The organism is Geomicrobium sp. JCM 19055 (genome assembly GCF_000698185.1).
GTDB classification, from domain to species: Bacteria; Bacillota; Bacilli; order Bacillales; family Marinococcaceae; genus Geomicrobium_A; species Geomicrobium_A sediminis.
The window spans coordinates 1-57671 of the sequence record NZ_BAXL01000010.1; the positions used below are offsets into that span (position 1 = coordinate 1).

The window sequence follows — 57671 nt, forward strand, 5'->3', positions numbered from 1 at the left end:
GCTCTATCCAGCTGAGCTACTGGGACAGCGACAATTAGTATCATACCGAATAATTCATGTTTCGTCAATAATTTTACTGGATTTTTTTAGATATCTTTTCATTGCCGCATGTTTTGCGGCAATGAAAAGGTTCGCTTAGACGGAGAGTGATTCGTTACGCTCACCGGTGTTGCGATTGTAGTAGTCGATGGCTTTGACTTTGCTTTCTTCAATCGTAATGATGCAGTAGGTTGGTTCGTAGCCACCTCGTGGCATTAGAAGGCTACCTGGGTTAACGATGTGCATCTTCTCGTCGATGTGCTCAACGTTTGGAATGTGCGTATGGCCGTATAATACGAGGTCTGCGCCTTTTTCTTTGGCTGCTGCATGTAAGGCTTGTTGGTCGTTCCTCGTTACGTGAAGGAGGTGACCGTGTGTCTGCCAGATTGTAACATTATCGATCGTTGTCGTTTGGAAGGACGGGAAATCGATTTCGAAATCGGTGTTGCCACGAACAATTGTAATAGCCTCTAATAGTGGATCATCAGTATCTAGCTCAGAATCTCCACAATGAAATACTGCATCAACGTCAGACTTGTGTCGCTCAACGACCGTTTCTAACCACTGTCGATCACGATGTGTATCACTCATGACAAGTAACCGTTTCATTTCCCATCGCCTCCTAAAGGGTTGACCAAAGCTCGTCCATTTTTTTCAATGCGTGACTGCGATGACTAATTGCGTTCTTCTCGTCTGGTGTCATTTCAGCGAGTGACTTGCCGTGTTCTGGACTGAACATGAGTGGATCATAACCAAAGCCATGTTCACCTTGCACTTCTGTCAAGATTCGTCCCTCGCACGTTCCTTCAACCGCTTGTTCTTTTCCTGTGCTTGCATCAAAGTAGACGAGTGCACAGACAAAACGCGCTGTACGATCTGCGTCATCGACTTCTTTTAACATGTCTAGCAGCTTTTCGTTGTTTCGAGCATCGCTCTTTGGCTCTCCTGCGAATCGAGCAGAATAGACGCCTGGAGCACCATCAAGAGCGTCAACTTCTAGACCAGAGTCATCCGCAAGCGCGGGTAACTTCGTATAATTAGATACAAATTCTGCTTTTAGTTTGGCATTTTCATAAAAGGTCGTACCTGTCTCTTCAACATCCGGGCATTCTGGATAATCGTTTAATGACTTTACATCAACTTTGCCTTGAAGCATCGTTTCAAGTTCTTTCCGCTTGCCTTCGTTTTTCGTTGCAAGTACAATTGTCGTCATTACTTCTCCTCCTCACCGTCTGTTTCGTTGACGAGTTGTAACACTTGTTGTTGAATCGCAATGAGTTCTTTAATGCCTGAATCTGCTGATGCAAGCATACTTAACAATTCTTGATGCGTAAACGTCGCCTCTTCACCGGTTCCTTGAAGTTCAACGAACTCACCGCTACCTGTCATAATGACATTTAAGTCGACGTTTGCGGCAGCGTCTTCTTCGTAACATAAGTCGAGCAAGACGTTACGCTCGGCATCAAGTCCGACAGAGATTGCTGCTAATGAATCTTGAAGCGGTAGTTTTTCGATTTTCTTCTCGTTCACGAGTTTCGTAAGTGCAAGTGCCGTTGCAACATAGGCTCCTGTAATGGAAGCGGTGCGCGTCCCTCCATCAGCTTGAATAACATCGCAATCAACCCATACGGTACGTTCGCCAAGTGCCTCTAAATCCAAGACTGCGCGGAGTGAGCGTCCGATCAGACGTTGAATCTCCATCGTCCGGCCTGTTACTTTGCCTTTTGAAGATTCACGAATGTTTCGTTGTTCGGTTGCACGTGGCAACATGCTATATTCTGCTGTAATCCAGCCTTTGCCTTGTCCACGAAGAAATGGTGGTACTCGTTCTTCTATACTTGCAGAACAAATGACTTTTGTATCCCCAACGGAGATCAATACTGATCCTTCCGGGTGTTTAATATAATTCGTTTCAATTGTTGTTGGTCGAATTTGATTCGTAGTTCTTCCATCTGTTCTTTCCATGTTAACGACTCCCTATCTAACGTTCATCATAACAAAAAAGGCCGCAAATTGCCGCCTTTTCTGCAAGTATACCATGAATATGAAGCTACTGTGAAACAAGTTCCTTAATGTGATCTTCCGTAACCGCTGTTGGAAGTGCATCGCCGCTACGGGCATTAATTTCGTCACTTCCATTAACGAGATACGTCACACTGTCTACACCATCAATCGCTGTCAGTGTTTTTGTTAACATCGTTAACGCTTCCGTTGCGATTGCGGTTCCTTCATTCTCTGTAAGGAGCGCTTCATTAAAATTGACAGTCAGTACCCCATCATTCAGTGTAGGCTCATCTACGAGCTCAACACCGTGACGCAGACCGGTAAGCAATTCCGATTGGAGTGCAGGTCCATGAATGACTTCATTCACTACGGATTCAACGCGATTATCAGACTGATCGATCCGTCTTGTGACAGGCACATAATAAAGGTCATGTTCGTTTTCATTTAGAAAGTATAATGTCGATGGTAACGTCGCTGTTACATCTACTGAATTCACATTTGGTTCTTTGTTAATGCCACGGTCTCTCGTTAATGATGTAATTGGCGTTTCATTGTGTGGCATAACGTCTTGTTCATGACCATTAATAAGAATTTCTACTCGGTCAATGGACTCATATTGTGTTAGTGTCCACGTTAACGCCTGAAGAATCGCTTCTTCTTTGTTCTGGTCATAATCTCTAAAGTCTTCAGAGAAGTCGACAACCGCAGTCCCTTCGTTCGTTACGTTAACACCGAGCACTTCTGTATCTGCTGGGAACACCGCTTGAAAACCACTCGGTAGCATTTCGGTGATCGGTCCTCCGTCAATCATATACTCAAGCGCTTGGCGAAGCACTTCTTCGTCGTGCGGAAGTGAAAAGGTTCTCGGGACGACATACCCGTCAGAATCGATTAAATACAACTCACGCTCTGTGAGTCCTTCTGCGGTTTCTTCGTCTTGTTCTTCCACGACACGCTCTTCTGTATGCTCGGTTTCTGCGTCTCTTTCCACCGCTTCTTCATCGGTGCTACACGCTTGCACGACAAGAAGTGCAGCGATCGCAATTATAGAACGGCGAATTTGCTTTTTCACTCTTGATCCCCCCTAGCTAGTCTACTGAAGTATACGAGCCTTATGACGGAATTAGACCAGTTATCAAGACGAAAAAACCACGACAATTAGTCGTGGTTCATCGTTGATGATAAAAAGCTAATCTGACGAACGTCAGGGGTTGTGATCTTCATCCAGCGCTCCACCTTTTCTACAAATGGCAACACCTCGCCACTCGTATAGAAAATATGGGCTGGAGCTTCCTCAGATCGATTATGGATGCCATTATGTTGCAAAATGGTGCTCATCTCTCTAGCTGTTTCTTGCCCTGATGAAATGACGCTTACACCACCACCAACGACTTCTTGAATGACCGCTTTTAAGATTGGGTAGTGCGTACATCCGAGAATGAGCGTGTCATAACGATACTGTTGAAGTGGTCGTAACGTTTCTTCAACAATCTTGTATGCGTCTTGTTTAGAAGTTCGGTTTTGTTCAACGAGTGGTACAAAGGGTGGGCATGCAAGATTATGAACAGTGACTTGCTCACCTTGAATCGCACGGATCGTTTCAGGATAAGCGCCACTATGAATCGTACCTTCCGTGCCAATGACCGCAATTTCACCACTTGACGTTTCATTTAATGCGGCAATTGCCCCAGGACGAATAACTCCGACGACTGGAATGTCGAGTTGCGCTTGTAGCTCTTCTAGCGTCACAGCAGTTGCTGTGTTGCAAGCTATGACAAGCATCTTAATGTCCCATTGCAACAACTGTTCTACCATTTGCCACGTAAAGCGGCGAACTTCTTCCACCGTTCTTGGTCCGTACGGGCAACGTGCCGTATCACCAATGTAAATCATTGTTTCCTTTGGTAACTGCCTTGCCACTTCCTTTGCAACGGTTAATCCACCTACACCCGAGTCAATAACACCAATCGGTAAATTCAATCGTCTCGCCTCTTTATTTCACTATTCTAATCTTTGGACATCTCTTCATGAAGGGATCCAAGCGTGGCTTGTAATTGGTCAACTTCCTCACTAGAAAAGTGTACTAAAACTTCTTGCAAGTATTCTTGACGTTTTTGAATCACTTCATCAATGATGACCTTACCTTCTTCCAATATATGAACACGCACGACGCGGCGATCCCGTTGATCGCGAACGCGCTCTACAAGTTCGTTTTTCTCCATACGATCCACAAGATCCGTTGTCGTACTAAATGCCAGATACATCTTTTGAGACAATTCACCAATCGTCAAATCACCTTTGTCTTTTAAGTATTGCAATGCAATAAATTGCGGGGGTGTAATTGGAAATTGATTCAGAATTTCTCTTCCCTTTTGCTTGACTGTATATGAAATTCGACGTAAAGAACGTTCAATGCTTTCTACTTGGTTATCTCTCACATCTAATCTCCTCCCACTCTTTTGTTTGTAAAAAAAAGTCGCCTGAAAAAATGTTTCAGACGACTTAACATCTACTTATCGGATTGCTTCATTTACGAGTGCTGCAACTTCCTCTTGCGTCGTGCATGTTAATGCTTGTACCGCAAGGGCTTCACACTCTTTAGAATCGAGTCCTAACAACTGCTCTCTCGCTTGTAATACAGAAGAAGCACTCATGCTAAATTCATCTAGGCCAAGACCTAAGAGTAGCGGAATTGCTGTCTTTTCACCAGCCATTTCTCCACACATGCCTGTCCATTTTCCTTCAGCGTGAGATGCATCGATGACATTTTTCACGAGTTGTAAAATCGCAGGATGGTACGGCTGGTACAAGTAAGAAACCTTTTCACTCATACGATCCGCGGCCAATGTGTATTGAATTAAGTCGTTCGTTCCAATGCTAAAGAAATCAACTTCTTTTGCAAATTGCTTTGCAATCACAGCAGTGGACGGGATCTCGACCATAATTCCAACTTCCATTGACTCATCAAACGAAATGCCTTCTGCACGTAACTTCTCTTGCTCTTCTACGATGAGAGCCTTCGCAGCACGGAACTCTTCCAGTGTCGCCACCATCGGGAACATCACTTTCAGATTTCCGTATGCACTTGCGCGAACTAGCGCGCGTAGTTGCGTGCGGAATAACGCTTCATTCTCAAGACAAAGACGAATGGCGCGGAAGCTAGAAATGGATTGAGCTCAGACGGCAAGTCCAAATACGGCAATTCTTTATCGCCACCAATGTCTAACGTACGAATGACGACTGGCTTTCCATCAAGTTTCTCTACAACCGCTTTATAAGCATCAAACTGCTCTTCTTCAGTCGGTAGCTGGTCTCGTTCCATGTAAAGAAATTCTGTGCGGTAAAGACCAACACCTTCTGCACCGTTATTCAACACACCGTCAATGTCTTTCACTGAACCGATGTTCGCTGCAAGCTCAACAGTCTTCCCGTCTTTAGAAACGGACGGCTCGTTGATAAGTCGCTTACGCTTTTCTTGTTCATCAAGGAATGCCGCTCGTTTCTCTTTGTATTGCTCTATGGTAGCTTCATCTGGGTTAACGATGACTTCTCCGTTAATCCCATCTACGATGAGCACATCTCCATCATGAACATCCGTCGTGACATTCGTTAATCCGACGACTGCTGGAATCTCAAGAGAACGTGCCATAATTGCAGAATGCGAAGTGCGTCCGCCAATATCTGTCGCAAAGCCTAACGCAAATTCCTTGTTCAGCTGGGCAGTATCAGATGGCGTGAGGTCTTTTGCGATCACGATTGTCTCTTGATCTAAATCAGCAAGTGACGCTGATTTCACTCCGAGCAAATGACGCAATACGCGTTGGCTAACATCTTTAATGTCTGCTGCTCGCTCACGCATGTAGTCATTATCCATGCTCTCAAACATCGAAATGAACATCGCCGCGGTTTCATTTAACGCATGTGCCGCAGTGGCGTTGTCCGCATCAATTTTCGTATGCACGGCCCCGACCAGTTCTGGGTCTTCCAAAACGAGCAAGTGTGCAGCAAAAATCTCTGCATTTTCTTTTCCTTGTTGCTCTTCCGTCTTTGTCTTTAACGCTTCAAGCTCTTGCTTCGATGTTTTTGTCGCTCGTTCAAAGTTCGCTTTTTCAACTTCAGCACCTTCAGTACTGTTTTCTGTGATTTCAAGCGATACTTCTTCATAGACAAAGGCTTTTGCAATGGCAATGCCGTTACTCGCAGCAATTCCTGTAATCACGCTAGACATTTACGACTCTCCTAAGCCTTCATGAATCGTTGCAGTAATCGCGTTCATTGCTTCTTCTTCGTCATTCCCTGAAATAAGGATCTTGATCTCTCCGCCTTTTCCAACGCCTAGAGACATAACACCCATGATTGATTTCAAGTTAACTTTCTTACCCTTTGCTTCCATTTCAATCTCAGATGAGAATTGGCTTGCTTTATGAACAAGCTGAGTAGCTGGACGTGCGTGTAATCCTGTATCAGCAGTAATAGTGAATGTTTTTTTCTAGCATTTGACATGCCCCTTTCAAGATTCAGTTCAGAATTGAATTGGTTGATCTAATCATCTTTACTCCTTCTACATTTTATCACTCAAGCAATAAATCGCCAATCGTTTTGCTGATTAACAACTTTTTCTAAAAATTTTATCGGTTTTTTGCAACATTTTCTTAACATCTTTATCAAAACTTGAATAAGATAGGCTGAGCTTTCAAGACAGCTGTTTATCGTAAGCACTTGTTCTTGGGACGTCTATGACCACTGCTGCTATTGGATGAAAGTTTTTGAAACTTTTCGGTATAGTTGTTCGCCGCTTTTTACTCCACTACTCACCGAAGGGTTAACTCTCACATACGATATGGAGACTAAATACTTTCTTCTAATCGTCCAATTCCAACGAGAGCCGGACACACAAGAGGGTGGCCTGGATTAGAAAGGGTGACACGATTGAAGGACTTGGAACGTGGTCCGCGCTCCCTTCTGACGAAAAGGGAGAAGGAGGTCTTTGACCTTCTCGTGCAGGACAAAACGACAAAGGAAATTGCGGGTCAGCTTTACATCAGCGAGAAGACAGTCCGTAATCATATTTCTAATGCCATGCAAAAATTAGGAGTTAAAGGGCGTTCTCAAGCTGTCATTGAATTAATTCGACTCGGTGAGATCCAAATCTAGAACTGTTCCGGTCGTCAATGAGGGATGACGCCGGCTTTTCTAGAGTGTGCGCAAAACAAAGATTGGGAAACCATAAAAAAGCCGAATGTTCATTTCGAACATCCGGCTTTGGTCTTTGTTACAGTTTGTCACTTCCGAAGAAGTTTTTGAATGATTGCATCGTCATGTCACGGTTAAGCGCCGCGATTGAAGTTGTCAAAGGAATTCCTTTTGGACAAGCTTGTACACAGTTTTGTGAGTTACCGCAGTTCGAAAGACCGCCGTCTCCCATAAGTGAGTTAAGACGCTCTTCACGGTTCATCTCACCTGTTGGATGAGCGTTAAACAAACGAACCTGAGATGCTGGTGCTGGACCAATAAAGTCAGATTTGCTGTTTACGTTCGGACAAGCTTCAAGACAAACACCACACGTCATACATTTAGAAAGTTCATAAGCCACTGACGCTTGTTCTCTGCCATACGTGGTCCTGGACCTAAGTCGTACGTACCGTCAATAGGAATCCAAGCTTTAACTTTCTTCAATGAATCGAACATACGGCTACGATCTACTACAAGGTCACGTACAACCGGGAATGTCTTCATTGGCTCTAGACGAATTGGTTGATCTAGTTGGTCTACGAGTGCTGTACACGATTGACGTGGCTTCCCGTTAATAACCATACTACATGCACCACAAACTTCTTCAAGACAGTTCATATCCCAAACGACTGGGGCAGAATCTTTCCCATCTGCAGTAACAGGATTACGTCTAATTTCCATCAAAGCAGAAATGACGTTCATATTTTCACGATGTGGAATCTCGAATTCTTCTGTATATGGACTTGCATCAGGGCTGTCTTGACGAGTAACGATAAAGCGGACGGTTTTTTGTTCGCTCATTATTTTCCAGCTCCTTGTTTATCACTAGCTTTTTTCTTTGAGTAGTCACGTTTTCTTGGCGTAATTAGCGATGTATCGACGTCTTCGTACTCAAAGATCGGCTTGTTGTTTGCCGCATCATACTTCGCTTTTGTAGTCTTTAAGAACTCTTCGTCATTACGATCTGGGAATTCAGGCTTGTAGTGTGCTCCACGGCTTTCGTTACGGTTGTAAGCACCGATTGTGATTACACGAGCAAGATCAAGCATTCCTTTTAATTGACGAGTAAATGGTGCTGCTTGGTTTGACCAACGGCTCGTATCGTGCATGTTGATGTTGTTCCAACGCTCCATTAATTCTTGAATTTTATCATCCGTTTGGAGTAGTCTAGCATTCTCGCGAACAACAGTAACGTTATCGGTCATCCACTCACCAAGTTCTTTGTGAAGTGCATACGCGTTTTCTTTACCGTCCATTTTTAAGATGCTTTCGTACTCATCTTCCACTTTCTTCGCTTCTGAATCAAACAGTGAAGAAGAAAGATCGTCAGCTGATTTCTCAAGTCCATCGATGTACTCAACGGCCTTCGGTCCAGCAACCATACCACCGTAGATTGCAGAAAGAAGTGAGTTGGCTCCAAGACGGTTCGCGCCGTGTTGAGAGTAATCGCACTCACCCGCAGCAAAAAGACCAGGGATGTTTGTCATTTGATCGTAATCAATCCACATACCACCCATAGAATAGTGAACTGCTGGGAAGATCTTCATTGGAACTTTACGAGGGTCATCACCCATGAACTTCTCATAAATCTCCATGATTCCACCGAGCTTAACATCAAGTTCGTGAGAATCCTTATGAGAAAGATCAAGGTAAACCATGTTCTCTCCGTTTACACCGAGCTTTTGCTCGACACAAACGTTGAAGATTTCACGAGTCGCGATATCACGAGGTACAAGGTTTCCGTATGCTGGGTATTTCTCTTCAAGGAAGTACCAAGGCTTACCGTCTTTGTACGTCCAAACTCGTCCACCTTCACCACGTGCAGATTCACTCATAAGACGAAGCTTATCGTCTCCAGGAATTGCTGTCGGGTGAATTTGAATGAACTCACCATTTGCATAGTAAACGCCTTGCTCATAAAGCTTCGCTGCTGCAAAACCTGTGTTAATCATTGAGTTCGTTGATTTACCGAAAATAATTCCTGGTCCACCCGTTGCCATAATTGTTGCATCCGCGCGGAAGCTTTGAACTTCCATAGACGCAAGGTTCTGTGCAGTAATTCCACGACAACGACCTTCGTCGTCCATTACTGCTGAGGTGAATTCCCAGTTCTCATATTTCTTAACAAGTCCTTGAACTTCATAACGACGAACTTGCTCATCAAGTGCATAAAGTAACTGTTGTCCGGTCGTTGCACCGGCATATGCCGTACGGTGATGTTGTGTTCCACCGAAACGACGGAAATCTAGAAGACCTTCTGGTGTACGGTTAAACATAACTCCCATACGGTCTAAAAGATGGATAATCCCTGGTGCTGCATCTGTCATTGCTTTTACAGGGGGTTGGTTCGCAAGGAAGTCTCCACCGTACACGGAATCATCAAAGTGTTCCCACGGAGAGTCTCCTTCACCTTTTGTATTAACGGCACCGTTAATTCCACCCTGAGCGCAAACGGAATGTGAACGTTTTACCGGAACGAGGGAGAACAGTTCTACATTCTTCCCTGCTTCCGCTGCTTTAATTGTTGCCATTAGACCGGCTAAACCGCCACCGACAACAATGATGTTTCCGTTGCTCATGAATCACCGACTCCTTTACATGTTAGCTAAAGCTGGATCTAAGAACGCAATAATCGCGCGAATACCAATGTAACTTAGTACTAAGAATACTGTAATACTTACGTATGTCATGATCTTCTGAGATCTTGGTGTAACCGTAAGTCCCCAAGATACTGCAAATGACCAAAGTCCGTTTGCAAAGTGGAATGTAGCAGCTAATACACCCGCAATATAAAATACAAGCATAAATGGACTGCTTAAAATGTCCGCCATCATGTCATAGTTGACATCTGCACCGAATGCAGCAGCAACACGTGTTTCCCAAACGTGCCAAGCGATAAAGATGACAAGGAATACACCTGTCACTCGTTGTAACATGAACATAATGTTACGGAAGAATCCGTATCTTCTCGTGTTGCTCTTACCTAAAAATGCAATGTATAAACCGTAAATCGCATGGTAAAGAAGTGGTAAGAAGATCACGAAAATTTCAAGTGCATAGCGAAAAGGCAAACTTTCCATAAAATGTGCAGCGGCATTAAACGAACTTGCACCGTACACCGCGAAATGGTTAATGATAAAGTGCTGAATTAAGAATACACCGACTGGAATGACCCCGAGTAATGAGTGTAGTCTTCGGTTAAAAAAACTCTTGATTCTGAGGCATCGATAAGGCTCCCCCTCTATTTTTGCTGACCCTTGCTCCTAGTACCTAGCCTATCCATATCTGTTGCTTGTCTATGCGCTATGAAAACCCTCCCTATGGCACTCCACGAACACGGCGCAAACTGTCTCCCCGTGTTACGTCCAGTATTCGATGAAGATATATGCTATTAAACGGAACGAATATGTAACCCTCGTCAGTTTGACCAGCATTCAAAACCTAAGCGTTTTCATACTAACTAAACTGTGTCCCGTCCATTCATATTTCCGACATATTTATTGTACTCTGACACGGTAGAGTCGTCAAGAAAGCAGATAAAACGCATTCATATACGATCATTTGCGATATTTTTACATTTCTGTAGTTTTCTTTTTGTGAAACGCTTATAATAGATAATTGAATTGGGGGAGATTTCTTTGTCTGAGGAAGTACGTAAATACACAGATTTCGGCTACGAATTACTTCGAGAAGCACTGCTACCAGAGCTACTCAACGATGATCAAGACGACATCCTCTATCTCGGCGGCAAGTTGTTAGCGAGAAAGTATCCTCTTGAAAACATCGAACAGCTTTCGGCATTTTTTGACAAGGCAGGTTGGGGACGACTAGAACTTGTGAAATCTGGTAAAAAAACAACGACGTTTGATTTGCATTTTTTTTGAAGATGAAAAACGCGAGAATTTCTCTCGTCATATTGAAGCCGGGTTTATTGCTGCCCAATATGAGCTACTCTATCAAACGACTGCCGAAGCAATCCTCGAGCGAAAGCGTCGACGCTTCCGTTTACATATACATATGGACCTCATGTAGAGAATTAGAGAACACCAGCCAGACGACCCGATCGTTTGGCTGGTTTAGTTTTCTCGTAATTTCGTCATAATCTCTTGCGCTACTTTTTCTGGAATTGAAATGTTTGTGAACTCTTCAAGCTCTGCTTCTTTCATTTTCTTAATGGAACCAAAGTGTTTAAAGAGCTTCTTTTTCCTCTTATCGCCAACACCTTCCACATCATCAAGCACAGACTTTTGTACACTTTTCCCTCGTGAATCACGGTGAAACGTAATCGCAAATCGGTGTACTTCATCTTGGATTCGTTGTAGCAAATAAAAGGCGTGACTGTCTCTCGCTAAAGGAATGACCGTCGCATCTTCACCAAATAATAGTTGCGATGTTTTATGCTTATCATCCTTTGCAAGGCCAGCAACTGGCAAAGATAAACCTAATTCATCTTCCAACACGGAAATGGCTGCACGTAATTGCCCTTTACCACCATCGACGAGAATCAAATCAGGCATCGGTGCTTCTTCTCGCAACAAACGTAAATAACGGCGACGAATGACTTCTTTCATTGATGCATAATCATCTGGACCTTCAACGTCACGAACGCGATATTTTCGGTAACTTTTCTTTTCTGGCTTCCCGTCCACAAACACGACCATCGCAGATACTGGATCGGTTCCTTGAATGTTTGAGTTATCGAATGCTTCAATGCGATATGGAGCATCAATATTCATCGCTTCGCCAAGATGCTCGACCGCTCGCACCGTGCGTTCTTCATCTCGTTCTAACAAGCGGAACTTCGCGGCAAGTGCTTCATCCGCATTTTGACGAGCAAGTTCAACGAGGTCTTTTTTTCTTTCCGCGTTTGGGAACACGTACGCTCGTTTCAAGCACTTGCTCTACTTCTTCATAACCAACAACCTCTGGTATGAGAATTTCTTTTGGCTTAATATGAGCACCTTCCCAATAAAACTGACCGAGGAACGAAAGAAAATCATCTTCTGGTTCTTGATAAAAAGGAAAAATAGAGACGTCGCGTTCGATTAACTTCCCTTGTCGCACGAAAAAGACTTGTACGCACATCCATCCTTTATCGAATGAATACGCAAATACGTCACGATCAACACCATCTACCTCTGTCATTTTTTGCTTTTCCATAACCGCGTCAATATGTTGAATTTGATCCCGAAGTTCTTTTGCACGCTCAAAATTCAAGTCTTCTGATGCTTGAAGCATGTTCTGCTCGATTTCTTTTCGGATCGTTTTATGACCGTTGTTAAGAAAACGACCAATTTCTGATGTTAACGCTTGATTTTGAGCTTGCGATACTTCAAATTCACACGGCGCTAAACATTGACCAATATGATAATACAAACAAACGCGATCTGGTAACGTTCTACATTTACGCAGCGGATACAAACGGTCGAGCAGCTTTTTCGTTTCGTTTGCTGCAAAGGCATTCGGATACGTCCAAAATACTTGCCACCGTCTTTTTTTGACGTTTCTCGTCGTAATGAGCCTAGGGTGTTCTTCATTCGTGATTTTTAAATACGGATATGATTTATCGTCTTTAAGTAAGACGTTGTACTTCGGTTCATACTTCTTAATTAAGTTCATCTCTAAAATGAGCGCTTCAATGTTTGAAGACGTAATAATATATTCAAAGTCATCAATCTGACTAACGAGGCGTTGTGTTTTCGTATCATGGCTCCCTGTAAAATAAGAGCGAACTCGGTTCTTTAGCACTTTTGCTTTACCGACATAGATAATGGCGCCGTTTCGATTTTTCATGAGATAGCAACCGGGCTTGGCTGGAATAACCGCAAGTTTCTCTTTAAGAGTGTCCATATGAACACCTCCCCTTCACCGAAAAGTAGAAAAAAAGCCTGAAGCGAATCAGGCTTTTTCTTCTACTTTATAGATGTTTTTGAAGCAATTCAACAAGTGCTTCTTTCGGTTGGAAACCTACAACTTGTTCTACTTGCTCGCCGTCTTTAAAGACCATCAATGTTGGGATACTCATAACCCCAAACTTTCCTGCAGTTTCTTTGTTGTCATCAACGTCGAGTTTAGCGATTTTAACTTTGTCGCCCATTTCTCCGTCAATTTCTTCAAGTACTGGTGCAATCATTTTACAAGGTCCGCACCATGGTGCCCAAAAATCTGCAAGTACGACGCCTTGGGACGTTTGCTCTGCAAAGTCTTGATCCGTAACATTTACAATTGCCATTGTGATAATCCCCTTTCATTTCTATCTTTCCACACCGTAAGTATAGCATTCGTAAAACTTCGTGAGAAATAATCTGCTTACACTTCGATGTACTTTTTCATTTATACGTGAACGCGCTCATTTGGTCAATAGTGGTATTAAAAAACACACCAGAAATGACTTCTGGTGTGTTTAAGGTTGTTACGCTCCTGCTTTTACTTTCTTAAACTCTTCAGTAAGGATCGGAAGAATGTCGAAGAGGTCTCCAACAAGACCGTAATCCGCTACATCAAAGATTGGTGCTTCTTCATCTTTGTTGATCGCAACGATCACTTTCGAGTTACTCATTCCTGCCAAATGCTGAATTGCACCAGAAATACCTACAGCAATATAAAGTTCAGGTGTAACGACTTTTCCTGTTTGACCGATTTGTAACGAGTAGTCACAATACTCAGCGTCACAAGCACCACGTGAAGCACCAACTGCTCCGCCTAGAATGTCTGCAAGTTCTTCAAGTGGCTTAAATCCATCTGCACTCTTCACTCCACGACCACCAGCAACGATGACTTTCGCTTCCGCAAGGTCAACTTTACCACTCGTCTTCTTCACGATATCTTTGATAACTGTGCGTAAGTCTTTCAAATCTACAGAAACTTCTTTCGTCTCACCACTTCTTGAAGAATCAACTTCAAGTGCTTCAATGTTGTTCGGTCTTACTGTAGCAAAGACGAGTCCACTTGATACACTCTTCTTCTCAAACGCTTTACCAGAGTAGATTGGACGAGTGAAGATTACTTCTTCGCCAACTTCTTCAATATCAACAACGTCTGATACGAGTCCTGACGATAGCTTCGCAGCTAAACGAGGCGCAAGGTCCTTACCAGAAGACGTGTGTGGAATTAAAAGCGCATCTGGACTTTCACTTTCAATTACTTGTAACAACACTTGCTTATACGCGTCTGTTGTATACGTTTTCAAGTCTGAATGTTCAGCAATAAGAACTTCATCTGCTCCTTGTTGAATAAGCTGTTCACTAAATGATGCAACACTTTCACCGACGAGAAGTGCCTTTACCGAACCTTCTCCAGCAATTTTCTTTCCAGCTGCAATCACTTCAAAGGAAACGTTACGTAGTTCTCCATCTTTTGATTCTGCAAGTACAAGTACATTTTTAGACATGTTGTAATTCCTCCTTATATGACCTTTGCTTCGGTTCTGAGCAATTTGATGAGTTCTTCCACTTGTTCTGCTGGTTCACCGTCAAGCTTCTTACCTGCTTGCTTTTCTGGTGGCAAAAAGCGGTCGACCGTTTTTGTTTTCGCTTCTAGCTCATCTTCATCTAAATCAAGATCATCAAGGTCAAGCGTCTCAAGCGGTTTCTTCTTTGCTTTCATAATGCCTGGTAATGAAGGATAACGTGGCTCATTTAAGCCTTGTTGACACGTTACAAGAAGTGGAAGTTCTGTTTCGACAACTTCAACATCCCCTTCAACGTCACGCTCAACCGTTGCTTTTGTTCCATCAATATCAAGTTTTGTAATCGTTGTTAGTTGGTTGATATCAAGAAGCTCTGCAAGTCGCGGGGCAACTTGTCCAGCACCATCATCAACAGCGACATTTCCACCTAGAATAATATCAAATTCTTGGTTTTTGAAGTAAGCCGCTAACATTTCAGAAATCGTATAATGATCAACTTCATCATCAAGGTCTTCTGTATCAAGAAGTACAGCTTTATCTGCACCCATTGCTAATGCTGTGCGAAGCTCTTTCTCTGCCTCTTCGTCTCCGACAGTGACAACTGTAACTTCACCGTCGTTTGCTTCCTTAAGGACAATAGCTTCTTCAATTGCATATTCGTCATAAGGGTTAATGACAAATTCTGCGCCTTCCTCATCGACACGACCGTCTTTAATCTCTACCTTTTCTTCCGTATCGAATGTACGTTTCATAACCACAAAAATGTTCATCTGGTTTCCTCCTCCTTAGAATTAACGATTAGAAAATACTGGCTTTCTCTTCTCTAGAAATGCTGTAATGCCTTCTTTAGAATCTTCGCTATCGAAACATTCATCAAAATATTTCGCTTCTTTCTTTAAGCCTTCTTCTAAAGATTGACCACTCGCAGCATGCTGAATGAGATCGAGAATGCGTGAAGTTGTTACTGTGCTCTTGCTGGCAATCGTATCGGCAAGAATGCCGGCTTTCTCTAGGAGCTCAGATTCATCTTTCGCAACATCGTTTACTAGGCCCCACTGATGTGCTTGTACACCAGTAATCGGAATGCCAGTAAGCATCATTTCAGTTGCCTTATGCGGTCCTACAAGCTTCGGTAGCCGTTGTGTACCTCCATATGCAGGGAGCAAACCGAGGTTCGTCTCTGGTAAGCCTAATTTGCAATCTTCTGTAGCGATTCTTATCGTACAGACCATCGCTAATTCTAGACCGCCACCAAGAGCGGCACCGTGGATCGCAGCGATGACTGGCTTTTTTTAATTGTTCAATCTTATTAAACAATAATTGACCATTTTCTGCAAGTGCTTGACCTGAGCTCCCTTGGAACTCTTTAATGTCAGCTCCTGCAACAAAAAAGCGTCCTTCACCGTGCAAAACGATGGCTCGTACGCTTTCATCGTTTTCAGCTTCCGTAATCGCTTCGTCTAAAGATTTCAATACTTTCGTCGACAAAGCATTTGCAGGAGGGTGCTTAATGGTTAACCATAAGACCGCTCCTTGTTTGTTCTTTTCAATCATAATTTAAAAGGCCCCTCTCTCGATCATGATGACTTCTGAAAGCCTGTTAAGAGCATGTGATACGTTTCTTGTGAAAGTGACTCTAAGTCAAACTTTCCTTCTTTCATGACCCAGTTTGTCACAATTTCATCAAGCGTACCAAATAACATCTGACGAGCTAGCTTCGTATCAAGTTGCTCTTGAAAGATTCCTTCGGCTTTCCCTTCATCTATAACATTCTCCATAACTTGCACATACCCTTTCAGAACATCGTTAATTTTTAGACGAAGTTCGCGGGCAGATTGCCTGAGTTCTAGCTGTGTTACGACAGCAAGGTCCGGTTGTTCTGCAAGTTGCGACAAATGCATTTCGACAAGGAATCGCAGCTTTTCTTTTGCATCAAAACACGTTTCAAGACGTTTTTCGATCGTTGTTATAAACGTTCCCATCTTCAAGCGAAACAACGAAATGAGAATGTCTTCTTTGTTTTTGAAATAAAGATAAATCGTTCCGTCTGCAACGCCCGCCTCTTTTGCAATTTTGGAGACTTGCGCATGATGGTAGCCGTGTTTTGCAATGACTGTCACTGCTGCATCAATAATCAGGTGGTACTTCTCAGAATTTCTTTTATCTACTGCCATATGGCTACTCCCTTATGTCCAACAATTATGAATGATTACTCATTCATAAATTTTACTGAATGTGCGATTGCTTGTCAATCTTATAAATAAAGATCACAGTCCGGGCGAAGCTTACCGGACTGCTGCCACTAGTTTTAGTTTTCTTTTTGAGACAATAAAGCTTCTTCTGCTTTTTTCTGCTCTTCTTCAACTAACACACGTCTTAACACTTTTCCAACCAGTGTTTTTGGTAGTTCGTTACGGAACTCATAAATACGTGGGATTTTATAGGCAGCAAGTCTTTCTCGACAAAATGACTCTAACGCTTCTTCAGTTACTTCTTTTCCAGTTTTTGTGACAACAAACGCTTTAACTGTTTCACCTCGGTATTCATCTGGAACACCAACAACAGCACATTCTAAGATCGCGTCGTGCTCATACAACACTTCTTCTACTTCACGAGGTAGATGTTAAATCCACCTGCAATAATCATATCTTTCTTACGGTCAACGATGTAAAAATAGCCATCTTTATCTTGGTATCCCATATCACCGCTTTTAAACCAATCTTCATGGAAAACGGCTTTTGTCGCTTCTTCACGCTTCCAATACCCTTGCATAACTTGTGGACCTCGGATGATGATTTCCCCGACTTGGTCTGTTTCTAGAAATTCACCGGTCTCACTATCTAAGATTGCAAGTTCAGTATCTGGCCAAGGTAAACCGATGCTTCCATTTCTGCGATTTTCCCAAATTGGATTTGAGGCTGCAACTGGAGCCGTCTCCGTTAGACCGTATCCTTCGATTAAGCGTCCTTTTGTTTTCTCTTCGAATTTCTTTTGAATTTCTTTAGGTAAAGGTGCTGCACCACTTAGACAGACTTTGATCGATGAAAGATCATGCTTGTCGATATCAGGGTGGTTAACGAGCGCTGTGTACATCGTTGGTGCCCCTGGGAAAAGCGTCACTTTATGCTTTTCAATCGTTTGTAATACTTGTTTCGGATCGAATTTTGGCAAAATAACGAGCGTATAGCCATTCATTACAGCAAGGTTCAATGCGACTGTCATTCCATACACGTGGAAAAAGGGTAGCACGGCTAACACTTTCTCATGTGGGTTAGGATCATCAGAACGATACGTCCATTTCGTACATTGCTCGGTATTCACGACAAGATTGTAATGGGTTAACATAACGCCTTTCGGTGTGCCTGTTGTTCCACCCGTGTATTGAATTAACGCCAAATCTTCTCGTGGTGAGATGTCGACTTTCTTGTACTTATTCGTTGTTGCTTCAAGCGCTTGTTTCAAGTTATGTGTTTGTTCGTCATAGTCAACTTCAATCTTCATCCCGAGATTTTTCTTTTGAATAAATGGATAAATTAGATTCTTTGGAAACGGCAGATAATCTTTGATGAATGCGACAAACACATGCTCAAGCTGCGTGTTGTTTCTTACTTTTTGAACACGAGGAAATACCATGTCTAAGCAAACAAGTACTTTCGCACCAGAGTCAACCATCTGATGTTCAATTTCTCGCTCAACATACAGTGGATTTGTTTGAACAACAACAGCGCCCGCAAGCATCGCGCCATAATAACAAATCACCGATTGTGGTGTGTTCGCGAGCATGATCGCCACTCGGTCGCCTTTTACAACTCCTTTGGATTGCAGAGCGTTTGCAAACCGTCTTGCCTGATCATAAACCTCTTTATAGGTAACATTCGTCCCCATAAATTGAACGGCCTTTTCATCTGGATTCCTCTCTGCTACTTCACCTAAATAATCGGATAAAGCCTTCTCAGAATAGCGATAACTTTGTGCAACATCCTTTGGATAATACTGAAACCAGTTGTGCGCAGTTTGTTCTTGTGTCATCGTTGGCCTCCTTGAAATAGTCATACATATAGTCTACATTCTTTCATCTGAAAACGCTATCATTATTAAGTGTATTATGAATATTTCATGTATAGCATGTCCTATTCCTAACTGATTTTTTTACGCATAGATCATGCCTTTTTTATGGATTATCCATGACAAATGACATCAATCAAAAGGCTCGATTCCCGCTATAAAAAACCCACTCGAACGTCACCATTCGAGTGGGTAAAAACATCTTTATTACGTCGCTACAAATAAATATATAAACCCTGCCAACATAAAGCCGACACAGCAAACAACGAGGATCTTCCAAAGTTTCTCCATACTTCCCCCTATGAGTTCGTAATTCCTGCACCGATTACATAGGACAACCCGAATGAAAGAATCAACGATAATAAACCTACAGCGCGATTGTCTGAAGCGATCTGTTCATCGACTTTTAGAAACGGCGTTAAAAATTCAAAGATTAAATAGCCAGCAACGAGTAAAACAAATCCAAAGCTTCCCCACATGAGCATTTGCAAGAGTGTATCGTTATTTTCGATTGAAAACCGAAAAATATTCGTGACACCTAGAATTTTCCCACCTGTTGCCATCGCAACAGCTAAGTTCCCTGAACGAATCGATTCCCAATTTTTATATGGGGTAACCCATTCGAAAACGACCATAAATACAATCAATGCAAGTATCGTGACGCTGTATTGAGCAATAATCATTACCCACGTCATTTCCATCCATGCTGCCATGAACATGACCCTTTCTTACTTTAGATCTGCAACGGTATTGCCGATTCCACCTTCATTCATGCCTCCGTCACGTGTTGACTTAACACTTGGGTGTTTTGCAAGGTATTGCTTAACCCCTTTGCGAAGTGCTCCTGTCCCTTTTCCATGAATAATATGGACAGTTGGATAACCTGCAAGCACCGCTTCATCCAAATACTTCTCTAAGCGAGACAAGGCGTTCTCATACCGCTCTCCTCGAAGATCGAGCTCCGGCTTCACGGTACTGCCACTCGTCTGAACGCGCGTGACTGGTCGCAATTCTTTTTGTTTCGGTTGTTCGGTTTTTTGGAGGTCATCGACCGTTACAGTCATTTTCATAATGCCGATTTGTACGAGGTACTCTTTGTCAGAGACCTTTTCAAGTATTTGTCCTTTCTGATTAAAGCGTTGAACAAACACTTCTTCACCATCGATAAATGATGCCGCCTTTTGTGCTTTGCGTTTCACTTGCTTTTGTTTCTTCGTAAGCTTGGGAGCTGCATCTTCTAGACCTTTCTTCGCATCAATCAGTTCATGCTCTTTAATCGAAGAGCCTTGCTTTTGAAGTTCGCGTAGATGGCCAATAATCTCCTCTGCTTGCAGTTTAGCAAGTTCAACTTCTTCCGCTGCTTTTTCTTCCGCTTCTTTTAAGATACGTTCTTTTTTTGCGTTCAAGGTCGTTGAATGCTTCTTCAAGCTCTTCATGAAGTTTCTCAGCAGATTGTCTTAATTCGTCAGCTTCTTCTTTCGCGACTTGAGCGACTTGTTGCTGGTCTTCAAGTGACGTAATCATCTGCTCAGCTTGCTTCGTATCCGCAGTTAGTTCCTTTTCTGCTGCCTCAATTAAGAAATCATCTAGACCTAATCGACGGGAAATGGCAAAGGCGTTACTTCGACCAGGAATCCCAATCAACAAACGGTACGTCGGGCTAAGTGATGCCACGTCGAACTCCACGCTTGCATTCATAACTCCTGTACGGTTATACGCATAACCTTTAAGCTCTGTATAGTGGGTTGTCGCCACAGTACGCGCCCCTCTTGCATGCACTTCATCTAAAATCGAAACTGCAAGCGCTGCACCTTCTTGTGGGTCCGTACCGGCACCGAGCTCATCAAAGAGAACGAGACTACGATGGTCAACACTCTTTAATATGGACACGATATTCGTCATATGCGACGAAAACGTACTTAAGCTTTGTTCAATCGACTGTTCATCACCGATATCTGCATGAATCGAATCAAAGACGGTCGCCTCCGCACCTTCATCCGTTGGTAGAAACAACCCTGATTGTGCCATTAATGTGAGTAAGCCCGTCGTCTTTAATGCAACCGTCTTTCCACCTGTATTCGGTCCAGTAATGACGAGTGACGTGTACTCTCGACCGAGCGTTAAATCAGTTGGAACGACCGTTTCTTGATCGAGTAATGGGTGTCTTGCTTTTGGATAGTGCAAGTAATACTCTTCATTAATCTTCGGTTTAATCGCCACAATGCTTTTGGCGTACTTAGCTTTCGCGAATGTGAAATCAATCGTCGCTAACTGCTCAACGTTAATGAGTAAAACAGCTGACTCTGCGCCGACTTCAAGTGACAGTTCACGCAAAATCTTCTCAATCTCATTACGTTCTTTTAAGCGTGCTTCACGAAGCTGATTGTTCGCGTTTACGACCGATTGAGGCTCTACAAAAACGGTTTGTCCAGATGCAGATTGATCGTGCACGATCCCGCCGTAACTATGGCGATACGCAGCTTTAACCGGTATCACGTAACGATCATTCCTTACCGTTACGACTCGATCAGAAAGCTTCGTGTCTGCGTCACTAGAACGGATAATTTGTTCCAGTCTAGAACGTACAGTTGATTCAAAGGTACGAATTTGCTGTCTTGCTGCACGTAGTTCAGCGCTAGCACTATCTAATACGTATCCTTCTTCACTGATCGCTTTTCTGATCGTATTGTACAACTCTTTTAATGGCAGAATCTGCTCAATCATCCCATTCAAGTTCGGTAATCGAATGTCTTCTTCATCTTCAAACAATCGTTCCATGAACAGGGTTAATTGATTGCCTACACGAATTGTATCTGCCGTTTCATTAATCGCTTTTGCATCGAGCACACTTCCGAGTGATGCTCGTTTTACTTCAAAGCGAATGTCATGCAGTCCACCGAGTGGCACATGACCGCGAAGGCGCAACACTTCTGTCGCTTCATACGTTTCATCGAGAAGTCGTTTTACTTCGTTTGCGTCTTTCTCTGGTGTTAATTGCTCAACTCGTTCTCGCCCGAGTGCTGAACTTACGTGCGTGAGGAGCTGTTCTTTCATTTTCTTATATTCTAATGTGTGTAACATCGTCTTTTGAATGACCGTTCACCTCATCTATTGAAAGCGTCGCCGCTTTTCTCCGATGTATTGTTTAAATTGTTCAAGTGAATACGTGTTAATCACATCTTCTCGTGTGAGAAATGCTTTTTTTACACGTTGAAACACCAACGCTCATATGGTTGAGCATTTCTTTTCGGTGCGCGTCCGTATTGACCGCAACCCGCACCCCTTTGTCACGTGCTTTTCGTAAAGAATCCGCGGTTAAATCCAACCGATTAGGGTTCGCATTTAGCTCAAGCGCCGTGTTTGTTTCGCTCGCACGTTCAATAAGCCAATCGACATCGACATCATACCCTGGACGTTGACCGATAATTCGTCCCGTTGGATGAGCAATTAAATGGACATACGGATTGTTCAATGCGCTGTCTAATCGCTCATGTAACGTTTCTTGGGATTGCTGGAACGATGAATGGATACTCGCAATGACGAAATCGAGTTGAGACAAGATCTCGTCATCGAAATCGAGCGTTCCATCTGGTTTAATATCCATTTCTGTACCTGCGAAAATGTGAATGCCCTCTACTTCTTCATTGACCGCTTTTATTTCTTCGATTTGTCGTAGTAGACGTTCCTCTGTTAAGCCGTTCGCAACTTGTAAATACTTCGAGTGATCGGTAATAACAATGTAGCTATACCCTTGATCTCGAGCTGCTAAAGCCATCTCTTTAATTGAATTTGCACCGTCGCTCCAGACCGTATGCATGTGAAGGTCACTTACAATATCACGTTCTTCAATGAGCGGGCGATCTTCCTTAAACCAATCTAATTCAATCGTTCCTTCTCGAGCTTCTGGAGGAATGTAATGAAGATCAAAGTGGTGAAAAAAATTGTTCTTCTGTCTCGAATTGATGCAGCTTTTCTTCATTTAGGTCTTCTACACCGTACTCGTTGATCTTTTGCCCTAGATCTTTCGCACGTTTTCGCATGAGTAAGTGGTGATCTTTAGAACCTGTAAAATGGTGTAGCGCTGTTGCGAACTCTTCATCATTAACGAGTCTAAAATCAACATTTACACGATACTCTTTTTCGAGCGTTAACGATACTTTCGTATCCCCATCTGCAATGACTTCAAACGTGTCACGAAGTGACTTTAACTGCTCACGTACATCATCCGGTTGAGTTGTGCTAATTACATAATCAGCATCACGAATCGTTTCTTTTACTCTTCGTAAACTCCCTGCTCTTTCAAAGCGTGTAATGCCTGTAAACGAACGAAGCTCTTCTTCCACCTGCTCCGCAACGTCTAGCATAAACGCGACTGGCAATCGGTCTGGCCGCTTTCCTACCTCTTCAAGTGCTGCTAGAATCTTCTCTTCGCTTTTCTTACCAAAGCCCGCTAACGCTTGGACTTGTCCTTGCTCACAAGCTTGTTTAAGTGTATCTACATCGGTAATACCGAGTTCTTTATAAAGCTTATTAATTTTTTTTACCGCCAAGGCTAGGCAATTGCAAAAGTGAGGGGAGACCTGCTGGAACTCGCTCTTTTAAGTCATTTAAAACAGCAGTTTCACCGGTTTCTTTCAGCTCAGTAATGACACCCGCTGTTCCTTTGCCGATCCCCGTCAAATCCTCTGGCTTTTCAATTTCTTCTAGTGTGCGCTCTTCACGCTCTAACGCTTGGGCAGCTTTTCGATATGCAGATGTTTTAAATGGATTCTCACCTGCGATTTCCATATAAACGGCAATCGTCTCTAATGTCTTAATGACCGCTTTCTTGTCCATCTTGTCACTCCTTAACTCTGTTCAATCGGGGATATCCACAACGTCTTTAACCAATCAGATAAAAACGGAGTTTGTTCAATCATTAATCTAGCAATCGATGAATTAGCGATTGCTTCTTGAATAACGTCAACTGGGAGTAACGCAGCGACAATTAACAAAACAAATATTAATAGGTACGCTTCAATAAACCCGAGAACGGCACCGAGCAAACGATTAATGGAACGAAGGATTGGCAAATGGCTCACGAAATCTAGCATGGATGCAAGAATATGGAGTAGAATTCTTGTCGCAAAAAACAAGAGCGCAAACGAGATGCCATTATAATAGACCGCTTCAAAATTAAATGCTGAGATCAACATATTATCAGGGTTGTCTAGAAATTGCGGATAAGGCAACCAAAGTCGTAAGTATTCAGCAATATCTTGGTAAAACAAGTACGCAACGATGAGTGATCCGAAGAAACTTACGAGATGAAACAATTGTAAGATGAACCCTCGGCGTAACCCAATGAAGAAGTTCGTAATGAGTAGTAGTAATAATAGTAAACTTAACATCGATTAATCCTCTTTTTTTTGTTTGTAATTCCAGTTCTTTTTTTTAGCTTCAAATAATCATCGGCGATGTTCACTGCCGCTAACACTGCAAGTCTTGACGTATCTATAAAAGGGTTGACCTTTTTCATTTCTTTCATCTTTTGATGTACGTGCTGTGAAACCTCTTGGACGTGCGTCTCTGACTCGTCACTAACAATCGTATACTGATGTCCATAAATCGTAACCGTTGTTCTTTTTTTCCCCGTCACTTTTTACGCCTCCTCCAAACACCACACCGTGATGTCTTGTGAATCCGAAACTTGTCAGTCCTATGCTTCATCATACCAAAATCAGACAGAGAAGAAAATGTCATCTCCTTAATGTTTACGATGTTCGAGTCCTTTCGGTTACACATAACAAAAAGCAATCGCCACCGTTCGACGGCAACGATTGCTCCCTTACTTATGATTATCCTCGTAGACTTGCACCGAGCTTCGATTGCAGGCGTTCAACGATCGTCTCATGAACTTTTGCAATCTCTTCATCCACTAACGTTCGTTCTTTATTTAAGAACGTCACTGAATATGCAAGAGATTTCTTGCCAGGTTCTAGATGTTCACCTTCATAAACGTCAAAGAGAGTGACATCCTTTACCCACGTGCCCGCTGCTTCATAAATCACATGTTGTACTTCAGATGCTGCGATTTGCGCATCAACAACGACCGCGAAGTCGCGTTTGATTGCTGGGAAACGTGGAAGAGGATCGTAACGCATCGTTTTGTCTTGTTCCGTTAATAGCGCCTCACCACGAAGTTCAAACACATACGTCACAGGCAGTCCTTCACGCGTTGCAAATGTCGGATGAAGTTGACCGATAAAGCCAACAACCTGCCCATTCACAAGCACATCTGCACTTTGTCCTGGGTGAAGTTGTTCCCGCTTCGTAACTTGATACGTCACACCTTCAGTTAAACCTAGTTGTTCTAACAAGCCTTCCACAATGCCTTTCGCTGTATAAAAATCAACAGGTTCTGCCGTTTTGTTCCAAGCAGCGGCTGTCCAATTACCACTAAATGCTCCTGCGATATGCCAAAGTTCAGAAGGTAGCTTCTCTCCTGGGTTTGGTAAGAATACAGCTCCCATTTCAAACAACGCAAGGTCGTTGTTTTGACGGTTTTTGTTGTAGCTAATGCTATCAAGCAACTGTGGTAATAGACTTTGACGTAGAACTTTACGCTCTTCACTCATCGGCATTAAAACGCGTACATCATCGCTAAACTCATCAAGTCGGAAACGTTTCGATTTTTCTTCGCTCGTCAACGAATACGTAATTGCTTCTTCTAGTCCTGCTCCTTCAAGGAAGCGACGCGCTTTTCGTTTGAGCTTTTGTGTATTCGACAGACGACCCGCGCTTCGCTCACTAACTGGGTACGTCGTTGGAATCCGATCATAACCGTAAATTCTAGCGATCTCTTCAATCAAATCTTCTTGAATGTTAATGTCTAAACGTCTAGAAGGAATTGAAATTCTCCAACGATCCCCTAAATCTTCAACACCAAAACCGAGACGATACAGAATTTCTTCTGTTTCTTTTTGGTCAAGTTCTGTTCCAAGTCTCGTGTTGACAGCGCCTAAACTTAGCTCAACTTCTTGCTCGAAGACTGGCATTTCTCCAGACTCTACAATCCCGTTTAGAACAGAGCCACCCGCATACTTCTCTAATAAATAGGCCGCACGTTCAGCAGCTTGAACGGTCCCTTGTGCATCCAATCCTTTTTCAAAACGTGTACTCGACTCACTACGTAAGTTCGTACGTTTTGCTGTATTGCGAACACGAACCGGATCAAATTGGGCTGCTTCTAACAAGATATTCTCTGTCGTTTCAATGACTTCACAACTAGCTCCACCCATCACGCCTGCGAGCGCTGTAGGTGTATGACCGTTTGTAATTACAATGTCTTCCTCATTTAGTGTGCGTACTTGCTCATCCAACGTTGTCATCGTTTCGCCCGCATACGCTCTGCGTGTTACAATTTCTTTTGAGCCAAAACGGTCATAATCAAACGCATGAAGCGGTTGACCCGTTTCAAGCATTACATAGTTTGTAATATCAACGACGTTGTTTACAGGACGCATGCCTGCTGCAACGAGGCGCATTTGCATCCATAATGGTGACGGAGCAATCGTTACTTTATTAATAATCTTTGCTCCGTAATACGGAACATCTATTCCAGCTTCAACCGTCACACTCACTTGATCGATGGCATTTTTGCGTACGGCACCATGTTCGATTTCAGGCACTTTAATTGGACGATCTAGTAACGCTGAGATGTCATAAGCGACCCCTAGCATACTTAGTGCATCGGAACGATTCGGTGTTAAGTCAATCTCTAGAACAACATCGTTCAACCCAAGATATTCAAGGGCATCACTGCCAACTTCAGCATCGTCTGGAAGCTCAATAATTAAATCTTGTTGCTCTTTTGAAACAAGGTTTTCGCTTACCCCAAGCTCATCTAATGCACAAATCATGCCTTCAGATTTTTGACCACGAATTTCTGTTGCTTCAATAACACGATTACCTGGAAGAACCGTGCCTGGCTTCGCAACCACAACTTTGCTTGCTTTCGGGGCATTTGTCGCACCACAAATGATTTGTGATGATTGATCGCCTAGATCAACTTGGCAAATCGTTAATTTGTCTGCATCTGGGTGAGGTCCTGAGTCCGTAATTTTACCGACAACAACACCGTCCATGCCGTCATGATAACGATGAATATGATCCACTTCTAACCCGCCGCGAGTGAGAAGTTCCGCTACTTCTTCAGGAGATACTCCTGAAAGATCCACATAATCTTGCAACCATTGATAGGAAACGAGCATGTTCCCTTCACCTTCTTTCTTTATCGATTAAACGTGTTTGAATTGTGATAAAAATCTCGTATCGTTTGTGTAGAAATGACGAATATCATCAATGCCATACTTTAGCATTGCAAAACGTTCTACACCCATTCCAAATGCAAAGCCTGAATAGACGTTTGGATCAAATCCGTTCATCTCAAGCACTCGCGGGTGAACCATTCCGGAACCGAGTACTTCAATCCAACCGGACTGCTTACATACGCGGCAACCATCACCACCACATACGCCACAGTTCACGTCAATCTCAGCAGATGGCTCTGTAAACGGGAAGTAACTTGGACGTAAACGAATGGCACGATCACTACCGAAATATTCTTTAACAAACGTATCAAATACACCTTTTAAATCACTCATGCGCACGTGTTTGTCTACGTACAAACCTTCGATTTGCATAAACTGATGAGAGTGCGTCGCATCATCTTCATCACGACGATACACTTTACCTGGACAGATAATTCGAACCGGTCCTTCACCTTTGGCCGCTTGCAACGTTCTCGCTTGTACCGGAGACGTTTGTGTACGTAAAAGCGTATCTTCTGATACATAAAACGAATCTTGCATGTCGCGTGCAGGGTGGTCTGCAGGCAAGTTCATCATTTCGAAGTTATAGTAATCAAGCTCCACTTCAGGACCTTCTGTGACTTCAAACCCGAGTCCTACAAAAATGTCTTCAATTTGTTCAACGACTGCAGTTAGGGGATGTGGAGATCCAGCTTCGACTTTCTTGCCGGGTAACGTCACATCAATTTTTCTGCCGAAAGTTTCTCTTGTAGTTCTGCTTCTTCGAAAAATGCTTGTTTGCTGTCAATGGATGCTTGAATTGCTTCGCGCACTTCATTGGCTTTTTGACCAACGACCGGGCGTTCTTCTGCTGAAAGTTTCCCCATCCCTCTTAATACTTCTGTGATGGGTCCTTTTTTACCGAGATAATTAATGCGCACTTGTTCAAGTTCTTTCTTGTCTTGACTGCTTGTTACAGCGCTTTGAGCCTCAAGCTTTAACTCTTCTAATCGATCAATCATCGTGCTCCTCCTTTATTCCTTGCTTCAACATCGTAAATTGAACGCAAAAAAACCTTCGCCCAAAAAGGGACGAAGGTTTCGCGGTACCACCCTTGTTATCAGCTCTAACGAACGAACCAATCACTTGTGAACTCATAACGGTAGTCAACCGGGACACCTTGTGACCGGTGCCAACTCCAGAGCGAATTCAAGTGATCTTTAAAGAGAAAGACTTCCAATCGATGGTCTTTCCTTCCTGTCAGTCAGTGGTCACTTTACTACTCTCTATCAACGTGTTGAATCATGTTCAGTTGCAGTATAGTATAGAGGGTTTTTGCTGTACTTGCAAGAGGGATGGTTAACAAATCATGTTTACCTCATTAAACTTCCGCTACTAATCTTCACGGTTTCGCCGATGATGCTCTCTGTAGCATCTGTTAACAAGTAAACGATGGAGTGGGCGACTTCTTGGGGCGTAATTAACTTTTTTTGTCGGATAGTTATCTTCGGTACGTTGCTTTTGCTCTAAATACGTACGGTCCTGTTGTGCGGCTTTACGTTCAATAACCGCTCTGCCCATTTCTGTGTCCACAATCCCTGGCGCAACGGCATTCACACGAACTCCGTATTCAATGGCTTCTAATGCAAACGATTGCGTAAAACCAATCACCGCAAACTTACTTGCAGAATACGCTGTGTTAGCATACGTTCCTCGTAATCCAGAAAGCGAAGAGATGTTTACGATTGCACCTTTTTTGTTCGCTTTCATGGAACGGTACACGAGCTTACTTAACATGACTAGTGATACGTAATTCAATTCCATATAGTTACGCAATTGCTCTGCAGTACCTCTTCAACGGTATAATTGCCAGCAATCCCTGCAGCATTAACAAGCCCTGTGATCGGATCAAGCTTTTCTTCAGCAGTACGTACGAGGACTTGACGTTCTTCTTCAACCGTTATGTCTGTAGGTTTGACAAAATAGTTTTCCGTATGCTTTCGAAGTTCTTCACCGAGTAATTGTAGCTTTTCTTAATTGCGACCAGTAACGGTCACAGAAGCACCTAATTGAGCTACGAGTAAGGCGGTCTCGTAGCCGATTCCACCTGTCGCACCTGTAACAACGATATGCTCATTTTGAAGGGCATCATTTGAATAAACCATCGAGATTCCTCCTATTATAAGTTCGACCATTGATAAATAAGAATGGCTGTTGCAACCGCAACATTCAATGATTCTGACTGACCAACAATCGGGATCGTAACATTCTCATCAGTAAGAGCGAGTAATTCATTAGAAACTCCAGCTCCTTCATTACCAACTAGCAAACCGAAGTCACGACTCTCGAGGTCAATCTCCCGGTAATGATGACCTTTCATTGCTGTTCCGATGATCACTTTTCCAGCTTTTTGTTGTGCGATCATTTGTTCACGTAAATCGGCACGAACAATCGGAAGGTGAAAAATGGCACCTTGAGTCGAGCGAATGACTTTGTCGTTATACGGGTCGACCGTCTCTTCACTAATGATAATTCCAGCAATAGCAGCAGCCTCAGCTGTGCGAATGATCGTACCGAGATTCCCAGGATCTTGTACACCATCAATGAACAATAAGTTCCCCTCAGTTGGGATGCTTTCGTCTGGCAACTTGCAAACCGCCAGCCAGCCTTGTGATGTTTTTGTCGCACTGATTCCTTTCATCACTTCATCGCTCACAAGGAGTGACTCCACCGCTGTTTCTATTGCTAGTGGTTTTGCACTTTCACTTTGTAGCAATGATTCAGCGCGCCCTGCCTGAATTGCTTCTTCCACAAGGTGTGGTCCTTCAACGAGAAATCGTTGCTCTTTTTGGCGGTATTTTTTTTGCTGTAATTTCTTGATTTGCTTAATTTTAGGATTGCTCGCTGACATAATCAACGTACTCACCTCTTTCGATGATGTATAAGATTCCCTCGTTCACCTCATCCTATAATGAAACCTGCAATGACTGAAGGAGGATCTATAATGGGATTAAATTTACGACATGCAATTTTAGACAACGTTTCTGGAAGTGATGCAACACAAATTGAAGCAACCATTACCGATGCCATTTCTAGCGGCGAAGAGAAAATGCTTCCTGGGTTAGGCGTTTTATTTGAAGTCTATTGGAACGAAGTTGATGAATCAGCTAAGCAACAAATTGTTGAACAGATTTCAACAGGTGTGAAATAAAACGGGAAAACACCCCAAACTGGGGTGTTTTTTTTACTTGAATGTTAGCGTTTTAACGGTTTCAGCATCGAGCTTCTTAATGACAGCTACGATCAATTTCACTGCATTATCAAAGTCATCTTGATTTAAAATGCCTGCATGCGTATGAATGTAACGTGTCGGAATACAGATTGAAAGTGCGGGAACACCGTTAGCCGTTAGTTGAATTGCACCGCCGTCTGTTCCTCCTGCAGCCATCGCATCGTATTGATAAGGAATGTTCTCAGCATCAGCCGTATCAACGACAAGCTCACGAAGACCTTTATGAGAGATTAATGAAGCGTCATAAACGAGAATTTGTGGACCCTTCCCGATTTCTGCTTGTGCTTCTGCCTTAGATACTCCTGGTGTATCACCTGCAATGCCAACGTCTACACTAAACCCAATGTCTGGCTCAATCGCTTGTGATGACGTTTTTGCACCACGTAAACCAACTTCTTCTTGAACCGTTCCAACTCCGTACACTTCGTTTGGATGATCGCTATCTTTTAATTGCTTTAACACTTCAATGGCAATTGCACACCCTATGCGGTTGTCCCAAGCTTTAGCCATTAGAAGCTTCTCGTTGTTCATGACCGTAAAATCACAAACGGGTACGACAGAATCTCCTGGGCGCACACCAAATGACTCCGCTTCTTCGCGATTACTCGCACCAATATCAATGAACATGTCTTTTTTTTCTCGACCATTTTCTTGCGTTGGTCAGCAGGTAAAATGTGTGGAGGCTTAGAGCCAATTACCCCTGTGATGTTTCCTTTATTCGTCATGACCGTTACTCGTTGAGCGAGCATCACTTGCTCCCACCAACCGCCTAAAGGTTGAAATTTCAAAAACCCACGATCATCAATTTGTGTAATCATAAAGCCGATTTCATCAAGGTGACCCGCAACCATCACTTTCGGTCCCCCTGCTTTACCGACCTTCTTAGCAATTAAGCTACCTAAGTTGTCCGTCGTTACTTCATCGGCATAAGGCTTATGTATTGATTCATGATGTCACGTGCTTCTTGCTCGTTGCCTGGTACACCGTTTGCATCTGTTAAGTCTTTGAGCATTTGTTGCGTCTCTGTTAACTTGACCATTCCATATTCCTCCATTCTAGTACAATACATCTAGTATACCGACAATTGATGGTATACTCAATCCATCGTTTCTTACACTCGTTTTAAAATGTTTGATGTGCAACAAGTTGTGGAATATTAATTGTAACTTGTAATGAAACGTTTTCTTAAGGTTCAACGTATATATACGTAAACCTGTATCGATTGGAGGGCGCATCATGTCGTTACTACTCTACGCATTTTTAGCTGCGGCCTTATTTATTCTAGCCTACTCTGTTTACCGTTATGCTACGAATTCTACACGCAAGCTTGAAGTCGCCCATAAACGGCAAGAGTTTTATTTTTATGATGACCCTGACGACGTTCGAAAGAATTTCTTAATTACGTACCGAGGGGTTATGTTTGAAGGAGAGAAGTATGTAAGTGTAGCTGAATCTAGCTTCGAAGTCGTTCGAGTCGTTATGGATCCGAAACGAACAGAGAGAATTGAAGGGCTTGGATATGAAGACTTCTTATATCTTGAATCGGAAGTAAAGCAACGTTATTCCTATGCACAAGTGGAATGGCGTAGCCCTATTAAACAACTCATGCAACGCAAGAAAACTCGAGAAGCAAAGGGGTCTGTCTGACATCCTTTGCTTCTCCACATTTTCCCACAAAAAAAGAAAGCGCTTCACTTGTCTAAAAGTTTTGAAAGGGACATTTTGTATGATAGAATAGTTTCCATTAGACTTTATCACTGTAAAGAGGAGCATTACATACTTATGTCAGCATCACAATCATCAACAAAGCAAACGATCTTAATCGGGCTTATGTTGTTCTCTCTGTTCTTTGGGGCAGGGAACCTTATTTTTCCACCGTTACTTGGACAAGAAGCTGGTGATCAACTGTGGCCAGCAATTATCGGGTTTTTAATCTCTGGGGTTGGCTTGCCTATACTTGGAGTGATCGCCATCATCTATACAGGAAAAGACGATGCTGAAGCGATCAGTAAACGCGTACACCCTATTTTTGCAACAGCATTTACTGCTCTAACATTTTTGACAATTGGACCTTTATTTGCTGTTCCAAGAACAGCGACTGTTTCTTTTGAAGTCGGTTTAACGCCCTTTTTAGACAATGTTACAAGTCTTGCACTCGTTATTTTTACAATTGTCTATTTTGCGTTTGTCTATTGGCTTGCTGCTTCACCGGGCAAATTCATTGATCGGATCGGGAAGATCATTACCCCAATCTTATTGTTCGTATTAGCAGTAGTGTTAGCGCGAACGATCTTTGGACCACTCGGTACATTTTCAGCGCCATCTGAGGAATACAGTAGCTTAGCATTTTTCTCTGGGTTTACCGAAGGGTACTTAACGATGGACACGATTGCCGCATTCGTTTTTGGTATTCTCGTTTTACAAACGATTAAATCACAAGGAATTAGCGATCAAACGATCATTCGTTCTGTGACGGTGAAAGCAAGCTTAATTGCCGGTGGACTACTCGCAATTATCTACACTGGTCTTGGCTACCTAGGTGCTGTCAGCGAAACGGCCGTAGGCACACAAGAAAACGGTGGTCAGATATTGCAACTCACTGCTTTTGAGTATTTTGGAGTAAGCGGAAACGTCATTCTCGCCATTACGATAATCCTTGCTTGTGTCCCAACTGCTGTCGGTCTAATCTCATCGTGCTCAACGTACTTTAATGGTTGGTTCCCTCAAATTTCATATAAAGGTTTCGTTCTCATCTTCACGGTGTTCAGTGCGCTGATCGCGAACATGGGACTTAACCAACTCATTGCATTTTCACTACCTGTTCTCGTGTTTATCTACCCAATCATCATCGCACTGATCGCTTTAGCGTTCACAGATCGATTGTTCGGCGGACGTCAAAGCGTTTATAGAGGTGTAATCATTATGACTGCACTTATAAGTACAACAGATGGTTTGAAAGAGGCAGGGTTACTTCCAGAATCCATTGTATCGTTAACTTCTATGCTACCGTTAAGCGACCTCGGGTTTGGTTGGCTCGTTCCAGCAATTCTCGGTGGTATTGTAGGATTTTTCGTATCAAAGAAATAGTATGATAAACGCCCACACTTTAATGAGTGTGCGTTTTAGTATCACCGATGATCTCTATATAATAAAAAAACCCCCTGTGCATTGCACAAGGGGTTCATTCATTATGACAATTGAGCTTTTGCTTTGTCTGCAAGTGCAGTAAAAGCGTCTTTGTCGTTAACAGCAAGATCAGCAAGCATCTTACGGTTGATGTTGATTTCAGCAAGCTTAAGTCCGTGCATTAAACGGCTGTAAGAAAGACCGTTTAGACGTGCAGCGGCGTTAATACGAGCGATCCAAAGTTTACGGAACTCACGCTTACGATTACGACGGTCACGATAAGCGTATTGTCCTGATTTGATTACTTGTTGTTTCGCTGTGCGGAACAACGCATGTTTGGAACCGTAATAACCTTTAGCAAGCTTTAATATCTTTTTACGACGACGACGTGTGACTGTTCCACCTTTAACTCTAGCATCGTCAATCCCTCCTCAGTTTACGAAAATAACTTATTTTTTGTAAGGGAGCAACTGCTCAATACGAGACTGATCGCTCTTATCCATAACGGCTTGTTTGCTTAGATGACGCTTTTGCTTTTCAGACTTAGCAGCTGCAAGGTGACTTGTGTTAGCATGACCACGCTTGAGCTTCCCAGTTCCTGTACGCTTAAAGCGCTTTGCAGCACCGCGGTGAGTTTTCATTTTTGGCATGAGTACTTCCTCCTTTGCTGTTGTGCGACTACTTCTTGTCTTCAGCTTTTGGCGCAAGTATTAAGAACATACTGCGACCTTCCATTTTCGGGCGTGTCTCAATGCTTGCAACGTCCGTTAATTCTGTTGCAAGACGCTCGAGAACCTTACGTCCGATTTCAGAGTGGGTAATAGCGCGTCCACGGAAACGAATTGCCGCTTTCACTTTATCGCCCTTCTCTAAGAATTTACGTGCATTTCTAAGCTTCGTATTGAAGTCATGTTCCTCAATAGTTGGGCTAAGACGCACTTCTTTAACGTTAATGACTTTTTGCTTCTTACGAGCTTCTCGATCCTTCTTCTGTTGTTCGTAACGAAACTTTCCGTAGTCCATAATTCGACATACAGGCGGAGTTGCATTTGGAGCAACAAGGACAAGGTCTAATTCAGCTTTAGATGCTAACTCAAGCGCATCGCGCTTTGATTTCACACCAAGTTGTTCGCCATTAGCGTCGATGAGACGCACTTCACGTGCACGAATCCCATCGTTGAGCTTCATATCTTTACGAATAGTGAGCCACCTCCGACATTAGTAAGGAAACGATATGAATCTAAACATGCTCACAAAAACAGTTAGCTATGCATAAAAAAAAGTGAGAGTCGTATACATACGACGCCCACTTATAGCCATCACGTTCGATTGCTTACCTGGTAACGACCCTAAGGTGTTTTGCAGGTGAGAAGCGGGCGCTTCTGCTTGCGTGCAACATGTTCAATACTTCATTACTATACAGGATGAATAACGAATTGTCAACATCACTTCTAAAAAAAAGCAATCACTTCGTTGAAACGCTCGAACGAGTGGCCTACTAACCAGTTTCTGTTTCTACTATTAGAACTTACGTGCTTCTTGTTTTAGTTGTTCAACAAAGGCATCGAGTGGCATCGACTCTGTATCACTTTCACCATACTTACGGATGTTTACATCAAGTGCGTCTTGCTCTTTATCACCGAGTACGAGTGTGTACGGAATCTTTTTCGTTTGCGCTTCTCGAATTTTGTAACCGAGCTTTTCTTCGCGCATATCTACTTCAACACGTACGCCTACTTTACGAAGCGCATCTTCTACTTTTGATGTGTACGATTGATGTACTTCTAATGAAACAGGAATTAACTGCACTTGGACTGGCGAAAGCCATGTTGGCAATGCACCTTTGTATTCTTCAATGAGGAAAGCAACAAAGCGTTCCATCGTTGATACAACCCCACGGTGGATGACGACTGGACGGTGTTCTTTTCCATCTTCACCGATGTATGTGAGATCCATTTGATTCGGCAAGTGGAAGTCGAGCTGAACGGTTGATAATGTTTCATCTTTTCCAAGGGCTGTTTTTACTTGAACGTCTAGTTTGGACCGTAGAATGCTGCTTCTCCAATTGCTTCTACGTATTCCGCACCACGCTCATCCATCGCTTCTTTTAGAAGACGTTGTGCTTTATCCCACATCTCATCATTATCAACATACTTTTCTTTGTCTTCGGGATCACGATACGAAAGACGGAAGTAGTAATCGTTAATACCAAAATCGCTATACACGTTTTGGATGAGATCAACGACACGTAGGAATTCTTCTTTCATTTGATCTGGACGACAGAAAATGTGTGCATCGTTTAATGTCATTGCACGTACTCGCTGTAAACCAGCAAGCGCCCCTGACATTTCATGACGGTGCATCGTTCCAAGTTCCGCGATTCGGATTGGAAGTTCGCGATAACTGTGCAAGTTGTTTTTGTATACCATCATATGATGTGGACAGTTCATCGGACGTAACACGAGGTCTTCATTATCCATTTCCATAGGCGGGAACATATCTTCATGATAGTGATCCCAGTGACCTGATGCCTTATAAAGGTCTACACTGCCGAGCACTGGTGTATAGACGTGATCATAACCTAAGCGCTCTTCTAAGTCGACGATGTAACGTTCAATCGTTCTACGAATTGTCGCTCCCTTAGGTAACCATAATGGCAATCCTTGTCCTACTTTTTGATTGATTGTGAAGATCTCGAGCTCTTTACCTAATTTACGGTGATCTCGTTCTTTTGCTTCTTCCAAAATACGAAGATGCTCATCTAAGTCGGCTTGCTTTTCAAATGCAGTCCCGTAAATGCGTTGAAGCATTTTGTTTTTGCTGTCGCCTCGCCAATAAGCACCAGAGATATTCATCAGTTTAATCTTTTTCAACTTGCTAGTAGACGGTACGTGTACACCACGGCAAAGGTCTGTAAACTCACCTTGCTCATAAAGTGTAACCGTTTCGCCTTCTGGGATGGCATCGATCAATTCTAGTTTAAGCGGATCGCCAATTTCATTGAAATACGCTTTCGCTTCTTCACGAGATACTTCTTTTCGAACGATCTCGAAGTTCTCATCCATAATCTTCTTCATTTCTTTTTCGATTTTAGGAAGATCTTCTGGTGTGATCGTATGCTCAGTATCGATGTCGTAGTAGAAACCCCCTTCAATGACAGGCCCTACACCGAATGTTGCATCTGGATAAAGACGCTTCACCGCTTGTGCTAGCAAGTGAGCACTACTATGGCGGAGAACTTCTAACCCTTCTGCGTCTTTGTATGTGATAATTGCGATCTTGCCGTCTTCTTTAATTGGCCTACGAAGATCATATAATTCGTCATTGAACTTACCAGCTAACGCTTGTTTTTTCAGTCCAGAACTAATAGACGATGCGACTTCTTCTAACGTGACGCCTGCATCAAATGATTTAACTGCTCCGTCTGGAAATGTAAGTTGTACTTGATTAGACATGCAATTCACTCCTTTAATTTAAAACACGAAAAAAACCCGTCCCTAAATAGGGACGAGTTTATACCCGCGGTTCCACCCTCATACAGCTGATTTGCTGCACTCGAATCGGTTAACGCCCGATAACGACAGTAAATACTAGCATCGCGTTCATCACTGTAGCTCTGAGGGGGTAAACTCATCGACCGGTGTTAAAAAGCTTTCAGCCTAGGCTTTTCTCTCTGTGAATCGTATCGATAAATTCATGTCCTCTTCCGTGCCTTTTTTTCTTACGACCTATTATATTCATTCGTCATGAAAAATGCAACCGCCTATTTTTGTTCGACTTTCTTACGAGCCTTTGCTTACTTTTAAGACATTCGTAATTATTTCCCGGGAAAAGATAAAGCGAAAGCCCTAAATAGGAACTTCCGCTCTACTTTCATTAGCTGTCAATCTCTTCTTTAAATCCTGTGTTTGCTTTCACTTTAATTTCACGATACTTCTCGGTATCTAATTTGCGACTCGAGAAGATCGTACCGAGGTATGCCCCTAAGAACCCGAGCGGAACGGATATGATCGCTGGGTTAGCCAATGGGAACAGTGGATCTCCAACGATAATCGCATTTCCGTCTGGATCAAGTACATTTGGACTTAGCATAACGAGTACTAATGCTGAAATTAAACCACTCAAAATCCCTGTAATTGCACCTGTTGTGTTAAATCGTTTCCAATAAATTGTGAAGATGATTGGCGGTAAATTCGCACTTGCCGCCACACAGAATGCAAGAGCTACAAGAAAGGCAACGTTTAAGTTTTGGGCGAAGAGTGCCAGAGTGATTGACATTGCCGCAACACTTAATGATGCAACTCTTGCTGCAACCACTTGTTGCTTCTCAGTCGCTTTACCCTTCTTAAGAATTTGCCCGTACAAATCGTGAGCAAATGCCGATGCTCCTGAAAGAACAAGACCTGCTACAACTGCAAGGATGGTTGCGAATGTTACTGCGGCGATGAATGAGAATAACAAGTCGCCACCGAGAACTTGGGCAAGAAGTGGTGCTGCCATATTTCCTGCCGGGTTATTCGCGACAATCGTTTCATGACCGACGAAAATTACCGCTCCCATACCGAGGAAAATCGTGAGTAAATAGAAGATCCCGACAATCCATGTCGCGGTAATTACTGATGCTCTTGCAGTCTTCGCATCTTTTACTGTAAAGAAACGTAATAAAATGTGCGGTAAACCTGCTGTACCTAATACGAGAGCGAGCATTAATGAAATTGTGTCTAATGGTAAGTCAGAACCGACTCCAGGATTTAGATAGGATGCTCCGTGAGGCGAGGCATCTCTCGCTTGCGTGAACAATTCAACGATATTGAAGTTCACGTGGAATAATACGATCAGCGAGATAATAAACATCCCGGCCATGAGTAACACGGCTTTAATAATCTGAACCCAGCTCGTTGCGGTCATACCACCGAACATAACATACGTTGTCATCATGACCCCGACGATAATAACAGCTACCCAATAAGATCCCAAATAATAATTGAATAAGTGCACCTGCCCCTACGAGTTGGGCAATCATATAAAACGTAACAATCGTAATTGTACTAAGTGCTGCAATTCCACGTACTTTCTTTAAATCAAATCGAGCCGTTAACATATCAGCAATCGTATACTTCCCAATATTACGCATTGGTTCTGCGACGATAAATAGAACGACTAAGTAACCGACAAGGTAACCAACACTATAATAAAACCCTTCAAAACCAGTGAGTGCAATGGCGCCGGCAATCCCTAAAAATGACGCTGCAGATAAGTAATCCCCTGCGATGGCTAAACCGTTTTGCCAACCAGTAAGCCCCCCACCAGCAGTATAAAACTCACTAGCCGTATTCGTACGCTTAGCTGCGAAATACGTAATGACGAGTGTTGCTGCAACGATGATTAGAAAGAGTGATATAACGGTAAAGTTCAATTCATTCAACTGACTTCCCTCCGATCGATCTGTACATGTTCTTCTAACACTTCATCAGCCATTCGATCGTATTGAGCCGCTTTTCTCGTATACATGATGCAAAGTGTCCACGTCATCACGAATTGAGCAACTGCTAATACCCATGCCCACGTAATCACACCGAACGCTTCGTTATGTAAAACCGTTGTATACGAAGCAAGCACCGGAAGTGAAAAATAAAATATAAAGAAAAAAAATGGTCATTGGTACGATAAATCGTTTCTTAGCATCCATTAACGCTTTGAATTTGGAATCGCTTACAACTTTTTCATAATCAATTGTAGCTTTTGAATTACTCATGACCGATCACCTCTTTACCAAGTGTGTATACAAAGATTACAAGATGTTCGCAATTGTGTCAATTTTATTTATATTAAATTTTGTAAGCGTTTTACTTAAAGGATATCCAGAAAGTATATGAATAAAAAAACCGACAAAAAAATGCTTTTTGTCGGTAACGCGTTCTCTCTTTAACGTAACGTATTCAACAGACTTTCCATTCTTAAATTTCGAATAAACTCCGCATCAGATTCATTTGCGGAATAAACAATTGATTAACAAATTAAAAATCGACAAATTTAAAACTCCCATTGCGTAAAAGAACGCAGATTAATCCGTTCTTGGAAAATGTTCCGAAGCGTTTGAATCACACCATCATCACAGTCGGTATACACGTATAACCGCTTAGGCGCGACACTTGCAATCGGACTAATAATCATTTCTGCCGGTAACACTCCTTCTTCAAATACGAGCATGCTCTTTGTATTCCTTAGTCTTTCAATCGCATTCCACTCATTGCCATTCCCGTCGCAAAGCTTAAATCGTTCCCTGCCCGGGTACCATAGATGCAATTCCGTTGACAGTGGGGTCGCTCCGTGGACATATGTTCGAAGCGTATCAACGAGCGTTTGATATTCTTGCTCCATTTGATATTCTTCGAAAATCGCATCGGACAACTTGTCTAAATAATGGATGTACTTTCCTATACAAAATTGCATAAATGGTTGCCAATGAAAAGTATCTTTGTCGATGAGATGTTGATGGACAGACTCGTAAAATGCATCCATTCGTTTTGTAATTTTTTTTAGCTTCTGGAATGTCCGAATGTTCTCCAGAAAGAATTGCTTTTGTACATTCAATCACATGCTCCAGTACACTTGGATCGCAATAATTAAAGCGACGATTAATCCGTCTTGCTAACCAATCGGTTTCGTAGTTCGCCATCATTTCATCTGTAATCACCGCAGCGATAAAAGGACGTACCGATTGCTCCCACTCATTTTTGTCCCCCTGATATTCGTAACGCATCTCTGTTTCTTTCGTTTGAGAAATCGTACATGGTGTATACAGATGCGTTAACCCATTCTTCATACGATCGACGACCTTATTACAGTCCTTGCTATGTGTAAATTCAATTGTCAGCACAAACATGCCTCCTCGCGCATTCCGTTAATCCGGTCCATACATCGCTCTATTCCATCGTATGTACGCGCTGGACAAACATGCGAAAAAAAAGAGAAACCTTCAAAGAAGGTTCCTCTACTGATTAATTCTGCATTTCAAAGTCTCTTGATGCTCGTTCATGTTCTTCAAAAACGTGCAGTGTGTTATATTTCGTATCACGAACAGCTGGTTTCTTGCCTGCTTCACGAATAATATCAAGCGCACGGTTGTTATTCACTTTATGCGTCGTACCTGCAGCAGAAACAACGTTCTCTTCGATCATTGTACTACCAAAGTCATTGCAACCAAAGTGGAGAGAACGCTTGCCTGTCTCTGGCCCCATCGTTACCCATGAAGATTGGAAGTTCGGAACGTTATCTAAAAACAAGCGACTAATCGCGACATTCTTCAAATACCCATTCGGAGTGATTTTCTCGCCTTTCATCCGAGTATTATCTGGTTGGAATGTCCATGAGATAAATGCAAGGAAACAGTTCGTTTCGTCTTGTGCATCACGTACTCGCTGCAAATGAAGCGCACGCTCTTCATTCGACTCCCCAAAGCCAATAACCATTGTAGCCGTTCCGTGCATGCCAACTTTCTTCGCGGCTTTCATACAATCAATCCATTGCAGCCAATCAATTTTTAAGCGGCTAACCGCTTTACGGTTTTCTTCTGTTAAGATCTCTGCACCGCCACCTGGTAATGAATCAAGACCTGCATCTTTTAATTCTTGTAGCACTTCTTCAAGGCTAAGTCCTGACACTTCCATCATCTTATAAATTTCAGCGGGTGAGAAAGAATGCATCGTAATATCCGGAAAACGTTTCTTAATGTTTCGAAGCAAGTCGGTATAATACGAAAACTCTAAATTAGGGTTCGTGCCACCTTGCATGAGTATTTCAGTACCGCCAACGTCCACGGTTTCTTGAATCTTTTTGAAGATCTCTTCATCGCTTAGAACGTAGCCTTCCTCATGACCAGGAGGACGATAAAACGCACAAAATCTGCAGTATGTATCACAGAAATTCGTATAATTGACGTTACGTCCAATTACGAATGTCGTAATAGGGTCTGGGTGCCACTTCTTCATCATTGTATCTGCAGCTTCACCTAGTTTATTTAGCTGTACTTCGTCATTTTCGTCTACTTCGTATAACCGAACGGCATCATCCATCGTTAGTCGTTCACCTGCGACAGCTTTCTCCAAAATCGCATCGATGCTCATCGTTCTGCCTCCTTAAAAACGCCGATTCATAGATTCATATTTCTCTTCTATCGTAACATAGCCACTGAAAAACATCGAATGTAGTTTCAGGGACGACAGTTATTCGTGACGTCGATTTCTCCCCGAAACATACACTGCAGTTGTCATCGGACGAATTCTTTCCATCAATCGCTTCGCTTTTAAACGCTCTTCACCATTTTTTTGTGAAAATGCTAGATGCCCTTCTAATTCGTCTAAATCCCAGTTCGACGTAAACACCGTCGGTAGCTTTTCCGTCATTCGATATTGCAAAATCACACCTAATACGTCGTCACGTATCCAAGCGGACATCGTTTCGGCGCCTAAATCATCCAAAATTAAGACTGGAACTGCTTTTACTGCATCGAGCTTCTCTGATACGGTACCGTCTGCCACTGACTGTCGCATTTCACGGAAGAACTCTGGTGCATAGACGAGCAATGACGAGATTTTGCGACTCGCCAACGTATTCTGAATGCTTGCTGCGATATACGTTTTTCCAACACCAAACATTCCATGCAAATAGAGCCCTTTTCCGTCTTTCTTAGGCTCAATTTCATTCGCAAACGTAATCGCTTGAATGACCGCTGTCCCTCTCGTATTGTCTTCATCATCCAGTTCCACTTGTTCAAATGACGCCTTTTTAAACTCATCAGAAACGTACATGCTTTGAATTAACTTCTTATGCTTTTGTTCTTGCTCACTAGCAATTTTAGAAGGGCAAGGTTGATACCTCATATGAATTTGGCCTAAATGAACATACAATTCAGGTTGATATCCAGGCATCGGATTTTGACAAGCATTTAATGACGTACAAGCGTGACAACCGACTGTTGAGTTTTTATACTCATATAGTTCTGCCATGCCTTGTTCAATCGAACCATCTGTCAATTCATCGCGATGATGATCCAACCAAGATCGAATTCTCTCGTCTTGAAACAGTGATTCACGCGCTTTATTCAAACGCTTTTCCCAGCCTGTTTCTCCCATATACTTTTTTTAGGGAATCACGGATCGGTTCCAATTAACTGTCCCCTTTCTTATATTTTTGAAGTAATAACTCAAATTTCTTACGTTCTTCTTCTGCTTTTTTTACGCTTCTCTTCTGATGGTTCTTCTTGACGCTCGCCTGTTAACCACTTCGGTAATTTATCTTGATTTTGTTGTGACTTTTTGTTTTTCGTTTGAGAAGGTCGATTTGTAGATTTGGATGGTTTATCTTTTACCTGTTTACGCTTTTGGTATTCTTGTTTTGCATGATTCATTGCTTCTTCAACCGTCTTAATTTTCTTCCTTGACCAATCGCCTGCAATCTTTTGGACGAGCGGAGCATCTAAGCGTTGATCATGGGTCCGCATCACGTAATCAATGAGCGTATTCACGACACCGACTGGCAATTTATAATCATGCACGAGTGATTCAGCTAGTTTAATGTCTGGTGGTGAAACGGACGCTTCTGAGATGCTTTCCAATAGCTCATAAGGTGAAATGCGATTGTAGTAACTTGCCATTTTCTCATCTTCACTCATCGGTTCTGGTTTCTCAGGTGATTGAGCTTCCTCGTCAGCCGTCGTCCGAAGCCCAAGCTTTGGAGGATTTTGACCGTGTTGATGGCGATACCAATTTTTTTACGACCGTACGTAACCGTTCAATATCAATCGTGTCGTCACCAATCATCGCTTCAATCATTAAACGACTCATTTCCATTTCATCAAGCTGATACACAAACGACAAACTGCGAACATCTTTTTTCACTGAGTCAGTTAGCATCGCCTCATGATCGAAAAACGCTGGCAAAAACGTCTTCACAAGTTCAAAGTCAAATTGTCGATCGTTGACAGCTAAAGACGAGCGAGCTCGATCACCAACAAGCTCTTCAGAGTCTTCACGATCTTCTCGATTTAATTCGCGATCTTTTAACGACGTAAACACGTCATTAAAGGCAACTGTTTTCTCTTCCCACTGTTGTTTATCGATTTTTGGTGTGCTAAACCGCTGTCGAATTTGTCGAAACTTCGTTACACCGATGCGATTTTGTAAAAACACACCTAAGAACGGATCGGCAAAAAAAATTCATTTGCAAGCATCGGCGTCGACAATTCGTACAAAAATACGCGTTCATCGTTTTGCTTTTGCATATACGTCTTTAATAAACCGATCGCCTCAAGTCGCTTTCTAGCATCTAAAATCGTTGGCAATTCTTCTGCCGTTGTGATCATCAATTCCCGATGTGTGCTTTCGTCACACATGTAAGCGTCTCGTTCTAACCGATAATATAACGTCAAATATAAATTAACGGCCATTGAGCCAATTAATGGTTGATACAACAATAGCAATGCTTTTTCATGTAGTTGTGAAAACGGCTCAATCATTCGTACTGTGTACGGATCCATTGGCCGTAACTCACTCCAAGACCAAGACAAACGAGTCACCTTCCTTCAAGACGTAGAAAGAGCCCTGAAAGCGTGATTGCTCACTTGTCGGGCCCTTCATCATCTGTGCGTTTCATCAATTCTTTTAATTCATCTATAAACACATTAATGTCTTTAAACTGTCGATATACGGATGCAAAACGTACGTAAGCAACTTCGTCAACGTGTGATAAATGTTCCATAACAAGCTCGCCAATACGGCCACTCGGAACTTCACGCTCGGAACCACTTCGTAATTCGCGCTCAACATCGCTCACAATCTTATCTAATCTTTCCAATGGAACTGGGCGCTTTTCACATGCTCGAATTAAACCGCGAAGCATTTTATCGCGACTAAATTCCTCACGGTTGCCATCTTTCTTCACAATTAACATCGGTGTCTCTTCGACAATCTCATACGTTGTGAATCGATGACTGCATCGTTCACACTCTCTTCGTCTTCGAATTGAGCGAGCCTCATTGTGTGGCCTTGAGTCGAGTACGCGAGTCCCGTTGGAATGACAGACCGGACAACGCATCGGCCCCACTCCTTAACAAGGTAGAATAACAACTAATTGAGTCTATCATAACATGTCTAGAATTACTCATCCAATCCTAATCAATTTAGACGACAAATGTAAAAAAACTGATCCATTAACGACATGGATCAGTCATAAAAGTTCAGCTGAAAATGAATTAAGAATTTGCAACTGATTGTTGTGTAATTTTCTGAGCAATTAAATCAACAAGGTCAACGACACGACAAGCATAACCCCACTCATTATCGTACCAAGCAATTACTTTCACTTGACGCTTGTTCATGACCATAGTAGACATGCTATCAACAATGCTAGAACGGTCGTCGCCATTAAAATCAATTGAAACGAGAGGCTCATCCGAAACGCCTAAAATGCCTTTCATTTCTTTCTCTTCTGCAGACTTAAACACTTCGTTCACCTGTTCAGCCGTTACGTCACTTTGAAGTTCACAAACGAGGTCTACAAGTGAAACGTTCGGTGTAGGAATTCGCAGTGCCATGCCGTTTAATTTCCCGTCTAAATGAGGCAATACGAGGGAAATCGCACGAGCTGCTCCCGTTGTCGTCGGAATAATTGATTGTCCACAACTTCTCGCCCTACGCAAATCTTTATGTGGATTATCGATATTCTTCTGATCGTTTGTGTAAGCATGAACCGTTGTCATCATACCGCTTTGAATTCCAAAAACATCATCAAGCGTTTTCACAACAGGTGCTAAACAGTTTGTCGTACATGAAGCATTTGAAATGACGTGGTGATTATCGTGGTCATACTCTTCGTCATTCACGCCCATAACAATTGTAATGTCTTCTTCTTTCGCAGGAGCGGTAATCACGACTTTCTTCGCCCCAGCTTCAATGTGTTTCCCAGCGCCTTCTTTTGTAACGAACTTGCCTGTTGCTTCAATAACAATATCAACACCGAGCTCTGCCCAAGGTAACTGCTTCGGGTCACGGTTTTGAAGTAGTTTGATTTCTTTGCCATCAACGATTAACGCATCATCTGTTGTGTCTACAGCGACGTCAAACGTTCCATGAGTACTGTCATACTTTAGCAAATGCGCAAGCGTTTTTGGAGGGTGGGTTGCGTTTACTGCAACGATTTCAATATTTTCATTGAAGAATGCACGTCGAAAAGCCATTCTCCCTATTCTTCCAAATCCATTGATCGCTACTTTCGCTTTCATCTTGATGCCTCCTAATTATGATACACTAATCATCACTATTTTCTTCAATAGTATATCATATAACGATAACTTGTACGATGTTTTTCTTTATTGGAAATCAATTCTATTTATATTCCCCATTTTTTTAATGTTTTTCGTACTTGTCTTGTAGTTTCCTCAATTGAGCCATTATTATTAATGATTTCGTCTGCATATTGCCGTTTTTCACGTAGTGGCATTTGAGAGTTCATTCGTGACTTAGCTTCTTCTTCTGTACTTTGATCCCGCTCCATAAGTCGTTGCAACTGTACGTCCTCATCAACGTACACGAGCAACACTTGATCGTATTGATCCATTTTTCCGCCTTCAATTAACAGGGGAATATCGTACACAATCGTTGTATACCCTTCATTCTCATACTGTTGCTGCTTTAACTTCGATCGTTCACGAATTCGCGGATGCATGATGTTATTCAATGTTTCACGTTGCTTAGGATCATTAAAAATGACCTTTCCGAGTGCTTTTCGGTGAAGTGTGCCGTCTTCATGGAATACCTCTCGTCCAAAATGAAATAGTATGTCACGATAAGCTTCTTCGTGAGGCTCAACGATTTCCTTTGCAATTTGATCTGCATCAATGACAGGCAAACCTTCCTGCTTTAGAAGGTCCGCCACGAGACTTTTACCACTAGCGATGCCACCAGTTAACCCGATGATCATAATAAAAACTCCTTATAAAAAAATTGTATATACCGATACACATAAGCAATAATCCTGGCAAAAACACTAATGGTTCACAAAAGCGCACATTCGACAGTTTGTATCCACCTTTTTTTGCCGATTACTAAAAACGTGACACACATGATGGATACGATTAAGGCAAACCAAACGACCGAGTACCCGAGCATGCTCGCCCCAAATCCGGCACCAAAAGCATCGAGTGATAATGCAACGCCTAGTAAGACTGCTTCTTTTACACTAATTGTCCCTGAATTATCGACGTCCGCTGCCGTCGGTTTTTTGAGGATTTGGATGACCAATCCTAATTTTTTTGATTTCGAATTTGACGACTTTCTCTTTTACTTGATCGACTTTGGTTATTGGTTTAACTTCTTCTGGCTTCGTTTTTGAATGGTGATACGCTTGCACAATCGCATAAACTCCGATGAGGATTAGAATGCTTCCTCCTAAGTAATCCGCAAATGCATTCGGTAAATATTGAAACACAAAGGTTGCTGCAAACCCTGACAGCAAAACCGCTGTAAATGAAAAAGTGCCGATGATTAACAGAGGCAACCAATTAATTTGCATTTTTCGCATACCGTACGTCATTCCTACGCCCAATCCGTCTACACTAACCGCAAATGCAAGAATTAAAACTGCAATCCACGATTCCATAAAAAAAAGCCCCCTCATACTCACTCAATACGATAGCCTATGAAATACGCTTATCCTATGTACATGAGGGAAGGGGGCATTTTTCAATTACGATTGACAGTCGGGGCAATAGTGCGTGCCCCGTCCTGCAACGACTGATCGAATAATGGTTCCTTCACACGTTTTACACGGCTCGTTCTTTCTCCCGTATACGAAAAGCTTCTGCTGGAAATAACCCATCTCACCATTTCCATTTAAGTAGGAACGGATCGAAGAGCCTCCTGATGCAATGGCTTCCTCTAACGTCTGAATCGTTTCTTTGTGTAATCGTTGGATTTCGTCTATTCGCAACGTGTTCGCCACTCGTCCAGGCAAAATCCCTGCGCGATGTAGTGCTTCATCGACATAGATGTTTCCAAGCCCCGCAACAATCGCTTGGTCGAGTAAAACAGCCTTAATGGAGCGAGTCGTTCTTTGGAACCTCTCTTGCAAATAAGACACCGTATAGCGCTCATTAAATGGCTCTGGTCCTACTTTATTCAGCGGTGCTCGGTCAAATTCTGTTCCTTTTACGAAGAGATGCATCGTACCGAACTTACGCACATCCCGATAACGAAGCTCGGTTTCATCTGTAAAGAAAAACCGCACATGCGTATGTTTATCAACTTCATCATTTGACGTGTTGTACTTGCCTTCCATCCGTAAATGGGAAACGAGAACGTAGTCCGTCAAAATAAACCGTAAAAACTTCCCTGTTCGTTCAATGTCTACGATCGTTTGACCGATCACTTGATCACGAAATACGCTCACATCGTCTGGCTCTTTAATCATCTTAGGCCAGCCGATTTCAATATCAGCAATCGTCTTACCAACAACTAACGATGAGAGAGTTTTGCGTACCGTCTCAACTTCTGGTAATTCCGGCATTCTCGTTTCTCCTTACTTCGCTTCGTACCATGTCTTTCCGAATTCTACATCAACGACAAGCGGCACATCTAACGAGATCGTCTGGCTCATCAAATCACTAACGAGCTGCTTCATCGTTTCGAGCTCTGACTCTGGTACTTCAAAGATCAATTCATCGTGTACTTGTAGAAGCAAGCGACTTTTTAATGATTGATCCTTAAGCGTGTTCGCGACATCAACCATCGCTTTTTTTTATAATATCAGCGGCTGTACCTTGAATCGGTGTGTTCATTGCAGTCCGCTCTGCGAAGCTACGCAAATTAAAGTTGCGGTTGTTAATATCATGCAAATAGCGACGGCGTTTTAACAACGTCGTTACGTAACCGTACTCTTTTGCATACGCAATCGATTCGTCCATATATCGTTTCACGTTCGGATACGTTTCGAAGTATTTATCGATGAATGATTGTGCTTCTTTTCTCGTAATACCGAGGTTTTGCGACAATCCATAGTCACTAATCCCGTAAACGATCCCGAAGTTCACAGCTTTTGCATTGCGACGCATCGTGTCGGTAACGTCATCCTTTGAGACATCAAAAACATCCATCGCTGTTTTCGTATGAACGTCTTGTCCTTCATGGAAGGCTTCCATTAATTTTTCGTCGCCAGACATGTGCGCTAACACACGAAGTTCGATTTGTGAGTAGTCAGCAGCAAGAATATACCAGTTCTCTTCACTTGATACGAACACTTTACGGATTTTACGTCCTTCTTCAAGTCGAATGGGGATGTTTTGTAAGTTCGGATCTTGAGAACTTAACCTCCCTGTTTGTGTTAAAGCTTGGTTAAACCGCGTATGAATCTTATTGCTCTTTCCGTGAATAACTTTTAACAAACCTTCCACGTATGTGGAGCGTAGTTCGAGATTTGGCGGTAATGAAGCAAATTCGGAATGATGTCATGTTCGCCTTCTAACTTCTCTAAAACATCAGCTGCTGTTGAATACCCTGTTTTTGTCTTCTTAATAACCGGTAAGCCCAGTTTTTCAAACAAAATCGGTCCTAACTGCTTTGGAGAATTAATGTTAAAATCCTCACCTGCAAGCTCGTGAATATCGTGCTCCAGCTGATTTAAACGCTCGTCCAATTCCACGCCCATTTGCTTTAATTGTTCTTGGTCTACCTTTACACCTTCGAGTTCCATTTCTGAAAGCACGAGAGCTAACGGTAACTCTAACGTTTCAAACAGTTGCCATTGGTCGTTTGTCGTTAACTCTTCTTTTAATATCGGTTGTAATTTCCAAATCGTAGCTGTCTTTCTAGCGATGTGATCATTAAGGGCATCCGCCTCTGGCTTTTGCTGCTTTGCCCCTTTCCCATATACTTCTTCATCAAGCAACACACTCGTCATTTCTCTACGCTCCGCAATGTTTGCAAGATCATGGCTCGATAATGACGGGTCAATTAAGTAAGAAGCGATCAAAGTATCAAACACAATGCCTCGCACGTCAAAACCTTTCCAGCCTAACATGACTGTGAGTTTCTTACCGTCAAACACATATTTTTCTTTCGTCTCATCGGCTAACCAAGCTTTGAAATCGTCAGATTGTAAGGCAACGTCCATTGGAACGGTATACGAACCGTTTTCATTCACAATGCCTAGCCCCCAAATTTCAGCATGGTGATAGTTTTCAGTTGGTGATTCAACGACAAGGGCTGCGGGAGATTGCAACATGTCTTCTGTAATTTCTTGTTCGTGGTGGAAAGTGAATTCTTCTAACGCCTGTTCTTTGGCCTCTATTTGTTCTTCATCGTCAACACCAATGTGTTTCATTAGAGAATTAAATCCGTACTCTGTGAAAAGCTTACGTACATCATTCGTTTCGTAACCCGTGTATTCAAGGTCTGACAACGACTCTTCTACCGGTGATTCACGGTGAATAACCGCTAACTCCTTGCTCATCAATGCTTGATCTCGGAATTCCTTTAAACGTTCACGTAACTTCGGTCCAGACACTTGCTCTGATGAATTGAGAACATCTTCAATGTTTCCAAATTCTTTAAGTAGCTTAAGTGCTGTCTTCTCGCCAACTTTAGGAATACCTGGGATGTTATCTGAAGAATCCCCAGCAAGACCTTTCATGTCAGGGATATGAGAAGCTGGGATTCCATAAACCTCTTCCATATGCGCCTCATCAAACCATTCGACATTTGTAATCCCTTTTTTCGTAATGGCAACGTGCGTGCGCTCACTTACGAGTTGAAGTAAGTCTTTATCTCCTGTATAGATTCGAACGTCAAAGCCTTCATCTTCTCCTCGCTTTGAAAGCGTCCCGATAATATCATCCGCTTCATACAAATCAATGCGTGTTTCTTTAATTTGAAAGGCTTGCAATACCTCTTTTATTATTGGCATTTGCTCTGAAAGCTCAGGTGGTGTTTTTTTCACGATCGCTTTTATAGCTTTCAAATTGCTCATGACGAAATGTCGTCTTACCTGCATCAAAAGCAATTAAAATATGGCTAGGTTCTTGGTCTTCTAGAATCTTCATTAACATATTCGTAAATCCATACACCGCATTCGTGTAAACACCTTGGTCGTTAGTAAGTAACGGCAAAGCAAAAAAATGCGCGGTATGCAATACTGTTTCCATCGACTAATACTAATTTTTTTATTCACTTGGAAACCCCTTTCGTACCGATCAATACACCTAGTTTATCATACCTTATCCGATGATTCTTCTCGTTCGCCTGTATAGTTTTTATGAGTATTGTGAACGGTACTCATATGAAACCAATGATTATGAGCTTCATCTTACTGTTACTATTATTCCCACTTTCACAAGACGTCTATGCGACCCCAAGCATTATCGAATTTCAAGCTAAAATTGTCACGGATACAGAAGGCTATGAAATTTGCTACGATGCGTTTCAAGAGCAATATAGCTGTCAAGAAACAGATAACGACAAAAACAAGCAATCTACAGAACGCTTCGTCTTTCACTTAGGCATTTACCCTGGTGCTACTAAGGAAGATGTTCAGCTTCGACTAGCAAACGCTTTAGGCATCGATGTTTCTGACGTCACACATTGGGACGTTGCTATCACGTTTGATGGAGGCGAGACCATTGAAGTGAAAGAAAAGGGAAAAAGATCAGAGTGATCTTTTTCCCTTTTTTTAATTTGGTTTTTTTGGAAGTGTGATGGTAAAGCTCGTTCCTTTACCAACTATGCTATTCACGTCAATTCTTCCGTGTTGCGCTTCAACTAGGTGTTTGACGATGGCAAGTCCAAGTCCTGTTCCACCTGAATTGCGACTTCTCGCGCGATCAACACGATAGAAACGTTCAAAGATTCGCGGTAACGATTCTTCATCAATGCCAATTCCGTTATCTTCAACGACAATCGCTACTTCCTCTGATTGCTCAATCGTCTTAACACAAACCTCTCCGCCTTGTTGCGTATACACAATCGCATTCGTAATCAGATTAATGAGCACTTGCTTAATACGAGCAATGTCGCCATCCATCATCGTTGATCCTTCAGAGGACACGTGAATGGTAATCTCCTTATCATTCGCCTTCTCTTCTAGTAAATGTACAACTTCATTCGTCACTTCACTAAGTTCAAGAGGCATCACGTTTAATTCGAAGCTGTGGTGCTCGATTCGAGAGAGTTCTAAGAGATCTTCAATTAATTCTTGCAATCGACTACTTTCTTTCTCAATAATATGCAAAAACTGAAGCCGGATTGCTTCCTCCTCATGAGAACCATCCAACAGTGTTTCGGCAAACCCTTTTAAGGATGTGACGGGTGTTTTTAGCTCATGAGAAACGTTTGCCACAAAGTCTTTTCGCGCTTGTTCAAGCCGCTTTAGATTCGTTATGTCATGCAATACGATCACAACGCCTTGCAGTTCACCATGGCTATTCGTAATTGGCGTTCCATACACTTCGTAATATTGCTGAGGACTTCGTTGAGTAAAGCTTATTTGCGAACGTTGATGCTCTTCACTCATAAATACATCTTGAATGAAGGCTACAAGCGTAGGCTCAGCAATCTTCTCATAATATAGCCCTTCATGGTCTTTTTGGTCTTTATAAATGGCCATTCCCATTTTATTCGTTAAGTTAATTTGTCCGTGACCATTAATGAAAACGAGGCCACTACCCATATGATCAATGAGCGCTTCAAGTCGATCTTGCTGGCGTTTGTAGCGGCGAGTCATTTTATCTAAGTTGTAGGCAAGGACGTTTACCGAGCGGGCAAGCTGACCAAGCTCATCACTCGTGTCATCATAAGCGCGGGCTTTGTAATTCCCTCTCGCTAGTTGCCTAGACATTTCAGTTAATTCATAGATTGGACGCGTCAATTGTTGTGACACTCGGTAGACGAGTATCATAATGATAATCATTGCTGCTGTGAAACTTAGTCCTAAAAACAACCATAATTGCATTGACGCTTCACGCAAATGGTCAATATTTAAGGAAGTTCGAACGTACCCTTCTAATTCTCCAGTTAAAGGAAGTGCGTAATAGAGCATTTCTTCATTTAACGTTTCACTTATTCTTACCGCTGAATGAGTAAAATCTTCAGCGTGAACGATCTCTTCTCGCGATAAATAATTATCGTCTTGTTCTGATACTTGTTCACTATTACTTTCAGCGAGTACAGATCCGGTCTCATCAATAACCGTTACTCGTAAATTCAACTCACCACTAACTTGATCAACATATTGTACAATTGAAACTGAATCTGATAACTCATTGATTTGTGAAACCATAAGAGACGTTTCATTTTGGATTCGTTCAATCGTTTGCTCCATATTAATGTCGTTCACTAGTGAGCCAACGAGAAGTCCAAGTGCACTGAGAACGACAAGAATGATCAGACTAAGAGCAAACATAAGCCGTGTTCTAAATGTATTCATCGTAGAGCTGGGTTCTCCATCTTATACCCTAGACCCCGTACGGTCTTTATGTACGTCGGCTTTTTCGTGTTCGGCTCAATCTTCTCTCTTAAGTGGCTAATGTGCACATCAACAATTCGCGTATCACCAACAAACTCATAGTTCCAAATGGCTTTAAGCAATTGATCCCTCGTCAGCACTCTTCCTTTGTGGTTAACCAGATATAATAACAATTCAAATTCTTTCGGTGTCAATTCAAGTGCTTCTTCTTGAAGGTATGCCTCGTGGTAATCAGGATAGATCGTTAAGTCTCCAAGGCTCACATGCACCTTCTCGTTTTCTTCTTCTTCATCTACTTTTCCAGCTTGTTCTACTCTTCTTAAAATCGCTCTGACTCGAGCAATTAATTCTCTTGGACTAAAAGGCTTCGTTAAGTAATCATCTGCGCCAAGCTCTAAACCGAGCACTTTATCAAACTCTTCATCTTTTGCAGTTAGCATAACGATTGGGGTCGTGATTCCACGCTCTCGAAGCTTTCGACAAACTTCTAAACCATCGTAAACAGGCAACATTAAATCTAGAATAATCATGTCGTAATCATTGTTCAAACCAAGTTCTAACGCTTGTTCTCCGTCTGTAGCACTTTCTACAACATAACCTGACTGCTCTAAATTGTAAGTAAGTAATGTCACAATTGACGCTTCATCGTCAACAACTAGCATTTTTAAGCCCATCGAATAACCCCTTTAATTCTTATAATCAAACTGTCCACTCTATCTTAATCGTAATCGAACAACATAACCTTCACAAGCTTCTCTCTAATACCTTTACATATTCTTTACAACCATCGCAAAGAAAACACAGAAAAAGACCAACACATCCGGTGTTAGTCTTCCCTCTTATCAATGTTATGCTTGTTTATTTGTCTCAGTTGTTGACGGTTGCTCAATAACGTCCTTCTTATCCGAATCATCATCCATCATGTTGCTTGTGGATTTCTTGAACTCTGTTAGTGTCTTACCAAATGCGCCACCAATCTCTGGAAGCTTCTTCGGTCCGAAAATGAGTAAAGCAAGCAAGAGAATAAGAATTAAGCTTGGAACACCGATATTTAAAGGGCTCATGATGTTTCCTCCTTCAGAACTTGTCTGAATTTCTAAGTATTAACCACAGAAATGTGTCTTGTCTACATCAACTACGCGTTCATCATATCACACCCAAAGCTCATGTACAACTATAGAAAAAAACCAGCCAAATTTGGCTGGTTTTTCATTTAGAATTCATCAGGAAGTGCATTCATAACGCTCTGAACAGAAGTGACAGAAGTAGCAAATTGATCACGTTCTTCATCTGTAAGATCAAGTTCAATGATTTTTTCAATGCCATTTCCACCAAGCACTGTCGGAACACCGACATAAACACCTTCATAGCCGTACTCACCTTCGAGATAGGCAATTGCAGGTAATAAGCGTTTTTTTTGTCTTTTATGATGGCTTCTACCATTTGCGTAAGCGAAGCGGCTGGGGCGTAGTATGCACTACCATTTCCAAGTAAAGAAACGATCTCCCCACCGCCTTTTCGTGTACGCTCAACGATGGCATCAATGCGATCTTGTGATAACAACTTCGTTAATGGCACGCCCCCGACACTTGAGTATCGAATAAGTGGCACCATGTCATCACCATGACCGCCAAGTACAAAACCTTGTACATCTTCTACAGAAAGCTCAAGTTCTTGTGCGATAAAGGTACGAAAACGTGACGTATCAAGTACACCTGATTGGCCAATAACACGATTCTTCGGTAACCCTGACGATTTATAAACAGCATACGTCATTGCATCCGCAGGATTCGTCAAAACGATGATGTGCGTATTCGGTGAATACTTTACCACTTGCTCTGTCACAGACTTCATGATATTCGCATTGGTATTAACAAGATCGTCTCTACTCATTCCTGGCTTCCTTGCAATTCCAGCCGTAATAATAACGACATCCGAGTCTTTCGTTAAAGCATAATCTGACGTACCAACAACATTTACGTCTACACCTTGTACAGGAGTTGCTTCTAACATATCTAAAGCTTTCCCTTGCACAGGTCCTTCTTGGTCAGGAATGTCGACGAGTACAACATCTGCAAGTTCCTTTTGTGCGACCATCAGTGCTGTCGTAGCACCTGTGAACCCACCACCAATAACGGAGACTTTTCTGCGCGTGATTGCCATAGCCTAGCCCTCCTAACAAAATCAATTACATGTTTTTGATAAGTTCATCAGCAAACTCAGAGCACTTCACTTCTTTTGCGTTGTCCATAAGACGAGCGAAGTCATAAGTCACTACTTTGCTTCCAATTGTCTTGTCCATTGATTGAAGAACAAGTTCAGCTGCTTCGAACCAACCTAAGTGACGTAACATAAGCTCACCAGAAAGGATAACAGATGATGGGTTTACTTTATCAAGTCCTGCATATTTCGGTGCAGTTCCGTGAGTTGCTTCAAAGATCGCGTGTCCAGTCGCATAGTTAATGTTTGCACCTGGTGCAATACCGATTCCACCAACTTGTGCTGCAAGAGCATCAGAGATGTAGTCACCGTTAAGGTTCATTGTAGCGACAACGTCAAACTCTTTTGGACGAGTAAGGATTTGTTGTAAGAAGATATCAGCGATCGAATCTTTAACGATAATCTTACCAGCTGCTTCAGCTTCGTCTTGCGCTTTGTTCGCAGCATCTTTACCTTCTTTTTCAACGATTGCATCGTATTGGTTCCACGTGAAGACTTTGTCTCCGAATTCACGCTCAGCAAGATCATAACCCCAAGACTTAAAGGCACCTTCAGTAAACTTCATGATGTTTCCTTTATGAACGAGTGTTAGGCTCTTACGACCTTCAGCGAGTGCATATTCAATTGCTGAACGAACGATTCGCTCTGTACCTTCTTTAGATACTGGCTTAATACCAATACCAGATGTTTCAGGGAAACGAATGTTTTCAGATCCCATTTCGTTACGAATAAAGTCGATCACTTTCTTCGCATCAGCAGTTCCTTCTTGGAACTCAATACCAGCATAGATGTCTTCAGTGTTTTCACGGAAGATCACCATGTCTACATCTTCAGGACGCTTAACTGGTGATGGTACCCCAGTAAAGTGACGTACTGGACGAAGACACGTGTAAAGGTCAAGCTTTTGACGAAGGGCAACGTTCAATGAACGAATTCCGCCACCGATTGGTGTTGTAAGTGGTCCTTTAATTGCAATCAAGTATTCACGAATTGCGTCAAGGGAATCTTCTGGTAACCATTCACCTGTTTTGTCGTGTGCTTTTCCACCGACAAGGATTTCTTTCCAATCGATTTTCTTTTCGCCGTTGTATGCTTTTTCAACTGCTGCATCAAGAACGCGGGAAGCTGCAGCCCAAATGTCAGGACCGATTCCGTCACCTTCGATATATGGAATAACTGGGTTGTTAGGTACGTTTAGTACACCGTTGTTTACTGTAATTTTTTTCAGCCATAGTAAAAACCTCCTGTAAAAAAATGATGGATTAGCGATTCTCAATCGAAACGTATTGTTGCTTTCCTGGACCTACGTACTCTGCACGCGGACGGATTAAACGATTATCGCTATATTGCTCTAGGATGTGTGCGTTCCAACCAGAAACACGGCTAACCGCGAAGATTGGCGTAAATAAGTCATGATCAATGCCTAAACTATGATACATCGATGCAGAGTAGAAATCGACATTCGGAAGAAGTCCTTTCTCTTCTGTTACGATCTTCTCAATTTGAAGGCTCATCTCATACCACTTGTCTTCACCCGTAATGCCACCGAGTTTTTTCGACATTTCGCGAAGGTGTTTCGCACGTGGATCACCGTTTTTGTATACGCGGTGTCCGAATCCCATGATTTTTTCTTTTTTGTCGAACATGCCTTGAACATAGCTGTCTACGTTTTCAGGTTGTTCAATCTCACTGAGCATTTGCATAACACGTTCGTTCGCTCCACCGTGCAATGGTCCCTTTAAAGCACCAATCGCCGCTGTAATACCAGAATAAATATCTGATAACGTAGCGACACAAACACGTGCAGTAAATGTCGAAGCATTTAGCTCATGGTCTGCATGCAATACGAGTGCTTTATTAAATGCATCTTCTGCAACCTCATTAGGCTCTTCACCGTTTAACATGTACAAGAAGTTCGCAGCAAAACTTAAACCTTCTTTAGGTTGAACAGGCTCTTTGCCGTTACGAATACGCGCAAAACCAGTCACCACTGTTGCAACTTTTGCTTGAAGTTTAATTGCTGATTTCTTTGCTGTTTCCACGTCATTCTTGTCTGCATCTTTGTCGTATAGACCAAGCTGCGAAATTGCTGTGCGTAGCGCCGCCATTGGATGTACATCAGCAATCGGATACGCTTTCATGTAATTGAAAATCTCGTCTGGAACTTGCATGTTTGCAAATAACTCTTTAGAAAAAGCGTCTAGCTCTTGCTTCGTCGGTAATTTGCCATTCCATAATAGGTACACGACCTCTTCAAACGAAGATTGTTCTGCTAAATCATCAATATGGTAACCTTGATACGTTAACACATCATCAATAATCGAGCTAACACTTGAAGTCGTCGCAACGACTCCTTCTAAACCTCTTGTTTGACTCATTACAATCTCTCCCCTTTGTAACAAGAATCCGATTCTTCATAAATAACAAGGATAACTTGTCTTAACCTTGTCCACATTATGCGTTTTCCATCATGCAGAAACGAAAA

At 42.5% G+C, this 57671-nt stretch carries 44 protein-coding genes, 16 pseudogenes and 2 other annotated features; of the genes and pseudogenes, 6 read left to right on the forward strand and 54 right to left on the reverse strand.

What is annotated here, in order from left to right; all coding sequences use genetic code 11:
• Positions 1–135: 135 nt before the first annotated feature.
• The 8 genes and pseudogenes from JCM19055_RS09820 to JCM19055_RS09855 form a co-directional block, all read right to left on the reverse strand.
• On the reverse strand, positions 136–648 hold the full coding sequence (locus JCM19055_RS09820; RefSeq protein WP_042359617.1) for a metallophosphoesterase: 513 nt from the start codon (positions 646–648) through the stop codon (positions 136–138).
• A gap of 13 nt (positions 649–661) precedes the next feature.
• Positions 662–1252 (reverse strand): XTP/dITP diphosphatase, encoded by a 591-nt coding sequence (locus JCM19055_RS09825; protein WP_042359618.1) that lies wholly within the window; start codon positions 1250–1252, stop codon positions 662–664.
• Positions 1252–2004 (reverse strand): ribonuclease PH, encoded by a 753-nt coding sequence (gene rph / locus JCM19055_RS09830; protein WP_042359619.1) that lies wholly within the window; start codon positions 2002–2004, stop codon positions 1252–1254. The genes JCM19055_RS09825 and rph overlap by 1 nt, the downstream gene beginning before the upstream one ends.
• Positions 2005–2089: 85 nt before the next feature.
• Positions 2090–3115, reverse strand: coding sequence for a GerMN domain-containing protein (locus tag JCM19055_RS09835; RefSeq protein ID WP_052366174.1), 1026 nt, complete (start codon positions 3113–3115; stop codon positions 2090–2092).
• 86 nt (positions 3116–3201) lie between these two features.
• Complete coding sequence (gene racE / locus JCM19055_RS09840) at positions 3202–4023, reverse strand: glutamate racemase (protein WP_042359620.1); 822 nt, start codon at positions 4021–4023, stop codon at positions 3202–3204.
• Positions 4024–4049: 26 nt separating this feature from the next.
• Positions 4050–4481: a MarR family winged helix-turn-helix transcriptional regulator gene (locus tag JCM19055_RS09845; RefSeq protein WP_042359621.1), complete on the reverse strand. Its 432-nt coding sequence runs from the start codon at positions 4479–4481 to the stop codon at positions 4050–4052.
• Between the two features lie 75 nt (positions 4482–4556).
• Positions 4557–6271, reverse strand: a pseudogene (gene ptsP, locus JCM19055_RS09850) (phosphoenolpyruvate--protein phosphotransferase).
• Positions 6272–6532 (reverse strand): annotated as a pseudogene (locus tag JCM19055_RS09855) (phosphocarrier protein HPr); the annotation flags it as partial.
• 440 nt (positions 6533–6972) lie between these two features.
• Between JCM19055_RS09855 and JCM19055_RS09860 the strand changes: the two are divergent.
• Positions 6973–7197 (forward strand): response regulator transcription factor, encoded by a 225-nt coding sequence (locus tag JCM19055_RS09860; RefSeq protein WP_042359623.1) that lies wholly within the window; start codon positions 6973–6975, stop codon positions 7195–7197.
• Between the two features lie 118 nt (positions 7198–7315).
• Here the strand turns inward: JCM19055_RS09860 and sdhB are convergent.
• The 3 genes and pseudogenes from sdhB to JCM19055_RS09875 all read right to left on the reverse strand — a co-directional run bounded on the left by sdhB (position 7316) and on the right by JCM19055_RS09875 (position 10490).
• Positions 7316–8076, reverse strand: a pseudogene (sdhB, locus tag JCM19055_RS09865) (succinate dehydrogenase iron-sulfur subunit).
• Positions 8076–9854 (reverse strand): succinate dehydrogenase flavoprotein subunit, encoded by a 1779-nt coding sequence (gene sdhA / locus JCM19055_RS09870; protein ID WP_042359624.1) that lies wholly within the window; start codon positions 9852–9854, stop codon positions 8076–8078. The pseudogene sdhB and the gene sdhA overlap by 1 nt, the downstream one beginning before the upstream one ends.
• A 15-nt stretch (positions 9855–9869) precedes the next feature.
• A complete protein-coding gene (locus JCM19055_RS09875; protein WP_042359625.1) occupies positions 9870–10490 on the reverse strand; it encodes a succinate dehydrogenase cytochrome b558 subunit in 621 nt (206 codons plus the stop codon).
• Positions 10491–10913: 423 nt separating this feature from the next.
• On the opposite strand from JCM19055_RS09875, the gene JCM19055_RS23515 reads away from it, so the two are divergent.
• A complete protein-coding gene (locus JCM19055_RS23515) occupies positions 10914–11159 on the forward strand; it encodes a DUF2507 domain-containing protein (RefSeq protein ID WP_052366175.1) in 246 nt (81 codons plus the stop codon).
• Between the two features lie 192 nt (positions 11160–11351).
• Here JCM19055_RS23515 and uvrC read toward each other — a convergent pair.
• From uvrC to JCM19055_RS09960, 17 genes and pseudogenes are all read right to left on the reverse strand, one after another.
• A pseudogene (gene uvrC, locus JCM19055_RS09885) lies at positions 11352–13125 on the reverse strand (excinuclease ABC subunit UvrC).
• Between the two features lie 67 nt (positions 13126–13192).
• The gene (gene trxA, locus JCM19055_RS09890) at positions 13193–13507 is read right to left on the reverse strand and encodes a thioredoxin (RefSeq protein ID WP_042359626.1); all 315 of its coding nucleotides are present in this window, start codon (positions 13505–13507) and stop codon (positions 13193–13195) included.
• 180 nt (positions 13508–13687) lie between these two features.
• Positions 13688–14665: an electron transfer flavoprotein subunit alpha/FixB family protein gene (locus JCM19055_RS09895; protein WP_042359627.1), complete on the reverse strand. Its 978-nt coding sequence runs from the start codon at positions 14663–14665 to the stop codon at positions 13688–13690.
• Between the two features lie 14 nt (positions 14666–14679).
• Positions 14680–15453 carry an electron transfer flavoprotein subunit beta/FixA family protein gene (locus JCM19055_RS09900; RefSeq protein WP_042359628.1) on the reverse strand — a complete coding sequence of 258 codons (774 nt, stop codon included), beginning with the start codon at positions 15451–15453 and terminating at the stop codon, positions 14680–14682.
• A gap of 21 nt (positions 15454–15474) precedes the next feature.
• Positions 15475–16237, reverse strand: a pseudogene (locus tag JCM19055_RS09905) (enoyl-CoA hydratase).
• Positions 16238–16260: 23 nt separating this feature from the next.
• Entirely contained in the window at positions 16261–16857 is a 597-nt protein-coding gene (locus JCM19055_RS09910; protein WP_042359629.1) for a TetR/AcrR family transcriptional regulator, read from the reverse strand.
• A 134-nt stretch (positions 16858–16991) separates the two neighbouring features.
• A pseudogene (locus JCM19055_RS09915) lies at positions 16992–18712 on the reverse strand (long-chain-fatty-acid--CoA ligase).
• A gap of 335 nt (positions 18713–19047) precedes the next feature.
• Positions 19048–19461, reverse strand: a complete 414-nt coding sequence (locus JCM19055_RS09920; protein WP_042359630.1) for a DUF350 domain-containing protein — start codon at positions 19459–19461, stop codon at positions 19048–19050.
• Positions 19462–19476: 15 nt separating this feature from the next.
• Positions 19477–21841: pseudogene (locus JCM19055_RS09925) on the reverse strand (endonuclease MutS2).
• Positions 21842–21856: 15 nt separating this feature from the next.
• Positions 21857–23584, reverse strand: a pseudogene (gene polX, locus JCM19055_RS09930) (DNA polymerase/3'-5' exonuclease PolX).
• An 11-nt stretch (positions 23585–23595) separates the two neighbouring features.
• Positions 23596–24138 carry a CvpA family protein gene (locus JCM19055_RS09935; protein WP_042359631.1) on the reverse strand — a complete coding sequence of 181 codons (543 nt, stop codon included), beginning with the start codon at positions 24136–24138 and terminating at the stop codon, positions 23596–23598.
• A complete protein-coding gene (gene zapA / locus JCM19055_RS09940) occupies positions 24132–24386 on the reverse strand; it encodes a cell division protein ZapA (RefSeq protein ID WP_042359632.1) in 255 nt (84 codons plus the stop codon). Before zapA ends, JCM19055_RS09935 begins: the two co-directional genes overlap by 7 nt.
• 199 nt (positions 24387–24585) lie before the next feature.
• A complete protein-coding gene (pheT, locus tag JCM19055_RS09945) occupies positions 24586–27000 on the reverse strand; it encodes a phenylalanine--tRNA ligase subunit beta (RefSeq protein WP_042359633.1) in 2415 nt (804 codons plus the stop codon).
• 27 nt (positions 27001–27027) lie between these two features.
• Positions 27028–28061: pseudogene (gene pheS, locus JCM19055_RS09950) on the reverse strand (phenylalanine--tRNA ligase subunit alpha).
• A gap of 373 nt (positions 28062–28434) precedes the next feature.
• Positions 28435–29009: pseudogene (locus JCM19055_RS29240) on the reverse strand (SDR family NAD(P)-dependent oxidoreductase); the annotation flags it as partial.
• Between the two features lie 63 nt (positions 29010–29072).
• Positions 29073–29204 (reverse strand): SDR family NAD(P)-dependent oxidoreductase, encoded by a 132-nt coding sequence (locus JCM19055_RS29250; protein WP_265182007.1) that lies wholly within the window; start codon positions 29202–29204, stop codon positions 29073–29075.
• A 14-nt stretch (positions 29205–29218) separates the two neighbouring features.
• Positions 29219–29950, reverse strand: a complete 732-nt coding sequence (locus JCM19055_RS09960) for an RNA methyltransferase (RefSeq protein WP_042359634.1) — start codon at positions 29948–29950, stop codon at positions 29219–29221.
• Positions 29951–30043: 93 nt separating this feature from the next.
• Here JCM19055_RS09960 and sspI point away from each other — a divergent pair, with 93 nt between their 5' ends.
• Positions 30044–30250 (forward strand): small acid-soluble spore protein SspI, encoded by a 207-nt coding sequence (sspI, locus tag JCM19055_RS09965; RefSeq protein ID WP_042359635.1) that lies wholly within the window; start codon positions 30044–30046, stop codon positions 30248–30250.
• Positions 30251–30283: 33 nt separating this feature from the next.
• Here sspI and JCM19055_RS09970 read toward each other — a convergent pair.
• Positions 30284–31370: pseudogene (locus tag JCM19055_RS09970) on the reverse strand (M42 family metallopeptidase).
• 197 nt (positions 31371–31567) lie between these two features.
• Between JCM19055_RS09970 and JCM19055_RS09975 the strand changes: the two are divergent.
• Together JCM19055_RS09975 and brnQ are read left to right on the forward strand one after the other, a co-directional pair.
• Positions 31568–31978: a hypothetical protein gene (locus tag JCM19055_RS09975; RefSeq protein WP_042359636.1), complete on the forward strand. Its 411-nt coding sequence runs from the start codon at positions 31568–31570 to the stop codon at positions 31976–31978.
• Positions 31979–32113: 135 nt separating this feature from the next.
• The gene (gene brnQ, locus JCM19055_RS09980; RefSeq protein ID WP_042359637.1) at positions 32114–33418 is read left to right on the forward strand and encodes a branched-chain amino acid transport system II carrier protein; all 1305 of its coding nucleotides are present in this window, start codon (positions 32114–32116) and stop codon (positions 33416–33418) included.
• A gap of 101 nt (positions 33419–33519) precedes the next feature.
• On the opposite strand, the gene rplT is transcribed toward brnQ, so the two are convergent.
• The 19 genes and pseudogenes from rplT to polA all read right to left on the reverse strand — a co-directional run bounded on the left by rplT (position 33520) and on the right by polA (position 50673).
• A complete protein-coding gene (gene rplT / locus JCM19055_RS09985; protein WP_042359638.1) occupies positions 33520–33882 on the reverse strand; it encodes a 50S ribosomal protein L20 in 363 nt (120 codons plus the stop codon).
• 24 nt (positions 33883–33906) lie between these two features.
• Positions 33907–34107 carry a 50S ribosomal protein L35 gene (gene rpmI / locus JCM19055_RS09990; protein ID WP_042359639.1) on the reverse strand — a complete coding sequence of 67 codons (201 nt, stop codon included), beginning with the start codon at positions 34105–34107 and terminating at the stop codon, positions 33907–33909.
• 28 nt (positions 34108–34135) lie between these two features.
• Positions 34136–34645 (reverse strand): translation initiation factor IF-3, encoded by a 510-nt coding sequence (gene infC / locus JCM19055_RS09995; RefSeq protein ID WP_042359640.1) that lies wholly within the window; start codon positions 34643–34645, stop codon positions 34136–34138.
• Between the two features lie 82 nt (positions 34646–34727).
• Positions 34728–34851: a sequence feature (ribosomal protein L20 leader region), on the reverse strand.
• Positions 34852–34978: 127 nt separating this feature from the next.
• A pseudogene (gene thrS, locus JCM19055_RS10000) lies at positions 34979–36912 on the reverse strand (threonine--tRNA ligase).
• Positions 36913–36957: 45 nt separating this feature from the next.
• Positions 36958–37175, reverse strand: a binding site (T-box leader).
• 158 nt (positions 37176–37333) lie between these two features.
• Positions 37334–38873: pseudogene (locus tag JCM19055_RS10005) on the reverse strand (cation acetate symporter).
• Between the two features lie 5 nt (positions 38874–38878).
• Positions 38879–39212: pseudogene (locus JCM19055_RS10010) on the reverse strand (DUF485 domain-containing protein).
• 278 nt (positions 39213–39490) lie between these two features.
• Positions 39491–39979, reverse strand: coding sequence for a putative sporulation protein YtxC (locus tag JCM19055_RS25390; protein ID WP_265182024.1), 489 nt, complete (start codon positions 39977–39979; stop codon positions 39491–39493).
• 479 nt (positions 39980–40458) lie between these two features.
• Entirely contained in the window at positions 40459–41583 is a 1125-nt protein-coding gene (mqnC, locus tag JCM19055_RS10025; RefSeq protein WP_042359643.1) for a cyclic dehypoxanthinyl futalosine synthase, read from the reverse strand.
• Between the two features lie 99 nt (positions 41584–41682).
• Complete coding sequence (dnaI, locus tag JCM19055_RS10030) at positions 41683–42591, reverse strand: primosomal protein DnaI (RefSeq protein ID WP_052366176.1); 909 nt, start codon at positions 42589–42591, stop codon at positions 41683–41685.
• 80 nt (positions 42592–42671) lie between these two features.
• Positions 42672–43130 (reverse strand): DnaD domain protein, encoded by a 459-nt coding sequence (locus JCM19055_RS10035; protein ID WP_042359644.1) that lies wholly within the window; start codon positions 43128–43130, stop codon positions 42672–42674.
• 34 nt (positions 43131–43164) lie between these two features.
• Positions 43165–43647, reverse strand: coding sequence for a hypothetical protein (locus JCM19055_RS10040; protein WP_042359645.1), 483 nt, complete (start codon positions 43645–43647; stop codon positions 43165–43167).
• Between the two features lie 2 nt (positions 43648–43649).
• Positions 43650–44024 carry a hypothetical protein gene (locus JCM19055_RS10045; RefSeq protein ID WP_042359646.1) on the reverse strand — a complete coding sequence of 125 codons (375 nt, stop codon included), beginning with the start codon at positions 44022–44024 and terminating at the stop codon, positions 43650–43652.
• 50 nt (positions 44025–44074) lie between these two features.
• The gene (gene nrdR / locus JCM19055_RS10050) at positions 44075–44551 is read right to left on the reverse strand and encodes a transcriptional regulator NrdR (protein WP_042359647.1); all 477 of its coding nucleotides are present in this window, start codon (positions 44549–44551) and stop codon (positions 44075–44077) included.
• A 157-nt stretch (positions 44552–44708) separates the two neighbouring features.
• Complete coding sequence (locus JCM19055_RS10055; protein WP_042359648.1) at positions 44709–45737, reverse strand: glyceraldehyde-3-phosphate dehydrogenase; 1029 nt, start codon at positions 45735–45737, stop codon at positions 44709–44711.
• Positions 45738–45844: 107 nt separating this feature from the next.
• On the reverse strand, positions 45845–46435 hold the full coding sequence (coaE, locus tag JCM19055_RS10060) for a dephospho-CoA kinase (RefSeq protein WP_042359649.1): 591 nt from the start codon (positions 46433–46435) through the stop codon (positions 45845–45847).
• 74 nt (positions 46436–46509) lie between these two features.
• Positions 46510–46755 (reverse strand): manganese efflux pump, encoded by a 246-nt coding sequence (locus JCM19055_RS25395; protein WP_081833596.1) that lies wholly within the window; start codon positions 46753–46755, stop codon positions 46510–46512.
• Entirely contained in the window at positions 46709–47113 is a 405-nt protein-coding gene (locus tag JCM19055_RS23520; RefSeq protein ID WP_052366177.1) for a manganese efflux pump, read from the reverse strand. The genes JCM19055_RS25395 and JCM19055_RS23520 overlap by 47 nt, the downstream gene beginning before the upstream one ends.
• 87 nt (positions 47114–47200) lie before the next feature.
• On the reverse strand, positions 47201–48019 hold the full coding sequence (gene mutM, locus JCM19055_RS10070) for a DNA-formamidopyrimidine glycosylase (protein ID WP_042359650.1): 819 nt from the start codon (positions 48017–48019) through the stop codon (positions 47201–47203).
• Between the two features lie 12 nt (positions 48020–48031).
• Positions 48032–50673 (reverse strand): annotated as a pseudogene (gene polA, locus JCM19055_RS10075) (DNA polymerase I).
• A 112-nt stretch (positions 50674–50785) separates the two neighbouring features.
• Here polA and JCM19055_RS10080 point away from each other — a divergent pair.
• Entirely contained in the window at positions 50786–51160 is a 375-nt protein-coding gene (locus JCM19055_RS10080; protein ID WP_042359651.1) for a hypothetical protein, read from the forward strand.
• A gap of 15 nt (positions 51161–51175) precedes the next feature.
• Here the strand turns inward: JCM19055_RS10080 and pnpS are convergent, their stop codons facing one another.
• The 6 genes and pseudogenes from pnpS to citZ all read right to left on the reverse strand — a co-directional run bounded on the left by pnpS (position 51176) and on the right by citZ (position 57564).
• A complete protein-coding gene (gene pnpS, locus JCM19055_RS10085; RefSeq protein ID WP_042359652.1) occupies positions 51176–52927 on the reverse strand; it encodes a two-component system histidine kinase PnpS in 1752 nt (583 codons plus the stop codon).
• Positions 52924–53640, reverse strand: a complete 717-nt coding sequence (locus JCM19055_RS10090) for a response regulator transcription factor (protein WP_042359653.1) — start codon at positions 53638–53640, stop codon at positions 52924–52926. Before JCM19055_RS10090 ends, pnpS begins: the two co-directional genes overlap by 4 nt.
• A 174-nt stretch (positions 53641–53814) precedes the next feature.
• Complete coding sequence (gene tatA, locus JCM19055_RS10095; protein WP_042359654.1) at positions 53815–54030, reverse strand: twin-arginine translocase TatA/TatE family subunit; 216 nt, start codon at positions 54028–54030, stop codon at positions 53815–53817.
• A gap of 149 nt (positions 54031–54179) precedes the next feature.
• Positions 54180–55129: pseudogene (gene mdh, locus JCM19055_RS10100) on the reverse strand (malate dehydrogenase).
• 25 nt (positions 55130–55154) lie between these two features.
• Positions 55155–56462, reverse strand: a complete 1308-nt coding sequence (gene icd / locus JCM19055_RS10105; protein ID WP_265182008.1) for an NADP-dependent isocitrate dehydrogenase — start codon at positions 56460–56462, stop codon at positions 55155–55157.
• Positions 56449–57564: a citrate synthase gene (gene citZ, locus JCM19055_RS10110; RefSeq protein ID WP_042359655.1), complete on the reverse strand. Its 1116-nt coding sequence runs from the start codon at positions 57562–57564 to the stop codon at positions 56449–56451. The genes icd and citZ overlap by 14 nt, the downstream gene beginning before the upstream one ends.
• Between the last annotated feature and the right edge of the window lie 107 nt (positions 57565–57671).

Coding starts and splice junctions, on each gene's coding strand:
- JCM19055_RS09820 (WP_042359617.1), bottom strand. CDS start 648: ATGAAACGGTTACTTGTCATGAGTGATACACATCGTGATCGACAGTGG.
- JCM19055_RS09825 (WP_042359618.1), bottom strand. CDS start 1,252: ATGACGACAATTGTACTTGCAACGAAAAACGAAGGCAAGCGGAAAGAA.
- rph (WP_042359619.1), bottom strand. CDS start 2,004: ATGGAAAGAACAGATGGAAGAACTACGAATCAAATTCGACCAACAACA.
- sdhA (WP_042359624.1), bottom strand. CDS start 9,854: ATGAGCAACGGAAACATCATTGTTGTCGGTGGCGGTTTAGCCGGTCTA.
- trxA (WP_042359626.1), bottom strand. CDS start 13,507: ATGGCAATTGTAAATGTTACGGATCAAGACTTTGCAGAGCAAACGTCC.
- JCM19055_RS09895 (WP_042359627.1), bottom strand. CDS start 14,665: ATGTCTAAAAATGTACTTGTACTTGCAGAATCAAAAGATGGAGAACTA.
- JCM19055_RS09900 (WP_042359628.1), bottom strand. CDS start 15,453: ATGAACATTTTTGTGGTTATGAAACGTACATTCGATACGGAAGAAAAG.
- JCM19055_RS09910 (WP_042359629.1), bottom strand. CDS start 16,857: ATGGCAGTAGATAAAAGAAATTCTGAGAAGTACCACCTGATTATTGAT.
- JCM19055_RS09920 (WP_042359630.1), bottom strand. CDS start 19,461: ATGGCAGCATGGATGGAAATGACGTGGGTAATGATTATTGCTCAATAC.
- JCM19055_RS09935 (WP_042359631.1), bottom strand. CDS start 24,138: ATGTTAAGTTTACTATTATTACTACTACTCATTACGAACTTCTTCATT.
- pheT (WP_042359633.1), bottom strand. CDS start 27,000: ATGCTCGTTTCCTATCAATGGTTGCAAGATTATGTGGATCTTTCAGGA.
- JCM19055_RS29250 (WP_265182007.1), bottom strand. CDS start 29,204: ATGGTTTATTCAAATGATGCCCTTCAAAATGAGCATATCGTTGTTACA.
- JCM19055_RS09960 (WP_042359634.1), bottom strand. CDS start 29,950: ATGTCAGCGAGCAATCCTAAAATTAAGCAAATCAAGAAATTACAGCAA.
- sspI (WP_042359635.1), top strand. CDS start 30,044: ATGGGATTAAATTTACGACATGCAATTTTAGACAACGTTTCTGGAAGT.
- JCM19055_RS09975 (WP_042359636.1), top strand. CDS start 31,568: ATGTCGTTACTACTCTACGCATTTTTAGCTGCGGCCTTATTTATTCTA.
- brnQ (WP_042359637.1), top strand. CDS start 32,114: ATGTCAGCATCACAATCATCAACAAAGCAAACGATCTTAATCGGGCTT.
- rpmI (WP_042359639.1), bottom strand. CDS start 34,107: ATGCCAAAAATGAAAACTCACCGCGGTGCTGCAAAGCGCTTTAAGCGT.
- infC (WP_042359640.1), bottom strand. CDS start 34,645: ATGAAGCTCAACGATGGGATTCGTGCACGTGAAGTGCGTCTCATCGAC.
- JCM19055_RS25390 (WP_265182024.1), bottom strand. CDS start 39,979: ATGGATGCATTTTACGAGTCTGTCCATCAACATCTCATCGACAAAGAT.
- mqnC (WP_042359643.1), bottom strand. CDS start 41,583: ATGAGCATCGATGCGATTTTGGAGAAAGCTGTCGCAGGTGAACGACTA.
- dnaI (WP_052366176.1), bottom strand. CDS start 42,591: ATGGGAGAAACAGGCTGGGAAAAGCGTTTGAATAAAGCGCGTGAATCA.
- JCM19055_RS10035 (WP_042359644.1), bottom strand. CDS start 43,130: ATGAGTGAAGATGAGAAAATGGCAAGTTACTACAATCGCATTTCACCT.
- nrdR (WP_042359647.1), bottom strand. CDS start 44,551: ATGCGTTGTCCGGTCTGTCATTCCAACGGGACTCGCGTACTCGACTCA.
- JCM19055_RS10055 (WP_042359648.1), bottom strand. CDS start 45,737: ATGAAAGCGAAAGTAGCGATCAATGGATTTGGAAGAATAGGGAGAATG.
- coaE (WP_042359649.1), bottom strand. CDS start 46,435: ATGATCATCGGGTTAACTGGTGGCATCGCTAGTGGTAAAAGTCTCGTG.
- JCM19055_RS23520 (WP_052366177.1), bottom strand. CDS start 47,113: ATGGAATCGTGGATTGCAGTTTTAATTCTTGCATTTGCGGTTAGTGTA.
- mutM (WP_042359650.1), bottom strand. CDS start 48,019: ATGCCGGAATTACCAGAAGTTGAGACGGTACGCAAAACTCTCTCATCG.
- JCM19055_RS10080 (WP_042359651.1), top strand. CDS start 50,786: ATGAAACCAATGATTATGAGCTTCATCTTACTGTTACTATTATTCCCA.
- pnpS (WP_042359652.1), bottom strand. CDS start 52,927: ATGAATACATTTAGAACACGGCTTATGTTTGCTCTTAGTCTGATCATT.
- JCM19055_RS10090 (WP_042359653.1), bottom strand. CDS start 53,640: ATGGGCTTAAAAATGCTAGTTGTTGACGATGAAGCGTCAATTGTGACA.
- tatA (WP_042359654.1), bottom strand. CDS start 54,030: ATGAGCCCTTTAAATATCGGTGTTCCAAGCTTAATTCTTATTCTCTTG.
- citZ (WP_042359655.1), bottom strand. CDS start 57,564: ATGAGTCAAACAAGAGGTTTAGAAGGAGTCGTTGCGACGACTTCAAGT.